The following is a 57168-nucleotide window of genomic DNA, read 5'->3' as shown; positions in this document are numbered from 1 at the left end:
TATATAAAGTACGAAGACGATTCGCCGGAAAAAGAAAATAAGCAGGGAAAGAAAAAATCCAAGCCAGGAAGATCATGGAGAATGGAAGCGGAAACAGGAGGCTTTTGTTTTCCTGCAAGAAAAATTATAGGCAGCGAAACCCGCATTGAGGGAATTATATTTCATGTTCTGGGGCCTGTAATTGAATACCAGCACATGCTCAAGGCAAACAACGACAAGTCAATGGGAAATCTTAAAATCGGAGGACAGTGTTTCCTGTTCCAGTCAAATGCTCTCAGTATGTCCGTTATTTTTCAATGGAATAAAATATACAACATTGAGCCTGTATACAAAAAAGCCTACGGGCCGTCGGTGGGAATGACTTTAAGATCCTACATGATACCTAAATGTGTATTTGAATGGAGAGCTTCGCTTGCTCTTATTTCAGACGACAGGATTATTTCAGAATCGCACCTTGAGCTGGGCTACATGATAAAAGGTCCGCTTGAAATATACGGCGCATGGAAACGTCAGGAAAATGAAGTCCTTAATTTTACATCGGATGCATTCGCCATTGGAGCAAAATTCCACTTTTAAAGCGCAGACTGTAAAATCAGCAACCCTCTACGCATGAATACGTCGGGTCAAGGCACGCAGTTTCTTAAAGCCTTGACTTCGCCGTTTTCAAGATTTGTATTAAACCTGAAATAAAAAGGATATGTTTAAATATCAGTTAACTATGTATGATAAAGTTAACAGAAGAGTTTTTTAAGAACGAAAAACGGACAAGTCGTAGCATTGGCAAACGATTTTTCTAAAACAAGGTTTAATGACGGATTTTAGGATTATTCTTAACAGAATCTTCGATTGACTTTTCAAAATAGAACTTTCGTTCCGGGCGTTCTTATATGTATGCAAGAGCTTCTAAAAAGGAAGTTCATCTTCAAATGTTCCGTCGCCTTAGGACATGTCTTTTTCATAAACATCTTTACTTACAGTTTCAATAACACATCCAGTTTTTTCCCAAGGTATAAGAGCAATAAGATTTTCAAAGGGATTACCATTTTCTTTATTTTTAAGAATCATGCCGGCCCCCGTTTTCCGTTTAATTGAATTAAAAAGAAAGAATAGCATTTACATATTTGGACAGGATCTTTCGACTTTTTTGACGTATTTATTATATTCAAAAAATGAATATGTCAAACAGTGATGTGGCTTTTTGACAAAATATTGAAGCAAGGACGTATACGTGTTTCATTTTATTTTCCATTCTGAAGGGTTACGCTCTTTTGTTGAAAAAGAGGCTCCGATTTTTATGATGTTTTTTCCGCATGCAAGATACGGTTCTGCATATTTTGATTCTTCGATTTGATTTAAGGCTTCGTCTGCGGATTTGTCGCGCTTAAATTCAAAGATGAAGATGTTGTTTCCGTTTTGAAGAACGCAGTCGGCTCTTCCAAAAGATAAAGTTTCTTCTACTGCTGACCATTGCCCCAAAAGAGTGAACACAAGGTAAAATACATTATGGAAATTCTGCTCGACTATGCTGTCTTCCTTTTCTTTTTTGCATGTCGTGTACGGAAGTTTTGCAAAGAGTGCTTTAAATTTTAGCATTACGCTTTCTATGTCGCCTTTTTTTATGTCGCGGGCAAAGGAAACGATGTCCAGTTCGCTTGTACTCTGGATATTTAATACAGAAGGAACAAGAGAATTAATGAAAGCATATTTTACTTCGTCATTTGGATATTTTAAAAGGTATACCCCGAATTCCTTGTCGTAGCTTTTTATCGTAATGTAGCCTGTCTGGTAAAAAAGCGGAATCGGATTTGGATTATCGTTTCTGTAGTCCTGAATTTCCTGTGCAGTTGCTTCAGTTCCGTTTGAAAGATCCATGTAGTTCATGGTGCTTTGAGAAAGTTTCTTGATTAAAAATGTCGGTGTTCCTGTTGCAAACCAGTAATATGAAAACTCTTTTACATAAAGTGCATTTATCAGGCTGAACGGATTGTAAACGCCTTTGCAATTATGATGAAAATGGTAGCCGTCATATATCTGTTCAAGTTTTTTGATACATTCCTGTTCAGTAAGTTCGTTCTTTTCTGCCATTGCTTTTATTTCCGGCTCAAAAGTTGAAAGCATTTCGTCTTTCGTAATTCCACAAATGCCGGCATAGTTTTCTGAAATGGAAATATCGTTCAATTGATTTAAATCACTGAAAATGCTGACATTGCTGAATTTTGTAACTCCAGTTAGAAAAACGAATTTTAAATTTTCATCCAATGCTTTTAATGTTATGTAAAGGGCTCTTAAAGTCTGACGGTTATCTTCTGTAAGTTCTTCGTTATTCTGTGTGTCTAAAAGAGGCTTGTCGTATTCATCAATCAAAACAACAGCCTGTAAACCGGTTTGCTCTCTGGCTGTTTTTACGATGTTTATAAAACGCCCTGCAAAATGAACAGGATTTAAATTATCTGAATATTTTTTTTCTATGCCGTATTTTTTTTCATATTCTTCAAGCTGAAGGTTTATACATTCGTTTAAGAAATTTTCTTTTGAAAAATTGTTCTGGGCAAAATTCAAATAGATTACGGGATAACATTTCCAGGCATCAGGATTATCTCTTTCAAGTTCTTCAATTTTCAGTCCTGAAAAAAGCTCTTTCTTCCCTTCAAAATATGCTTTAAAGGTAGAAATAAAAAGACTCTTCCCAAAACGGCGCGGGCGGTTCAAAAAATAAACCTTTCCTGTGTGCACCAGACTGTACACAAATTCCGTCTTGTCTACATAGAGATAGTTATTCTTCCTTAAATTTTCAAAACTCTGAATGCCTATTGGCAGTTTTCTGATATTCTGCATGGATAAAGTATAACATAAAAACGTGTAAAGTAATATACTGGAAAATTAAACGAAAACTCACTTTTATTCAACGATTTTTTCAAACGCAATCGTTTTATTTTTCATAGAAATTTTCTTAACACTCCAGCCAAAATCTAAGAGCTCTTTTTTGTAAGTTAAAAATGAATGGTCAAGAGGAACACCGGCAATTTTTTCAATTTCAGCATAAGTAAGCATAATTTTTTGAGAGGCTTGAGTTTTAAGATACATCCAGAGTTTTTCGTATTTGCTCATTTTTTTATTCTATCTGATATTTTGCAGATTGTCTGCCTTCAGCAAAGTGACTGGAACAGATGACTGTTTTTTTCCTGAAGAGTCTTTTTTTTTATTTTCCTTTTACCGCATATACAAGGCACGAAACAATGCCGAAAGCGGAGGCAACAATCAGATTAAGTTCAGGGCAGACAAGCCAGAGTGCACCGCCCAAAAAAACACCGAGCGTTACAAAAATATCGCGGTATAAATAAAACGCACCAAAGTACAGCGCCTTTTGACCTTCCGGCGCAAAATCCATAATCTGCGCTTTTCGTGCCGGTTCACCAAATTCCTTAAAACCGCGAATGACGAAAGCCGCAATCAAAATAGGAAACGACCGCGCACCCAAAAGCACAATCGGAAAAAGCGCATACAAAATGAACGTCGTCAAAACGAAACTTTTTTTCTTAAACCGGTCTCCCAAAAAAGCGATTATCACATAAGACGAAATCGCGCAGACCATTTCTATCGTCGTAAGCGTTCCAAAAAGCGTCGCACTGATTTTAGCTCCCTTTGAATATTCCATCGCCCAGATTGCAATATACGCATACGGAATCTGCGAACAGAACTTTGCAAGAATGTCAGAAACAAGTATTACCTGCATATCGCGCGGAAACTGCCAGGGAAGAATTCGCGGAAAGCCCGGCTCTGATTTTTTTTCAATCACAGAATTCTTCATCGCCGACTGCTGAACAAAAATTCCTGCAACACTGCACGCCGTCGCAATTACAAACGCAATGCGGATTCCGTTTTGAATTCCAAATTTATCAACAAGAACGCCGCCCAAAAGCGGACCTAATGCCATGGGAACTCTTTTTATAAGTGAATGAACCGAAATTCCGAACACCTGTTTGTTTTTTGGAATTTCATTTCTGATTAAATCCATATAGGCCGGCATCGAAAGGCTTGACCAGGACAAAAAAAACACCGAGCCGACAATAACTGCAATCCAGCCCGGAAAAATAATCACGATAAGATAACCGATAATCGCAAAAATATTAAAATAAAGCAGCGCCTTTTTGTAGCCCACCTTACTCGAAATCCAGCCGCCCGGAAAAGAATACACCGCTGACAAAAAATTATCGAGCGCATTAAGAACAGACGGCGCAAAAAGAGAAGCCCCCGTTGCAACAAGATACACCGGCAAAAACCGCTCCCCGATGCGCTCTCCAAGCCCCACCAGAACAACCGTAATAATCAGCCCCGACACCCCCGAAACAGAAGATGCCATCACATTCACTTTCCTGCCTTCAGACATACAGCAACTATATACCCTGCCACTACAATGTACAATAGGGTTTTAAATTGATATTGAGGAAGAGAGGGGGGGGGAATAAAAAAATGCCACGAATTTGACGATACTATTCCACAAAAATGCCGCGAATTTGACGATATTTCACTTTTTCAAAGTTCCCCTTAATCTTCGTAATGACCGCGGCACGCTTTTACTGTAATTTTATCTTCTGAAAATTCGTAGACAAGGCGGTTTTCTTTATCGATACGACGGCTGTATTCTCCGTCCTTGTGCTTCAGTTTTTCAGGCTTGCCCTCGCCTTCAAGCGCGCCGTCACGGGAAATACTTTTTAAAAGCCTGTTGATTTTCTGGAGAGTCTTTTTATCCTGAGCCTGCCAGTAAACATAATGTTCAAAACCTGTTTCTGTAAAAGTAATATCGCTCATTCAGCCGCCATCGCCTCAAGTTCTTCCATTGTCTTTACGACAACTTTACCCTGACGAAGCTGCTCATCGCTTTTATCAAGCATTTTAAGATATGCCGCATTGTTTTTTGCTTTTTCAAGTTCTTTATAGTCTTTTTCCGAAACAATTACGACGTTCTTGTTTTCTTTGCGCGGAACGATTACCGGCTCGCCGTTAAAAGCCATATCAAAGTATTTTTTTATGTTTGCGCGAATGTCAATCTGTTTTGCCACTGTCATATTATACCTCCAAAAAAAGTCAATGAAGAAATATCAATTTCAGTACCATTTTCCGTACTAAAAACCGTACTAGATTAAGTACCAGAAAGCGTACGCTTTTACAATTTAAAGATAATCCCTTTTACCCCTGATGTCAACAGTTTTTGCCCGTAAATACAAAAAAACTGTCTGATAAAAAGAAAAACATATTTTCTTTTTATCAGACAGCTTTAAAAAATTACGCAATTAAAACTATTGCCTTTTATTTATCCTGTTCAACTTCGGTAAAATTCAAATGAAGTTCATCGAGCTGGCTTTGATCTACAAAACTCGGGCAGTTGTCCATCGGGCTCATTGCAAGATTGTTCTTAGGGAATGCAATAACCTCGTGGATTGACTCTTCGTGCCTCATAAGCATTACAAGGCGGTCAAGCCCCGGAGCAATTCCACCATGCGGCGGCGCACCAAATTTAAACGCCTGAACCAGAAAGCCGAATGCCCGAAGATTGAAAAAGATGCGTTCTGCATTGCCGGCGAAATGAACGAGGAGTCCGTGCAGAAAAAACTTCTTGATGCCGGCTGTACGGATGTTCTTGATATTGTCCGGAACGCATCACTTTCTTTTTGATTTCATCCGGAGTTTTTTATGGAATATTACTGCATAATGGTACGCACCGGAGAAGAAGAATCCTTCAAGAAAAATGCCATGGCATGCCTTGAAAATGATTTTCCTGACGTGCAGTTTTTCTTTTTTCAGCAGATTAAGGAAATGTTTTTGGACGTACAGGATTTTACGGATGGGCGTAGAAGAAAATGTTTTTGGGCGTGCAGTATTTTGCTGAATCTCCGGGAATAACAGGGAGAGTTCTGTTCCGTTATGGAAGGCTTTTTTGTTGAATGTACGGCTTGCCAGAAAGGGAGAAGGTGGGCGGCTGAATATTATCGGATCGTTTTCAATAATTATAAAATATCTTTTACAGCTTGTTCTTTGTTATAAGGGATGAATGATTTAAATTCATGGTAAATAATTTTATAAAATCTCGATACTGTCCAAAATAAATTAAGTATTTTTTAAAGTCTGTAATCCGGATAACCTTCCGCTGCTTTAACCTGCAAAACTATCTATTCAAACAAAAATCTCCGTCTATTTAACATAGTGCGAATTTTCTAATTGTCAGCTAAAAAGCAACATTTTTTACGGACATAGCCATAAAAAAAACAGCACTGAATAATTTTCAGTGCCGCTGTAAAAATGACCTGCGCTCCGCCAAGCATGACGGAACTTTTTCAGCAGTATTTTCAGTTTGAAATTTTCTTTCCGCTCATCTCGCCCGGAACAGAAATCGGATATTCGCCTGTAAAGCATCCCTTGCAGAATCCGTACTGCTCAGGGTTACATTCCCGGCAGGATTCCAACATTCCTTCCGCGCTGATAAACGCCAGAGTGTCGGCTCCTATTTCCTGGCAGATTTCCTCCTCGCTGTGAATACTTGAAATCAGCTCGCCCCTTGTAGGCGTGTTTATTCCAAAATAGCAGGGGAATTTTACAGGCGGACTTGAAATTCTAAAATGAACTTCCTTGGCGCCGGCTCTCCTCAAAATCTGAACAAGGCGGCGGCTTGTTGTTCCGCGCACAATAGAATCGTCAATAACCACAACGCGCTTTCCGTCAACAACCGACTTCACGGCGTTCAGCTTTACAAACACCATGTTTTCACGCTCACGCTGGGTAGGAGCAATAAACGTGCGCCCGATATATTTGTTCTTTATGATTCCGCTGGCATAGGGAATTCCGGCTTCTCTCGCATATCCCTGGGCCGCGCTGATTCCAGAGTCAGGAACTCCGATAACAACATCAGCTGGAACACCGCTTTCCCTTGCAAGACAGGCTCCCATTTTTTCGCGTGCCTGTGTAACCGGAATTCCGTCAATCACACTGTCAGGGCGCGCAAAGTAAACATACTCAAACACACATGTCCGCTTTGAAGTGCGCTCTCCGAATTCAAAAGAAAGAACACCGTCTTCGTTTATTATAACAATTTCGCCGGGCTGAATATCACGAACATAGGTTCCGTTCACAGAATCAATCGCACAGGTTTCGCTTGCAAGAATCCAGCCGTTTTCAACTTTTCCAAGGCAGAGCGGACGAATTCCATTCGGGTCGCGCGCTCCAATCAGGCATTTTTCAGTTGAAACAACAAGCGCAAATGAGCCTTTTATCATCTGAATGGTATCTGTAAGCGCACGCTCAAGCCCCTTTTTATATGACTTTGCAATGAGCTTTAAAATAACTTCCGTGTCGCTTGTGGAAGAAAATGTGCTTCCCGAATCCTCGAGCATTTCACGGAGCTGCACGTAGTTTATGAGCTGACCGTTATGGGCAACTGCAACCGCTCCGAGCTTTGACTTTAAAAGAAGCGGCTGGGCATTTTCAAGCGTGGCGCTTCCTGCTGTGGCATAGCGGACATGGCCGCACGCAATGTTTCCCTTGAGCGACTCAAGATCTTCCGGCCTGAAAACATCAGCGGTTGTTCCCATCGCCTTGTGGATGGAAATATCTTCGCCGTTGCTGACTGCAATTCCGACACTGTCCTGCCCGCGGTGCTGCAAAGCATAAAGCGCATAATACGCCTGTGTCGCAGCATTGAAATCACTGGCAGAATAAGCCACATATTCCTTTTTTTCAGGCTCCACCTGCTTTGGAGGATTCAAAAAAATTCCGACAACACCGCACTCATCGCGCAGCTTGTCTTCCTCTTCTTCAACAAGAAATTCACAGCACTTCATTTTTTCTACCATAATAAAAATAAATTATTCTCTAAAAATTGTCTGCTTTTACAAATCAATTTTCGGGCCGCCGCCAGACTGCGCATCCTCAGCCATTTTTGCGCGGAAGGCAAGCAGGGCAGCTTTTATTTCAGGATATTTTATTCCAAGAATTTCAAGCGCAAGATAGGCCGCATTTTTTGCATTGCCGATTCCAACTGTTGCAACAGGAATCTGCGGAGGCATCTGCACAATAGAAAGAAGAGAATCAATTCCGGCAAGACCATTTGATTTTCCAGGATTAATACATTCAAGCGGAACGCCGACAACCGGAAGAACAGTGCGGCTTGCAATAACTCCAGGAAGAGCTGCGCTAAGACCTGCGCCGGCAATGATGACCTCGCAGCCTTCTTTTTCAACAGCTGCAATAGTCTTTACTAACAGTTCACCGGCTCTGTGGGCAGAAATAACATAAGCACTGTATTCAACGCCAAATTCCTTCAGAACATCGGCTGTTTTTTTCATAGTATCCAAATCGGATTTTGAACCTAAAAAGATAGCAACTTTCATACCGTAAAATATCACAATGAAAAAAAGAAATCAACAACTTTGATGCAAACGCCGCGGCATGAAAATTCCGCACAAACCACACACTTCAGAAAACTTCAAGAGCGCGGATTATTCATTGCCAGGCACGGCACTCCGAAGTTTCCTAAAATGCTATTTTTTCAAGGCTTGAGAATATTTTTTCTATTTCATTTGAAAGCAGAGATGAAAGCTGTTCGTCCTGAATAAATTTTACAAGCTCGCGCATGGTGCTGACAACTTTCATAAGAAGCCTCAGGCCGGTTTCAGTTTCCTGCTCAAGCAAAGGAAGGTCGAGTTCGCTCCTTACATCCTCCGCCGAAACCAAAAGCCCCTTTCTTCCGCACAGGCGTGAAATTATATATTCAAGCTGAAGATTTGTCTTGCTTTCAAGGAAGCTTCTTTTCTGCTCTTCGGGAAGATAGTTGCACAAAGACTTTAGCTTTAAAAACAGCTGGGCCTGAATATTCTGCACGCTCTCTTCAGTCTGCGTGTCTGGCTCCAAAGGCTCAAGTTCCAAAAGCTCGCCCTCGGATTCCATCGGCTCAGCAACATCCAAAACCGGCTCAGGCTCGCTGTCTTCGTTTTCCATAAAAAATTCCTGGGCAGCGATTTTTTCTCTGTCAGATTCCCCGTCAGCCTCTTCAGGAAGCTCTGAATCTGAATCAAGAATTTCATCTTCAAAGAATGACGGATTTTCCTCGCAGGATTCCGGCTCACTTTCAAATTCGGGTTCGGCTTCAACTTCAGGCTCGGAAGAAAAATCATCAAACGGCTCAGGGGCTAAAGGAAGCTCCTCCTCTTCCGGCTCGGAAACAGGCGGATTAACGGGAGCAGGCTCGTGTCTGGAATTTTCCTGCGCAGGAGTTTTGTCCCGAACCGGAGCCTGTGGCTGAACGGGAACAAAAGAATTCGGCGCATCTTCAGGCGGCAGGTCAATCGCATCAGCTTCAAAGGACGGCTCAAAATTATTTTCCTTTGGAACAGCCGCTGTGTCCCCGGAAGAAAACGGATTCTGCTCAAAGAAATCCTCCGCAGAAGTTTCATCCTCTTCAAGACCGGCGGCATTTTCTTCCAGAAAGTCATTGTCAGGAACAAGGTCGTCGAGCGTTCCGGAATTTTTTTCCGCGGCATTTTCTGCTTCCGAATCAAGCTTTCCATCTGAAAGAACATCTGAAACGGGAACTTCGCTGTCATTCAGTTCGCCCAGAGTAAATTCAGGTTCAGGCACCGGCACAGGCTCGAAAGAATTTTCTGTTTGCGGCGAAGATGAAATTGCCTCAGGCTGCGGCTCCGCAGGAGTTTCAATTTTTATTCCAAAATCCTCATCAGCATTCAAAAATTCATTATCCAAGTCAATGTCGGTATTTTTTTCTTCGGAAGTGAAGTCAAGCAGTTTTCTGTTTATGCGCTCAATGCCGTTTTTCCAGGCTTTGTTTTCAGAGTCAAATTGTTCAATCTGCCTGTAGCTGCTCATCGCCTTGGTAAGATTTCCCTGAGCCTCATAGTTTTTTGCAATGGACTCCAAGCCTTCAATATTTTCAGGATTTCTGCTTATATACTTCAGGAAAAAATCCTCTGCCTTTTTCAGCTCGCCTTTCTGGCTGTAGCGCGAACCGCCGTCTTTATAGAACTCGGAAAAATCAGGCGCAATTCTTCTTATTTTTTTAAAGCACCCCAATGCCTTGCGCTCATCTCCGATACAAATATAATACTGTCCGAGAAGGTTCAGCGTGTGAATGTCATCGGGATTCTTTTTATATGCCTCGTGGATTTTTTTCCATGCCTCTTCAACGCGGTCTGCGCTCAAAAGGATGTGGGCATACTGGTGAAGCATGGAAGAATCCTCAGGGGATGCGATTTCCATTCTTTCCATTATTTCAATCGCATCTTCATTTCTTCCGCTTGACTCATAAGTATTTGCAAGCCCCGAAAGAGCCTTTGGAAATTCAGGGCGGATTTTCAGAGCCTCATTGTATTCAAATTCCGCATTGTCAAAATCGCTCTGCCTTGTATAAACATCGCCGAGCTTTACGTGCATATCGGCGTTCTTTGGATTCAGATTCAGAGCGTGCGATACAATTTCTCCGGCGGTGCGTGTTTTGTTTTTCTTTAAAAGAAGTTCCGCATAGTTTTCAATCGCCTCGAACCAGCCGGGCTTTGTCTTGAGCGCAGATTCATATTCGCTCTGGGATTTTTCAAATTCACCGAGCGCGTCATAGCTCTTTGCAAGATTCAGGTGAAGCACAGGATGATTCGGGTCAACCTTCAAACCGCGCATATATGAAGACACTGCATTGCGGTGCTGATTTTTCAATGCATAAATAGAGCCAATATGATTAAACGCAAGAACGTCCTCGGGATTTTCCTCCACAACTTTGTTGAAGCACTGGAGAGCATCGTCATATTTTTCCATCAGCTTGAATGTGAAACCGAGGTTGTAGAAAGTCTGGACATCAGTTTCGTCCACAATGACAGCGCGCTCAAGCACTGAAATGGACTCATCGTATTTTTTCAGGCGGCGGTATATTCCGCCAAGGGCATTCAGAGCCGCCGCATTATTCTGGTCAAGCCGGACAACTTCATTAAAATAGGAAAGCGCCTTGTCGTCCTCTCCGCTCTTGATGTAAAGATTTCCGAGAGAAGAAAGAAGCTCTGTGTTCTGCGGGTCGCTTTTTAAAAGTCCCTTGTAAATTCTTGCCGCCTGCTCATAATCCCGTGAAAGAATCGCCGCATTTGCCCTGTCTAAAATTCCGCTGTTCTGATTGCTCTCGTTATACATATACTACCCTTTATTTTCTTGAAGGCCGGGCAAAGATCTCCCTTGAAAGCTCCCCCATAATCCTTGAATCATATTTTGAATATGAAGCCACCGCAAAGTAATAGATTTTTCCATTCTTCAAGCCATTCAATTTTATAGAAACTGAATTCCCTACGTCAATAGGAGACTGTCCCTCAAGCGCTTCTTTCCCAAGATATTCTCCGGGCCGGTCGCCGTAAAAAATGTAGTATCCGCCCACGCTGTTGTCCACGGAATACGGCCAAGTCAGGACAACCGCTCCATCTTCGGCAGTGGCAGTCACCCTGAACGGAGCAAGCGGCAAGGGAATTTCCTTATAGTTTATTCCAAGCTGCGTAACAGCAGGAGAGCGTGTTCCGTTTCCATCGGGGTAAAGCTCTGCGGCAACCTGAACATAAAGCCCCGAAACATCCTTGATTTTTTCCCCGGGCTTTACAGAAATCCACTCGGGAAAATTTTCAGTCCAGTTGCAGCAGTTGTCACCGGAGCGCACAAAAAATTCAACGGCGGTTTCAGATGGTGTGTCCACAATGCCGTCTATGCTGACAAGAGATGCGCCCTGGCTCAAAAGAAGCGGCTCTGTTTCAAAACGTCCGCCCGAAACTGTATATTTGTCAATTCTAAGGTCTTCGGAAACTTCAGTCTTTGAGCTGCGCTGAATTCTAAAATCGTCAATCAGCCCCGTGTACTGCGGACAGATATCTATGTCGGCTGGAACTCCGAGAACCGGCGGAAAAACAGAACCGTCTGATTCATGCCCGGACGACGTAACAAATTTCACATCCTCCAGCAGACCGTTTATCCTGTACTCAAACAAGCCTGTCTCCTGGTCAAAATGAATCGCATGGTGCATCCAGACTTCGGGAATTATAGTAGTCCGGCTTGAAAGCGAAATTTCACCGCCGTTTGCAATATATCCGTTAAACACATTTGTAAAAGACCACTCGAGATGGTTCCCCGAAAATCCAGCGGTTATCATCTGGTAAAGCGGATAACCCGCCACAGTCCTTGAAGACCGCCACGAAAAAACAACCTCGCCGTTTTCAGCAATCGAAGGCTTGAGCCAGAATTCAATAGTCAGAGAGCCGCCCTGCCCCTGCTTGCCGAATATCGTATTTTTTCCGCCGCGGAGCCGAAGTCCGCCGATTCCATGCGAAAGCCCGGCATATTTTCCCATAAACGAATTTTCAGAGGGAACAAGGGAATTTTTTGAAACAGAATATTTTCCTGCAATATCAGCAACTTTTCCGTTTTCAAAATCAACCAAGAGATCCGTGTCAGAATCCAAAGCCCTGCTGTTTGTGGCAAGAACCATCGCGTCGTAGCCGAACCTGCCCCTGCCCTGGACAATTCCGTCCATCCTTGAAAGAAGAGGCCAGCCGTCCTTTCCGCCGAGGATAATTGATTTTTCCTGCGCAGAAACGCTATTCAAAACAGAGAAAAAAAGTGCTATAATTGCATACAAAATATTTTTATTCATACTATGAACGACCATAACATAAATTCCGAGCCGGCGATTTCGCACAGGGAAATTCTCCATCAGACCGCGCTTAAAGCTCCCCAGAAAAGCGGAGTCTATCTGTGGCGGAACGAAGAACAGACCGTGCTTTATGTCGGCAAGGCAAAAAATTTAAAGAACCGTCTCACTTCATATTTCAGCGGAAGCAAGGACATAAAAACAAGGCTGCTCATAAGCCGCGCCCGTTCGATTGAGTATATTACAACGGACAATGAATATGAAGCATTTCTCCTTGAAAACAACCTCATAAAAAAATACTCTCCGCGCTATAACATCAATCTAAAAGACGGAAAATCCTACCCGGTAATAAAAATCACAAAGGAAAAATTCCCGCGCCTTTTTAAAACCCGAAACATAGCACACGACGGCTCAATGTACTTCGGTCCCTTTCCTGATGCCTCCGCGCTCGATTCATTCCTGGAAACGCTCCACGAAATATATCCTCTGCGCAGATGCAAAAAATTCAGGGAAAAGCAATTTCCATGCATGTACTATCACATAGGAAGATGCCAGGCTCCATGCTGCAAAAAAATAAATGAGTCCACCTATAGTGAATTTATCGAAGAAATATGCGCGCTACTTGAGGGCAAAGGCGCGGAAACTGAAAAAAAACTTCAGGCGCAGATGAAGGAAGCGGCGGCAAGCTTGAATTTTGAAAAAGCGGCCAGGCTCCGGGATGGAATCAAGGCGATGGGAATTCTCCAGCACAGAAACATTGTCGAAACTTTTGAAGGCGGCGACAGGGACTATATCGCATCATGGCGCGAAGGGGAAAGCGTGAGCTTCACTGTTTTAAAAATGCGTGGCGGAAAACTCCTGGGCAGGGACAACTACAGAACAATGAGCCTGAACGAAGATAGCGAGATTATCCCGGAATTCATGGCTTCGTATTACACTGAAAAGGATCTTATTCCGCCTGAAATTTTTATCATGCAGAGCAGCGGAACAGAATTCATGAAGAGGTGGATTTTAGAAAACTACGGAATTTCAACAGCGATAATTGCCGTGAACGAAAATTCACCAAGCATACATAAAGCCGCGCTGGGAATGGCACAGCAAAATGCAAGGGAAGACATTGTGCGCAGAATCCGTGAGCGCGGAGATTTCCCGGCAATGGAGGAGCTGAAAAAAATCCTCGGCCTTCCCGCCCTTCCCGTAAGAATAGAAGGATTTGACATTGCACATATCGGGGGAAAATTTCCGGTTGCAAGCCTGATACATTTTTACAACGGAAACCCCGACAAAAAAAAGTACAGATATTTCAGGCTCAAAACCACAGACGGAATAATAGATGACTTTGCTTCGATGAAGGAAGCGGTTTCCAGGCGGTACACAAGGCTGATGAACGAAAAGCAGGAGCTTCCCGACCTTATTTTAATCGACGGAGGAATTGGCCAGGTAAATGCGGTTGAATCTATTTTAAACGCGCTCGGCCTTGATATTCCTGTGGCTGGCCTTGCAAAAAGGGACGAGGAAATTTACCGCCCCGGAAACAGTGTTCCCATACAACTTCCAAAGCGCAGCGATGCACTCAGGCTGCTCCAGCGTGTCCGGGATGAAACCCACAGATTCGCCACCAGCCGCAACCAGGAGCTGCGCACAAAGGAAAACACAGTTTCGCCGTTTATAAAAATCCGCGGCATAGGAAAAAAACGGAGTGCGCTTTTGACCAGTGAATTTGGAACGCTTCAAAAGCTTTCCCAGGCCGCAGAAAGCGATGTCATGGAAGCAATAAAAATTCCGCAGGAAGCAGCGCGCAGCATCATCATGCAGGCAAAGCAGCTTGCACAGGAGCAGTCCGCCATGGTGGAAAAACAAAAGCTTTCGCTCAGCACGCCCGGCACAACAAAAGAAAAGGCTGCCAGAAGCAAAATCAACGAAGACCTTGCATCAGCAGCCCTTGAAGTCGCAAGCCCTGATAAAATCTAGGGAAGCGAGCGGATTATCTAGAACGGCTTAACAGAAACGCCAAGCGCAAGCATTATTACATCCTTTGAAAGGCGCATATTATATCCAGAAGCCTTGTAGTCATCGCTGAAGTAATTGCAGTACATTGCAGAACCGGAAAGCGTGAGCATTTTTATAGGCGAATACTCAACACCGGCGCCAAGAACAAAAGTATCAAGAACAGGGCTGAACACATTGTTCACATCGCTCTTATTGCCCTGGCGGCCATAGGAAAATCCTGTTCCAAAGCTGAGCTTTTCATTCAAGCGGTAATCCATACCGAGCGCAATTTCCCATGAATCATCATAGTCGTATTCCTTGCGGTCAAGAGGACTTTCAATAGTAGCCTGCTTGTTGAAGTAATAATTGAAGCTCATGCTTGCATTAAGGCTGTCAAAGAAAGTGTAGCCGACTCCAAGGTTGAGCACAGCCGGCAAATCATTTTTAAACTTATCGCCTTCATCAGCATTCAAAAATGAACTGGCATAGCTGCCTTTCAAATCATCGTATTTATAGCTGAGCTTTGTAATTGTCTGATACTGAATTCCCACATCAAGTGTGTTCCACGGCTTGATATGCACACCGAAAATTCCGCCGAAACCGTAGCCGTTTGATTCATAGCCAATCTTTGAGCTTCCGCCGTTTGCAGTCCGGAGACCATCGCATTTAAGTGTGATATTCTGCTCTCCGTGCATGAACCTTCCGGCCGCCGCAACAGAAACAATATCATTTACCTTGTATGAAACTCCAAGAATTTCTCCGAGCTGAACTGAATAAACTTCAAGTGAATGCTGAGAAAGTTTATCAACAAGAGCTGCCACCTGTGCCGGTGGATAGCCCGCTCCCGATAAACTGGCAGACAATCCTTTCTTAATGGCAAGAGAAGTAAGGGCAGTTCCGTCCTCGTAGTCAAGAGTTCCGCCGCCGCCAAAAACGCCGAATCCAAAAAATGCAGCCCATTTATCTTTCTTGTAAACAACTTCCGCATTTGGATAAAAGAAAACATTCTCGTTGTCTTCAAATGTCTGTCCGTTGAGCTTATTTGCATATTTTTTCAAGACAAACTGATTTCCAATGTCAAAATAAAGTCCGTCTTCCATAAAACCTGTTCCGCCGATATTGTACATCACAGCCTCAGGGCGCGAACATTCAGTATTGCGGCTCGGATTCCTCATGTAGCCGGCATTCATGTTAGTCTTGTTGTCAACGCCTCCCGCAAAGGCAAATCCAAATCCAGCAACCAAAACCAAAAGCAGTGTTTTTCTAACCATAAATTCACTCCAATAACAGCTCCGCATAAAACAAAGCCGCTGTTTTCATAAGTTTTACAGCCAGGGCCAAGCCCTCCGCACGAATAAAAATTCGTTAATTGAAGCAAACCTAGCATAAAATATACAGATTATCAAGACATTTTTCACAAAAATGTCATAATAACAAAAAGCTGATTTTTGTCAAACAAAATCAAAATACAGCAGTTTTGAAAACAAACGAGGGATTTATATTTAGAATTTTAGTTTTCATAAAAGCAAGTGTTTTGTTTTAGAAACTGTGTCGTGATAATGCGGTGATGGTGGAAGAATAAAATCTCCGTACAAAAAAAAGCTGTCCGTTTGGAAGAATAATTCTTCTTTCGGACAGCCGATTTTTTTTACATTTTCCACTCTGCTGACTGCGACTGGAGTTCTGTCATACGTTTGTAAATTCCGTTCTGTTTTATAAGCTCGGCAGGTTTTCCCTGCTCGGCAATTTTACCGCCGTCAAGGACGACAAGTTTGTCTGCGCCTGCAACTGTCCTCATTCTGTGGGCGATAATCAGAACAGTTTTATTTTTGACAAGGTGCGAAATTGCATTCTGGACAAGCGTTTCGTTTTCTGCATCAAGAGAAGCCGTTGCCTCGTCAAGCAGAATTACAGGCGCATCTTTTAAAAGCGCGCGTGCAATCGAAATGCGCTGGCGTTCACCGCCCGAAAGCAGATAGCCGTTTTCGCCGATTTCCGTTTCGTAGCCGGCAGGCAGTTTCTGAATGAACTCATCGCACTGTGCTTCTTTTGCCGCCTGCATTACTTCTTCGTCAGTCGCGCCCTGTCTTCCAATCCTGATGTTTTCCATCACTGTGTTGTTAAAAAGCGTTACGTCCTGAAACACGATTGAAAAACATTCCAGAAGTTTTTCAGGGTCAACCTGCTTTACGTCAATTCCGCCGAGCAAAACCGCACCCTTGTCAACGTCCCAGAACCGCGAAGCAAGCCGGGCAGCCGTAGACTTTCCTCCGCCTGAAGAACCTATAAGAGCCGTAACTTCCCCCTGCTTTGCGACAAACGAAACGTCAGACAAAACAGTTTCGCCAGAATTATACGAAAAGCAGACATTTTTAAATTCAATGTCATATCCGTCAGGCTTAAATTCTTTACCGCCTGTAAGTTCAGGAATATTCTGCATATCGTTTATTCTGTCAATGTTCACCTGCAAAGAATTCATCGCCGCAAGATTTTGGAGTGCAGCCGTAAGCGGTTCGTAAATACGTGACACCACAAGCAGGAACATAAAAAAAGTTACGAGCGGAATTTCACCCTGTGCAAGCAGAGTTCCGCCGGCAATCGCAACAGTCGCAATGCCGAGCTTTAAAATCATCGAACACGGAGTTACGAACATCGCCGCCCCAAGTTCGCTTTTAATCTGCCTGTTTTCAAGCACCTCGATTTTTTTATTCAGAGCCTGCAAATATTTTTTTTCGGCATTGCTGCTTTTCAATTCCCTTATACATTCAAGACATTCCTGAACGCCGCTTTCAACTTCAACCTGTGCGTTTACCTGCCTTCGCGTAAAATAGTTCTGCGCCTTTTTGGAAACCGCAACGATGAAAAGCGTTACGGGCAGAACCCACAAAGCCGCAATCGCCATCCGCCAGTCAAAAACGAACATACTCACCGCAATCAGACAGGTCGAAATTATCGAACCCCAGAACTGCGGAACATAATGCGACATCATCTGTTCCGTCGTCGCACAGTCGCCCATAATCGTATTCGTAAGGTCAGCCAGATCCTTTTTGCCAAAGAACGACAGCGGAAGCTTTCGCAATTTTTCAGCAAGCGAAACTCTCTTTATTCCAGATTCGCGGTAAGTCGTAAAATACGTTGCATCATACTGCCACCACGCCATAAAATAAATCAAAGCCAGCGCGCCAACAGAGCCAAAGGCAAACAGGGCATAATGCCCGGCAGGAACGGCAGAACCGCTCATAAAATCCTGCACAAGAAAATAAAGCAGGCTCACAGGAACAATCAAAGCCAAATCCTGTGCAACGCAGGCAATCACCGCCGTTAAAAATCCCTTTGCACCTTCCCTTGAAAGTGCAAATTTTTTCATAATGATGTTTATCATTTTTCACCTCCAACTTTCCAGCTGATAGAAGTCTGATAGTCATTCCACATTTTTGAATAAAGCCGTCCGTTTTTCAAAAGTTCATCGTGCGTTCCGTTTTCTTCGATTTGTCCGTCTTTCAAAACAAAAATTCTGTCCGCATTTTTTACGGTAGTAAGCCTGTGCGCTATCATTATTACAGTTTTGTTTTTTGAAAGTTCGCAGAATGCCTTTTGAACAAGAACTTCGTTTTCCGGGTCTGCAAATGCCGTCGCCTCGTCAAGAATTACGACAGGCGCATTTTTCAAGATGACTCTTGCAATGGCAATTCTCTGCTGTTCACCGCCTGAAAGATAAACTCCCTTTGTTCCGATTACAGTGTGAATTCCGTCCGGCATTTTTGCGATTATGTCGTCACACTGAGCCTTGTGGAGTGCATTCAAAACTTCGCTTTCGCCTGCATCAGGTTTACCGAGCCTTACGTTTTCAAAAATCGAAGTTTTAAGCAGTTTGCTGTCCTGAAAAACGTAGCCCACTTCATTCATCAAATCTTCGTTGCGGATATTTTTTACATCTACTCCGCCGATTTTTACAGAACCGCCCGTAACGTCCCAGAACCGAGAAACAAGCCCTGCCACTGTAGTTTTTCCGCCGCCGCTCGGGCCGACAAGCGCAATCATCTGCCCTGCATTCACCTTGAACGAAACGCCGCAAAGTGCATCACTATTTGCATTTGAATATCTGAAAGTCACTTTTTCAAATTCAACTGAATTGTCTTTCGGAACTTCGCTTTTTTCAACCTGTGCAAGCGGCTTTAAGTCCAGTATAGACTGAATGCGCGCAAGGGCATCAGAAACAATCATTCCGTTTTCGCTCATATACATAACTTTTGTAAGCGAAGTCGTAATGACCGCAGAAAGAATGATGTAAAAAATGAAATTCAAAAGAACGTCCTGCATAACCGCCTGTCCGCCTGTAAGAATAAAAGCAAGCGCAATCAAAAACGCAAAAGTGCTGTTTACAAACATCGTGTACCAGAGCATAGGCTGACGGCATTTTTTGCAATACGAAACGCAGAATTTGTAATAATTGTCTATCGCACCCTGAAACTTTTTAAACGAATGAACAGTCTGCCCGAACGTCTTTACGACAGGAATTCCGCGCACATATTCAACAGCCTGATTGTTCATCTGTTCAAGCGCATCGTTGTAATTTTTCATATCCGCCGCCATTTGAGGGCCGACCATCTTGAACATACACAAAAAACCGAGGATTATAGGAATAAGGCTTGCAATTCCAAAACGCCAGTCGAACACAAAAAGCATTACAATCAATGCAAAAGGAGTAGCAATCGCTCCTGCCATATCGGGAAGCTGGTGCGCAAGATAAGTTTCCGTCGCCTTACTGCTGTCGTTTACAATGCGCCTGATTTTTCCGCTTCCCTCTTCCGAAATAAAGCCAAGCGGAAGTTTTGAAATATGCGCCATAGTGTTTTTGCGGATATTCCCAGCAATCCTGAAAGCCGATAAATGCGAACACATCAAAGCACCAAAATAAATGACGATTGTCGCAACGGCAAAAATTACGGCAAGCCACCCGTACTGAACAATGTGCACCGCCTTTGAAAAATCAGGCACAACTTCCACCGCTTCTTTTATGATAAAGAAAATAAGGACAAAAGGCGCAAGACCGCAAATTGTACTTACCACAGACAAGACCCAGGACGCATACGTTAAAAACCTGTGTTTTCCTGCATACGCCATCAAAGAAGAAATATTTGATTTCTTCATATTATAGAACCTCCATAATATAACTATAATTAGCAATCGCTAACTTACACGGTAAAAAATAATGCAGGAATTTTTCCCTGCACATTTTCCAATTACAAAGCCAATCTTTACACGCCCAAAATCTTATCCCACCCGGCATTAAAAAAATACTGAAGCTGCTTGATGTAAGACAGTGCATCCTCTTTTGGCAAATCGTGAGCCACAACTTCAAACATTCCGTTAAAAAGCGCGCTCGCAAGAATATGATTTAAATCCGCGCGGACTTCGTTTATTTTAATTCCCTCGTTCTGAAGCATCTTGATGAACCGCACGGTATTTTTCGTTTCAACGTCAATCATCTTGTCAATGTAGTATTCGTAACTTGAACCGGCGGACTTGCACACAATCAGCTTGAACGCATCAAAATTCTCGTAGATTATGTCGACCATCCTGTCGACCTTTCCGTCAACATAAGAGTGCATTTCCGTTTTCTGCCGTTGTGCCGGAAAAGAAGCAAACTCGTCCTGCATAAAACAAAAATAATCGTAAAGCTCGTTCGCGCCCTTTTCTACAAGCTCGCGGAAAAGCTCGTTTTTGTCAGAAAACCGGCTGTAAAGAATTCCCGTCGTGTACCCGGCCTTTTCTGCAATCGTACGCATAGAAGCATCGGCAAAACCCTTTTCCATAAATTCAGCCTTTGCACATTCAAGAATTTTCTCTACCGCAAGATTGTCCTTAGTCCGCATACCGACCTCTCATTTAATAACAGCGTTATAATAACAATGTTATCAAATACTGTCAAGCGATGACAAAATAAAAACGAAAATCCCCCACACAAACACGCCCGCCCCACGCCACCGCCCACAAAACCCAACCGCGAAAAAAAACTACCTGTTCCCCTTCGCCCTGTTGTGGCTCTTGCAAAGCATCTGACAGTTTGAAATATCAGTCGCCCCGCCCCTGCTCCAGGCAGTCACGTGGTCAGCGTCCATTTCCGCAAGTTTATAAATCCTGCTCTTATTGCCGTCTGCCCCCATTGCACAAAGCGGACAATTTGAAATCCCCTTGCTTTCTGCATCAGCGGTCTGCTTTGTATAAACAGTCTTTTTTGTAGGCTCATCAAACATCCTGATATCAAGAAGCTGAGGCTGCTGACACCCATTCAAAATATATTCATAAATACCCTTTTTGTTCTTTACAAAAAAATCTGAATACAGTTCTTTGAGCTTCTTTGATACTTCTGCAGGATTGTACGAATTTTTATGATAAAGCTCGTAGAACTTTCCCCACTCCAGCCCCTTCATTTCTGATTCGACATCCAGAAACACAGACGAAATCCAGTCTATTACGCTGTTAAAATAAGAACCCAATTCCGTAATCTCTGTATCGTGTCGGTGCTTACTCATATAATCGCTGACATTTCCTTTTGAAACCCACTCAAGCGCCGTATGAAGAAAATCCTGCCGGTTCACATTGCCGGAAATATAAGCACTCCACTTCTGAACATTTGCATTTTGAGAATTACTGAACGTTTCCTTTGCCTTAGTTACAAACTCACCTGAATGAATAGCGTTCAATAACTCCTGCTCATTCAAAGGAACTCCGGCAATATTGATAGTCTTAAACCACTCTTTTATTTCACTTTCCGTTCCCTCACACTCATAAACCAGAAGCTTCGTTTCCATAATTTTCTTCTGCAAATCTTCTGCAAGACCAGAAAAATACTGCTCCATTCCGTGACAATCTTTTATTGCAAACTTATCAGTAACAAACCGCCCGAAACTCGTTATCCTCTGCTGCCCGTCTAAAACCTCCAGCCTGTCCCCTACCTTATTAAAATAAATAAGACCAAGCGGATACCCCTTTAGAATTGACTCCACAACCGCAACATCTTTCTTTCCGTCCGCATAAATATAATTACGCTGATATTCCGGCTGAATAGTCAGCTTGCCGGCAAGCCCAAAAAGCCCCTTTCCCTCATATTCGTTATAAGTGAACCCCTCGCAAATGTCCTTGACCGTTAAATCAGTCCTAAGTTCCGTAGTCATAAATTTTCTCCAGTAAATAGATTTTTATTTTTTCGGGCGGTTGCCTGACAGGCAGGCACCGGGCTTTTCAGGGTTCCGCTTCCGCTTCATTCCTGCGCTCCGCTCCGGAACGCTTCGCGCCCTTACAATCCCTACCGCGTTCACCAGCCCTTTATCCTTTCCGCCGAATGAAAATTCTCATATAAAGCGATGTAACTTGATTTCCTTCGCCATTTTGATAATAAGTTTTTCCTGCCATTCTCCCCTGTATAATCGGGGCTTCGTCAATTTTTCTGCCGTTAGAACCTTCAACAGTTCCGTTAGCGTTCATCTGCACATAATCACTGTATTTCTTTGTATCAGGCAATTCATCGTGACAGCTCCTTTGTGCCATTCCGATAATCTCAAACTGCTCCGGGCAGTACTTGTCAAGAAACGAAATCGGCACGCCCATAACGTCGTCATAATCGCCGGGAATAGCGTCAGTAAACGGAACTTCAATGGCATCATAATTATCATAGTGCGCATACCCCGTGCCCTTGATTTCCTTGTGCTTGGAAAACTTTACGTTGTCGTCCATAGACATAAGCGAAAGAGGCTGATGCCGGCGACCGTGCTGAATGTTTGTAAACCATCTCACACCCTTTACCCTGATATATTTCTTTCCGTTTTCATCAATCCGCCACCCTGCCGCTTCCAGCGGATAATTATCTGGAACACCGAATTCTCTATCGCCACTGCTTATACTGCACCCCAACCAAATTTTATTTTCCTTAATCAGCGGAAAAACCTCTTTGTAAGTAATCGCGTTCATATTCCCGATAATCGCAAACTTTTTTTTAGCCTCAATAATCCAGGCAAGAAATTCCCTGAACAGACTGAACGGCGGATTTGTGATGATAACGTCCGCCTCATCTCGCAGGCGCTTTACCTCATCGCTCCTGAAATCGCCATCGCCCTCAAGATAATTCCACTGCAGGTCGTCAATGTTCAGCTTGCCGTCAAGATTAGTGTCCGTCGTAAGCGTAAAAATCTTCCCCCTTGAACGCGACTTCTGCACGTCAAAGCGCGGATCAACAGTTTCAAAAAGCGTCGGCTGATAATTTATGTCAACCGGCTTTGAATCCGCCGCATAAGAAGTAGAAATCAGCTTTTTCAATCCGAGCCGTTCAAAATTCTGCGCAAAAAACTTAGTAAAATTGCTCCATTCCGGGTCATCGCACGGCAAAAGCACCGTTTTCCCCCGAAACACATCCGCATTAAACTCGATGTACGCATTCATCTCTTTCTGAATATCCGCAAACTGCGTATAAAATTCATCATTCTTCGCCGACTTCGCCTTAGAAAGATTTGCATTAGCCATTTTTTTGACACACTCCATTTACTTAGCAACAGTATCAAGATAATTACTATTGATTAGCAATACTAAGTGTATCATAAAAAACGATTAGTTTCACTAAAAACAGAAAAGTATTTCTTAGTTAGAGTAATTACACTATGGAAGATTATTATGAAACTTTTAAAATGAATTTAAAATATTACAGAGAACAGCAAAATCTTTCGCAAAGTCAGCTGGCAATTCAGGCTGACTGCACAAATGGAGCAATAGGACAAATAGAAGCCGGCATTTCAAAACCATCTTTTGATATGATTATAAAACTTTCCGCCGCCCTGAAAATTCACCCAGCCGACCTGTTCCTGCGCAACGCCTCGCAAACCGTAAACAACACGCGCAAAATTCTCCAGACCGAACTCATCACCAACATTCAGGACTTCATCCTGCGAAAGTTCTAGAAAAAAGAAAAATTACAATTTATTTGTGCATCAAAGAAGAATAATTCAGATGGTTTTCCCTCGCAAACGCAATAAACTCCTTTTCTTCCTTCGTTACCCGGATTTGAAATTTCAGCGGAGAACCAAACTTCTGCTTGCGCCCGGCATTTTCGCGCGCTCCCCCGTGACCAAACTTTTTTTCATACATCGCAAGCCCTGATTTTCGCCTGTATTCCTTTTCAGAAATTATCTTCTCATCACAAGAAACCTCATTTTCCGGCTTCTTAAAAACATACCCTTCGGAGTCTTTCACAAATACATATTTCATAAGTCATACCATATCCGTTTTTTTGAAATTGTCAACATATTCAAATACCGAAAAATAAAGCCGCGACAGGCGCGGCTCATAACGGCTTAAAAACTCAATTGTTTTTCAAAGTATACTTTGAAAAACAACCTTTTATCCAAACTTTTCAAAATGTACTTTGAAAAAAAGTCTGTTCCTCTCCCCAAAACAGACCTGTTCATTGAAGAAATCCCACGCTCTACTTACTCTTCGCCGTGCCTGCGGAAAATCGCCTTGAACAGAGTGCGCACAAGCGGCTGGATAAAGAAAAGCTGCGTAAAGAACGCAAACGGAAAGTTGTAACACACAAGCTTGAGCCAGTTTGCAAGGAGCGTAAGGACGTTAAACGGAAGTTCTGCGTACGGATAGTACAAGGCGGCGGCAATCAGGCTCATCGCGGGGCACATAAGACCGACGGTTGCGCAGATAATCGACGTTTCAAACAAGACAGGGTTCGTTTCTTCCGGGCGCCACACACGGCACGCAAGGCGGAACGATGCAGGACTTCCCATAACACATTCAAGCAGATAGGCAAAAGCAAATTCAATCAGAATTACCGCGTAAATCGGAAGCCGCCGCCCGAACATTTCAATTCCGCCCATCGCACGGATTGCGCCCAGAACGGAACTTTCGCCCGTAATCTGCATAAAAAAACTGCCGTTCACAACGTACAGGCTGTAAAAAACATACGCGTGGACAGTAATCACAACGGTAATCAAAGCGAACATCATCCGCTCAAACTGGTTTTTCGGCATAAAGCACCTCGCATAAATAATAGAAAAATTGAAAACGCCGCAACGCAAAAAAAAATCACGGACGCACCGCCCAAAAAGGCAATGTTCCGTGATCAGATTTATATGAGGCGAACCTCAATACGTGTGTCGTTTACATTGAAAATAAATTGTAGGAGTAATATACCAAAAGAGAAAAAAAAGCGCAAGAATTAGAGTTCACACTATTTTTTCAATTTCATCCAGCAAAGATTCAACTGCGCCCTGTCTTTCCGGGGAATAATGTTCAGCCTCGTAATTTAGCTTCAGCGCAAATTCCTTGAACAGCGAAAGCCTTTCTACAGAAAGTTTTTCCGGGTCGTATTCAATAAGAACGCTTCCTGTAACGGGGTTATGAGTGACGGAAGTTACCGCGCCTTTGTCGTCAATTTTTTTTATAATTGCAAGCGCCTTTTCGTAAAGGTGCACATTTTTAAAAACTGCGGCTCTAAGACGGATTCTTCCGGGGAAAAAACTTGTTACAATCATAAAAACTCCTGTTTTTCTTCAAGAACCGGCTTCATCGCCTGCATACACATTGCCACTGTCATTGAATTATGCAGGACTGCCGCAACCTGCGGAGAAATCAGCCCGAATATTCCGCATAGAAGAAGCGCAGAATTCACGCAGATAATCGACGCATTGTTTTCGTTTATTTTTTGAATTAAGCCGGAACCGAGTTTCCGCACGACAACAAGATTTTCAAGTCCGTTTTTCGTAAGCTCTATGTCAGCCGTATCTCCTGCTATAGACGAACAGCCGTCAACTGCGACTCCTACATCTGCCGCAGAAAGCGCCGGCGCATCGTTAATTCCGTCACCAAGCATAATGACTTTATGACCGGCAGACTTTTGTTTTTCAATAAAGCGGACTTTATCTTCCGGCAATGCCTGCGCAATGTATTCGTCCAGTCCGGCTTCTTCCGCTATTTTTTTTGCGGCATTTTCCGTGTCGCCTGTTATCATAATGCACTTAGATATTCCGGCTGAATGAAGTTCCTGTATTATCTGCCCTGCCTGCGGACGAACAGGATCACCCACGGCGATAATTCCTGCAAGTTTTCCGTCGTAAGCAAGATACAAGAGCGAGTCGCCTGAATCAGAGGCTGTACTGCGGATTTTTTTCACTTCTTCCGTAACGGGGATTTTTTCGTCGTCAAAAATAAAGTGCGCGCTTCCCACCCGGATTTTTTTTCCGCCGTAAGAAGAGGCAATTCCGTGCGCCACTATGTAATCAACTTTTGTATGTTCTTCAGGATGTTTGAGCCCCAGATTTTCTGCCGCCTTTACAACAGCCCGACCGAGCGGATGCGGATAGTGTTCTTCAAGACACGCTGCCCATTTTAAAACTTCGTCCTTAGAAAAGCCGTTCAAGGCATAAACTTCGGACAAAACTGGTTCTGCAAAAGTGAGCGTTCCGGTTTTGTCAAATACGGCAATGTCGGCAAATGCGGCTTCTTCAAGATATTTTCCACCCTTCACAGAAATTCCGTAGTCGGCAGCTTCTTTCATTGCAGACAGTACGGAAATCGGAGCGGCAAGTTTCATTGCGCAGGAATAATCTACCATCAGCGTTGAAAGCGTGCGCGTAATGTTGCGCGTAAAAAAATACGTCAGCGCAGTAAGCAGAAAATTAAACGGAACGATTTTTTCTGCGACCATTTCAGAACGTTTCTGCGCGGAAGCCTTCAAATTCTGCGACGAGTCAATCATATCTATTATATTCTGGACTTTCGTGTTTTTTCCTGACGAAACGACACGCACGTAAAGTTCGCCCTCAGCAAGAAGCGTTCCTGCAAAAACTGTGGAAAGCGGCTGTTTTTCAACCGGAAGCGGCTCGCCTGTTATTCCTGCCTGATTTACAAGTCCCTCGCCTTTTTCTACTGTCCCGTCCGCCGGTATCAAAGAATTCTGCCGCACAACAAGCAAGTCGCCGGGACGGACTGCATTCAGCGGAACAGTTCGCTCCTCATCTCCGTCAATAATGCGGACTTCATCACTGCCTGCAAGAAGCGTTCTGGAAAGATTTCCATAGGACTGCCGCCGCGTAATAAGTTCAATGTCCTCTCCCATTGAAAGAAGCGTTGATATTGACGAAGCCGTGTCCCGGTTTCCTGTTGCCAAAGCAGCCGTAAGCGCCGCCGCATCAAGAAGCTCCGTGCTGAATACAGTTCCCTCAGAAATCCGCTGCAATGCACTGCACACACGCGGCACTAAATCTTTTACAAGAAGAATTGTCCTTAGCGGAAGCGGCAGAAGTTTCTTTGCAAAATAAATAATGAAAGTCTGTATAAAAACACCGAAAATGCTTTCCATCACAGGAACTTCCGCAACGGCATTCAAAAGAGAGTCGTCTTCAAGATATTTTTCCGTAAGGGCAAGGAACAAACTGACAATCTGTTTTTCCGACAGTTTTTCTTCATCATATAAAATCAAAAATGAGCCGACGGTCGTATTAACGCTTATATCAGTTATTCCGTCCTGAACGGCGATGAGTGTCTGGGTAAGAAGCGCCTGTCGCGGAAAAACAGTGTCCAAATCATAACGGACGCGAATACGTCCGGGCAAAGAATGATGTATCTTGATTTTCATAAAAATTCCAAAAAAGAAAATGCCCGGCGTTCTCCTAAAAATACGGAAAAATGCCGGACATTTTCAGCAGGCTGGATTCGGTTATTTTGCAGCCGCTTTGCTCTGAAGTTTTGCCTCAGCAAGAATATCCTGTGCATCTTCTTTCACAGTTTCTGCAAATGCCGCCGCCTCTTCCTTCAGCTGCAAACCCTTTCCAATGACGCTTGCACACGCCTTTTTAAAAGCCGGTGTCTTCATCAGATTATAAGCCGCAACACCGCACGCAGCGCCTATAAAGAAAGTTCCCAATTTTGTCATACAATCACCTCTTGGTTTTAATTAGCAACCGCTAATGCATATTAGCATATACTAACATAAAAACAAATGCAATAGTTTTCTCTTATGGAAACTTTAAAAAAATTCAGTTTTTAAAGACAAATTTTTCACCTGTGAAAAACTATTGAAATCATTGCGGACTTCAACAATCATATCCCAGTGCTCAAGAACAGAAGCGGCAATATCATAGTCATACATAGTTCCGACATTGCGTTCGATTTCTTCCCTGCACCGCTGTGCGCTCATTCCCTGCCTGTATGTGCGCGAACTCATCATTGCATCAATCGAATCCGCCAGTGCTATAATCCGAGAGCCAAGGGGAATTTCTATTCCGCAAAGACCGTCGGGGTAACCTTTGCCGTCCCAGCGTTCGTGATGATGAAGGACAATCTCCGCAATTTCAGAAAATCCGCTCACCTTGCTCAAGATTGAATATCCGATGACAGGATGCTTTTTCATTTCCTGCCATTCACTGTCACTGAGCCTGCCTGTTTTTAAAAGAACGCTGTCGCTTATTCCGATTTTGCCGATGTCGTGGACGTGAGCCGCAATGTGTACAATTTCAGAAAAAACACTGTCTATTCCCAGAAAAGCGCATATCTGCTGGCTCATATCGGCAACGCGCATGGAATGAAATTCGGTGTATAAATCGCGTGACTCAAGCGCAGTTACGATTGCGGTTATAAAATCATGGTAGCCGAGCAGCTTTTGGCTTACCATACCATTCAAATCAAAACCAAGCTTTTCTTCTGTCAAAATCTCCTCCTTGATTTTTCAAAAACACAGCCAGCTGTATCATAGGGAGCTGACACAACCGGCTGTGACAAAAAAGAAATCTCTTGCATGAAATCTTTTTTATGAATGGAGCAGTTCCGATGAGGGCAATCATCAGAACCATTTGGTATATGTAAGGTTATCTGCAAGCAGGAGCCGTTTTATGCGGTCTTTCCAAGCGATTCACACAGCGCGGTACATTCAGCATCGGGAGCAAGATGACCTGCAAGTCCATTCATGTCCGCTACAGCTGCGCCGGCTGCTGCAATGCGCTCTGTCCAGGAACGAAGCCACTGTCCGTCGCCCCAGTCATAGGAACCGAACACCGCAACTTTTTTGCCGGAAAGACCAGCCTCAATAGAAGTGTAGAAGCCTTCCATTTCTTCCTCCACTTCCTCATCGCCCATTGCCGGGCTTCCAAGAATAATGACGTCGCATGAAAGAACATCCTCTGCGCTGACTGTGTCTGGAGTTCCAAACACCAGCTCTGCGCCGGACGACTTAACACCGGCCGCAACAGCATTCGCCATCGCTTCTGTGTTACCGGTTGTTGATGTATAAACCACCGCTTTTTTCATAAAAACCTCCAAAATCCAAAGCTCTATGCACAGCAGTTTCTGTACGTTTCTGCAATCTCCGGCACGCTCATTCCCATTTCAAGAAATTCAAGGCACCGGCAGCAGCACGTTTTATATTCATTCATCTGCGCAACGGCTCTGTTTTTATTTTTATACACTTTCCAGTATCCGTTGTAGCAGAAGCCTTTTCCGTTCCGCTTTTCAAACTGAACCACGTCTTCCAGCGGATAGCCCAGAAAAATTCCGATTTCGTGCGGAAATTCCCCGAACTTTCTCAGCCGGAAAACAAGCTCATACATAACAGAATCAAATCCCTTCTCCACAGGATATCCTTTTTTTGCAAGATAGCGCCTTACATTTTTCTGAGCGAATCTTGCCTTTATAAGCTCCGGGTTGTACACGAAAAGCAGCATAAAATCGTCTCTCCGCTGAATCGGAAGAATGACAGTTCCGTTCTGCCTGAAAATTCTGTTCCACCCGGAAATTTTTTCGCAGCCGTCCGCATACAAATCCATCCGCATAGAAAACAAACTCGCTGTCTTTATTCCGCACAATGCGGGCGCGCCGCACTGCACTACAACCCTGTCAAAACTCATCGCCTTTTTCCGCCGCTAGAAATAATACTTCCAGTAAACCGGAAAGCAGATTGAGTCAAAGTCATCATTTGTAAAGGCAAAGTCCGCCTCTATGCAGATTTCGTTGCGCTCATTCGGGAAGAATGTAATTGCCGGCTTAATGCACCAAAGCTGCTCGGGCGCCTCAGCTTCCTCTGCATCGTCCTTGTCGTAGAAAGCGTTGAGTGTTCCTGTGGCGGACACTTCCACAATTTCCTTGACAGAAACAGCCGCTTTTGCCGCCGCATAAAACATTTTGTCAGAAGTGAGATAATCCGCGGCAAGTGAAAAAGAATCAGCTTCATACAAAACGCTCACGTTCACAAGATTGTCGCCTGAAACATCGCACAGTCCGTCGTCGTCTTCAGTTGTGTAGCCTGCAAAAATCGACAGCCCTTCAACCGGGAAAATTCCTGCGTAAACACCGAATGTAAAATCATCGGAATTGCAGACATCCTTGAAAGTCGCGCCAAGGGAAATAACATCCCTGAACATATATTCCGCTCCGAATCCAATATTGAAATGGCGGGTTTCAGTTTTTCCGTCATCGTCCGTAATGTCCTCGTCAATCCAGTTAGTTTCATCGAATCCGAACGGCACCGTTGCGGCAAGAGTAAGCCCTTCAATTCCTGTAAATGCAACTGTAAATCCGTCACTTCCGAGAGCGCCCTTTGAAAGGTTGTCGTCCTCAATTACAAGATACGAGCCGGCTGTAAAAAAATCCGTGCTCAAGCCGAGCGTAATCATGTCCACCGGGCGGAAAGCAGCGAACCAGTCAAAGTCAATCTCATCGTCTTCGTCGCGCAGAGAAATCGCCTCGGGCTTTCCGTCTTCGTCAGTTGTTAGATAGAATTTTGCACGCACTCCGACATCAACGCGCTCAGAATACATTTCCGCTGTAAGCTCATTGTACATTCCAGCAAATGTTGTGTCGTCCTCCGTTATGTTCACCACATCGCTTCCCAGTTCGTTTGAAAAGGTAACTGAAAATCCGTTGTCTGCCTCGCCTTCCTGGGCAAACGCTGTTCCGCAAATCACAGCCGCACTGAGCACGGCGCCTAACACTAATGATTTTTTCATAATACAACCCTTTATTTTTTTTCTCTCTCAATTAGTCATCGCTAACTCAGTTAGTTTATGCTAACGAAAAATTTTTGTCAATAGTTTTCAAACTCAATTTTGAAGAATAAAAAATTTTATAGTATAATAATGCAAACAACAAAAGCTCATTGCAGAATTGCGGCTGCGACCGGCTGCAAGCAAACAGGGCAAACTGAAATTTATTTTTGCAGAGGTATTTTTATGAACATTTTGATTTTAAACGGCAGTCCGCGCGCAAACGGAAAAATTTCGCAGATTCTTCACTGCATTGAAAAGGAAGCCTGCGGCAACGGACATTCTGTTACTTTTATAGATGCACATTCGCTTTCATTTTTGTCATGCAAAGGCTGTATGGCATGCCGAAGCAAAACACAGTGCATTCTTCCTGCTGACGATGCGCACAAAATCGCAGACCTCATACAGAAATGCGATGCGATTGTTGTAGGCTCGCCTGTTTACTGGGGAAATATTTCCGGCGAATTGAAGCGGCTGTTTGACCGGCTCGTGGGCGTCATGATGGGCGAAAGCAAAATGGGACTTCCGCTTCCGCTCCACAAAGGAAAAAATGCGGTGATTGTTACAGCCTGCACAACGCCGTTTCCATTCAATGTGCTTGCCGAGCAGACAACAAAAGCAGTCAAGGCGCTCAGGGAAATTCTTTCGTACTCAGGATTTAAAATCAAGGCGAAAATTATTCTTCCCGGAACAAAGGGCATGAAAGAACTTCCGCCTAAAATCGAAAAAAAATCACGCAGAGCTGCAAGGCACATTTTTCCGTGCTGAAAAAAAAGCATGGCTGCCTGAAACGACATCCATGCTTTTACAAAACCGCACTCCAAAAAATTTTAGTTTTTCAAGCCGGATTTATTTTACAGCCAGAATTGCGCCAAGAATAATAAGGTGCTGTGCGAATCTATAAATCCACTCAAGGAAATTTCTAGTTCCGCCGTTAATAATTCCCTTTGCGCCAAGCACATCAGAAAGTACAATAGCCGCAATCCAGACAACAGTAGCAATCAGCACAAGAACACTTCCAAAGCTACCAAAGCGGTCGCCGATTAAAAGTTTCAGAATCATAAAGATTCCAACAAGCAGCTCAATCACACCAAAGACAATCACAAGGATTCCCTCAAGGTCGCCTTCAACAAGATCCTTGATTGCACTTGCGGCAAAATCTCCGCCGCCCTGAAGCGCCCATATTCCTCCCACTGCAAGCATAACGCCTACTGCAATCTGCAAAATAAAAAGCGTCGCATTCCATCCTCTTTTCTCAGATACCATATAATCCTCCATTTTTAACCTTGCCATATTCACATGGAAAGTTTATATACCGCTGTAGCCTCAAAAAATTTGCTCAGCAGAATTTTTTTCTCAAGCCTATTTACTATAATTCAGTTTTCCCCGAAAATCCAGTGCTGATTAATTTCTCCCCTGAATTTTAAAATTCCGATTTTTTTTCATCGAAAGGATTTTTTTTCAGAATTTCAAAAACTCCCTTGTCAGCCCCAAATGGAACAATGCTCGGCTGCTCATAGACAGGGCTTGCCACAATTCCAAGTTCAAGACAATGAATCAGAAAAGCTTTGTAATGCTCCCTTGGAATTTTCGGATAAAGGTAAGGGCCTTTCCGCTGCCAGTATTTTGCAAGAAAAAGATCGTAAATAAACCAGTCCTTTTCCTGCCGTGTTTTCAATGCAGAAATCAAATTGTAAACAGAACGTGTAACTCCGGCTTCAATCGGCGACGGAAGCTTTATGCTTTCTGAAACTGAATCCAAAAGAACTGTCTCCGGAATATTTTTCTTTGCGGCAAGAATAAAAATTCCGCTTGTCCATGGAAACGGCGGCTCAAAGACAATGCAGTCTGCGCTGGAAAAATCAAATTCCGCATCGCTCCACGGCTTCCAGAAAAAAGTATTGCGCGGACTGATTTTTACAGCGGCGGAAAGGCTTTCTGATTTTTTTGCAAAGATAAAAATTCTCCGCGCTTCTCCCGGAAAAAGTTCGTTCACAGATTTTTCAAGGCGACCTGAAAAAGAAGTCCTGAAGCTCCCGGTTGCGCCGCGGTCAAGAACATTTTTCATCACAGTAAAAGCAGAAGCTCCGCCCCAGCCCAAAACAGCGCGTCCGTTTTCCTGATACAAATCTGTAAGACGTTTTCCGCTTTCTGTATAAAGAAAAGGCCCGCGCGCACGCTTTATATTTCCATAGCGTAAAAAAATTTCTTCTGTCAAAAAATCAACTTCGTTCATTGCAATCTAATTATAGCTGAAAAAATATGCATTGTCATTTGCCAACGCAAAAGCGGCTGAAAATATTTTCAAGAACATCATCCGGCGTAACTTCTCCTGCAACCTCTCCAAGGCTTTCAAGAGAATCCTCCAGATCCTGAACAACAGCATCAAGCCCGTAACTGGAATTCCTGGAAATCTCAAGGGCATGCTCAATCCGCTCCAAAGCTTCCTGAACAGATTTTTTCTGGCGCGCAGAGCCAAGTCCGCACTGCTCTCTGGATGAAACTTCACCGTTGAGCAGAATGTCCTTTACTTTTAAAACAAGCTCTTCTATTCCGCTGCTGTGCCTTGCCGAAATTTTTACAGAATCATTCCAGACTTTTTCTGTTCCATTCAGATTAAAATCACAGACATCAGATTTATTTAAAACCAGCAAAACAGGAACAGACTGACTTTTCATAAATTCCATGTCGTCTTCAGAAATTCCACTGGAGCTATCCACCAGGTACAAAATGATATCGGAATCTCCGCTTAAATTTTTTGCAAGCTCCACGCCGCGCTCTTCAATCGCATCATCTGTTTTTCTAAGACCTGCTGTGTCAAAAAGCCGGACTGGAATTCCTGCAAAGTCGCTCCAGCACTCAATCCAGTCGCGAGTTGTTCCCTCAATGCTGCTTACAATAGAACGCTCTTCTTTTAAAAGCGAATTGAACAGGCTTGATTTTCCGGCATTTGTTTTTCCGCACAGAACAATTTTTGCTCCATCCTGATAAAGTTTTTCAGCCTTCCACGAAGCTTCCAAGTCCGACAGTTTTTTTCGGGCGGCTTCCAAAAGCGAAGAATCGAACGAGCCTGAAATATTTTCTTCGTCCTCCGGGTATTCAATTTCAACTTCTATATTTCCGATTGTGTCAAGAATCATTTTTTTGATTGAATCAATCTGCTCAAGAAGATTTCCGCTCAGCCGTTCTGCTGCATGAGTCCTTGAAATATTTGTGCGGCTGTCAATTATTTCCTTTACAGCCTCTGCCCTTGTAAGATCAAGCTTGCCGTTTATATAAGCCCTGAATGTAAATTCTCCGCGCTCCGCTTTTCTGAATCCGTTTTCAAGAAGAAGCGAAAAAACCGAAGTGACAACATTCACACCGCCGTGACAAAAAATTTCAATCATGTCTTCGCCGGTAAAAGATTTAGGAGCTTTATAAACACCGATTACAACTTCGTCGATTTTTTTGCAGCCTGAATCCAGCCGGGGATTTTCAATCCAGCCGTGCACAAGAGTATTTCCCGGCGCATGCAAAAGCTTTTCTTTTCTTGAAAAAATTCCACACGCAAGCTCAATGCAGTTTTTTCCGCTTGCCCGGACAATTCCAATTGCGGAGGGAACAAGCGCAGTTGCAATAGCAGCAATCGGCTCTTCTGGAGTATACCTGTTCATCTTCTTCCGCCAAATCCCGGTTTTACGTGCAGGAAATTTCCTGAAGCTGAAGCTCCGCCCTCATATTCAATTTCGCGCTCCATTACAGAATTCCAGATTGAAATCATATCAATTTCCTTTTCGCGGTTTAAATTTTCAATATTCAAATCAAATTTTTTTTCACCCTTGCTGAAAGCAGGAATGCGCTTCTGCAAGTCACATTCGTTTGCATGCCACGGAGAAATTTCAGTGTCCAGCGGATCCGGGCTTATGTCCTCATAATATCCGCCGGAATTATTCCAGTGCATATAGCCTCTGTCAAGTCCGTCGCGCACACCGAAAATTTCGCGCAGAACATAATTCTTGTCATAGTATTTTTTGTCATGCCGCACACCCATATAAAATGCCTGAACCCATGGGCGCACGATGATTCTGTTTCTTCCAATCACTGTATTCCTGAACGAGCCGTAAAAATAAATCCGGTAAGCCCTTTCTTCATTCGGAGGATATTCAAGAAAGTCCTGCTCAAAATGCGAAGGATAAAACATCGGGCACACAACATCCACATACTCGCTCATAAGCTCAACATCCTGGCCGGTTCTTGTTCCGCTTCTGTACCATCCGTTTGCGCCGTAAATATCAATTCCAATCGGAGCATTTATATTTTTCCGCGCGTAGGACAAAAATGAAACAAGCGCGCCTTCCTTTACCATTCCATTATCCTTCCAGCGGTAAACAGCGGAATTCAAATTTGTTCCGTCAGTCGGAAATCTTATATAGTCAAATTGAATTTCATCAAACCCACGCGAAACCAGCTCGCGCGCAATTTCCACATTGTACTCCCAAACTTCCTCGCTGTAGGGGTCGACCCAGTTTTCGTCATAGTAAACAGTTTTTGTTCCCTGCCCTGAACCGTCATTTGCGGATTCTGTTCCGCGGATTCCAACCCATGGCTTGTTTGTCGCTGAATTCCAGACGGCATATTTTCCATTGTTGTAGGCAGCAAGATTTCTGTCTTTAAAAACAACAATGCGCGCAATCAAATAAACTCCGTCTTTTTTGAATTCGTCCACAACCTGCTTGACATCAATTTTGTACTGCGTAACTTTTCCCTTCTGCTTTAAAAGCTCGCTCTCAGGCTCAAAGCGCAAAAGTCCGTAATCATCTTTCATGTCAATCACAACAGAATTCAGCCTGTTGTCTGAAATAATTTTTTTGTACTTTTCTATTCCCTGTGAATTTCTGAGCTGATAGACTGAAGCATAGACCGCCTTTTTTTTATTTGCAGAAGCGGCCCACGGAGAAAGAACTGTGTCGGGATTCAAAAGCCACAGCTCGTTTAAAATCACGCTTGCATCCAGCCCGGAAATGTGGCTTGGAACATAAGCAGAATTTACAGTATCTCCGGCGGCAGTAAGAAATTCGCGCCACGTTTCAAATGACGGAATTTCTGAAACAGTTTTTTCAGACAAAGAAAGCGAAAGAATTTTTCCAAGCGTTGAAAAAACAAGGCTGCTTCCGTTTTGAAAAAGCCCGTCAATCGCATCGCAGGGATTTTCACCCTGAAACACTTTGACACCTTTTTTGCTCTTCCAGTCAAAGCGATAAATGTTGGGAATAAAAGACTGCGAAAGATAAATTTCAGTGTAGACACTTCCGTACGAATCCCTGCAAAGGACAGGAAGAATGTCAGAAATTTCGTCCACCTGCGTAAGGCTCGGCATTGCAGAAAATCCTGCGCTCACGTCAACCCACTTTGGATTTTTTTCATCCACACGGCAGTAGCTCAGACCATAAATCGGATGCGACATAAAAACAACAAGCTCTGTGCCTGTAATCTCATTGCTTTTTCCATAAACAGGCATGTGCGAAACAGCCACAGCCTTCATGCCGGAAGTATAACGGCTCGCAGAACCAATGGAAGTCCAGGATGCGCCTCCGTTTCTCGTCAAGAAAACTTCATCCTTTGTAGCCGTAACAAGAATATCAGGATCGAACGGATCTGCGCAGATGTCCTTTAAAAGAGGAATTCTCTGGACAAGTTTTTTTTCGCCGCCTTCAAACTGCTTTACAACAAGCGAAGGAAGCCCTGTATTGCACTGCGTAAATTCCTTTAAATCAGCGGAAGAAAAAATTCCCTTTTCTGTAACAAAAAACCACTTTGCGGGAGTCTTTAAAATGCGCTCAACTTTTCCTTCTGTCCACAGAGGATCTGCAATTCCACTCGGAAGTATTTTAAAAAGCCCTGTGTCTGTTCCAATCAGAAACACTTCTGAGCTTACAGGAGAAGTTCTTTCAAGGTATTCTTCTGGAAGCCTGTACAAGGGATTTGTCTGTGAAAATGCTACGGAAAAACAAGAAACAAACAATGCTGAAATGCACAATTTTAAAAAGAATATACGCATGTTCTTTTTATCGGCATCTCAGCAGTAAATTTTAGCGCTGATTAATCGACAAATAAAATCCCGTATCAAACAGCGCTTTATTCACGAATTTCACTGAAGCTTAAGATCCCCGTTTTTTATCCATTCCATTCGCCTTAAAGGAAGAGAAAAAAGCCATGAAAAAAGTCCGGGAAGAACAAAGCAAATCAGGACAAGCCCGAGCCAGTCAAATGCGCCGGGACAAACTGCGAAAGCTCCGTGTGCAACCGCGCTTTCGGAAGGCTCGAACCAGCCGGTTATAACTCCAATCTGCCCTACAAGTCCGCACGTTCCCATTCCGCTTGAAACAGCCGCACCGTTCATCTGCATTTTAAACAGACAGGTTGCAACCGGGCCTGTGATTGCAGAAGCAAGAATCGGGGGAATCCAAATCCGCGGATTTTTTACAATGTTAGGCATCTGGAGCATTGAAGTTCCAAGCCCCTGTGACAAAATTCCGCTCCAGCCATTTTCCCTGAAGCTCATCACCGCAAAGCCCACCATCTGGGCACAGCATCCGGCAACGGCGGCTCCTCCTGCAAGCCCCGTAAGTCCGAGCGCAGCGCAAACAGCAGCCGAGCTTACAGGAAGAGTCAGGAGAATTCCAACAATAACAGAAATAAAAATTCCCATCAGGAACGGCCTTAAAGTAGTCGCCCACATAATGAGATTTCCAAAAGCATAAGCGGCCTTTCCGATATGCCCGGCAAAAATCAAAGTAAAAAACACGCCGGCAGAAATTGTAACAAGCGGCGTAACAATAATATCAACTTTTGTTTTTCTGCTTACGAACATTCCACATTCGCAGGAAAGAACCGCAATCACAAGAACAGCCAGAGGTCCGCCCGCGCCGCCTGAAATATTCGCAGCCGCACCTACAGCCACAAGCGTAAACAGAACAAGCGAAGATGCGCCCATTGCATATCCGATTCCAACCGCCATCGCCGCGCCCACAACATGAGGCTCGCACGCAAAGCCGCCCGCAGAAATAAGAAATTCAAAAACAGGATTTGAGCCGAGCCTGACAAGCTGCTGACCCAAAGTCCTGATAATCGTTCCAATTAAGAGAGAAGCAAAAAGCCCCTGCGCCATTCCGCCCATCGCATCGATTAAGTAGCGTTTTACATACTTATTCATAAAGAGTCCTTAAAAAAAATTTTGATTGCTTACTTGGAAATGCAGTGATAGGAGCGTTCGTAGGCTCGTTAGGTTGTGGAATTCAACCGACAGTCATCACAACGTAATTGCGTTTGATTTTATCAAAGCGAAGAGAAAAATACAATCCGGTGACGTTTTTTTTCTTTTATGATATTATATCAAAATGTTGCACTTTATAGTAAATCCAGTTTCACGTTCTGGAAAAGGTCTCAGGCTGTGGAAAAGAAAAATAGAGCCTGTTTTGATTTCAAAGGAAATTCCGTACACTGTTGAATTTTCACAGGAACACGGAGATGTCACAAGAATATGCGCAAAGATAAGCTCCATGAACACAGCCAATGAAAAATGCACAATCGTAATAATCGGCGGAGATGGAACACTCAACGATGCAGTGCAGGGAATCAGCGATTTTGATTCAACCACAGTCGCATACATTCCAACCGGGTCGAGCAATGATTTTGCAAGGGACATGAAAATTTCAGGCTCCGCAAAAAAATGCCTAAAAAAAATTCTTTCAGACTCTGCGCCCGTAGAGCTGGATTTGGGCGAAGTGATTTCAAACGGAAAAAGCAGAAAATTTGTTGTAAGCTGCGGACTTGGATTTGATGCCGCTGTCTGCCAGAAATCCTCTCATTCATTCATCAAAAAAAATTTAAACAAAGTCGGACTAGGAAAATGCACATACCTTGCAATCGCCCTGCAACAGCTTATCCACGCGCCCAAGTCAGACTGCACTGCGGAATTTGACGACGGAAGAAAAATTGAATTTCCAAAATTTCTTTTTGCAACTTCCATGATTCACCGCTACGAAGGCGGCGGATTCAAATTCTGCCCGAAAGCAAATCCCACAGACGGAAAAATAAATTTATGCATCGCAAACAACAAAACGCTCCCGGGAATTCTTTTTGCGCTTCCAACAGCTTTTCTGGGGCTGCACGGAATTTTCAGCGGAGTAACCATAACTGAATTTTCAAGCGCAACATTCAGAACAACAATTCCGCTGTGGATGCACACCGACGGCGAAGTTTATCAAAAAGCAAGTGAAATCACAGTGCGCGCCTTTGAAAAAAAACTGAAAATGAAAGGCATATAAAAATGACAAGGACAGGGGCAAGCGTATGTTTTTTTATTATTCAGCAACAAAAGACAGCGGCGGTATCGCTGGAATTACAAAGGACTATTCAACGATGAGCAAGCTTTGCCATCTGCTTTTTAAATTATTTACCATCGGACTGGAGTTTGTATTCTAATGAATTATTATGCAGAACTTGAAAAACATCTGGCACAGCTAAAGGAAAACGCGCCGCTCACTGCAAGACCAACGCTTCTTCTTCATGCCTGCTGCGCCCCCTGCTCTTCTCATGTAATGGAATTGATTTCATCTTTTTTTGACACAACACTTTATTTTTACAATCCAAATATTTTCCCTGAAGATGAATACACCAGAAGACGAGATGAGCTGAAACACTTTCTGTGCGTGTTTCCCCCGGCAATAAAAAATTCCGTAAAGCTTGTGGAAGATTGTTATATCCCTGAAGAATTCTACAAGGCAATAAAGCTCAAGGAAAATCCTGCTATTGCCAACGAGCCTGAAAAAGGAGAACGCTGCAAAAGATGCTATGCGTTCCGGCTTCAGCGCGCATTTGACTTTGCCTGCAAAAATAATTTTGACTATTTCTGCACAACGCTCTCAATAAGTCCGTTCAAGGACGCAGAGGCAATAAACCAGCTTGCAGAAGAAATTTGCGCCCAGAGCAAAAAAACAAAATGGCTGCCTTCTGATTTCAAAAAGAAAAACGGATTTTTAAGAAGCCTTGAATTGAGCAAAGAATTTTCTCTTTACCGGCAGCAATACTGCGGCTGTGTTTTTTCAATGGAAAACGCTAACAGGATTCGCGCACAACAATCGAAGACGGAAGCATAATTCTCATTGCCTGCTCGTCTTTCCCGGCAGTTCCGCTGACAATCATTTTTACAGCCTGTTCGCCCATTGCTTTTTTCTGCACATTCATTGTTGTAAGCGGCGGACAGGTGTACTCTGAAATTTCTATGTTGTCCATGCTGATAACGGCGACTTCCTGCGGAACAGAAATTTTTCTTTTGCTCAGGCCGCTGAGAACTCCTATCGCAACTTCATCCGAACCGCAGACAACAGCGCGCGGCATTTTTCCGCTGGCAAACAGAGAGTCCACAGCCCTGAAACCGCCGTTCATGTCAAAAGTTTCAAAAAGATAAAACTTCTCCCTTCCGGCCTCAAGTTTTCCCTCGGACAGCGCAAGCTGAACTCCGTGAACGCGCTCATCATTTTCGCCGATATAGCCGATGCTTGAAAATCCGCGCTCAATCAGATATTCAGCAGCTCGGCGTGCGGTTTCCTGCCTGTCAAACATAACGCTGCTCAGCCCTTCATACTGAAATTCAACGCATACAATTCGGGAAAGCCGCTCCTTGATTTTTTCAACAATTTTTTTGTCCTCATCTGTTTTTATGCACTGATCCACGGCAACAAGAATCAGTCCGCCGATTTCCTCCTCGTGAATCAGAGTGTTGAACAAAACCGGATTTTTCAATTCTTCAAAAAAACGAATAAAGCTAACCTGGCAATTCTGCTCATGGGCTTCAAGGTGAATCCCTGAAATTATTTCCGCATAATACGGACGCAAAAACATTTCCGAAGTGCAAAGAACAACGCCTATTTTATTTGAAGCAAAAGCAATATCCCCCTGCTGTAGAGCCTGCGCGGCCTTGTTGGGTCTGTAGCCAAGCCTTTCGATTGCATCAAGAATTCTTTTCCGGGTTTCAGGGGCAACAGAGCGGTCTGAATTTCCGCTGATAACATAGCTTACCATGCTCCGTGTTACACCGGCTTCTCTTGCAACATCATTTTGAGTAACAGAAGATTTTGTTTTTTTCACCTCAGCAGCACCTCGCAATTTTTTTTTGAGCAGACAATAATTCCGCCTTTATTATAGACAAGTTGCAAAAATATTGGAAGAGTTGTTTTCGCCTGTATAGTTGCACATCAGGGGCAAAAATATTAGCATAGGACAACACAGTCAGAGGTGCAACATGAAAAAACATTTTCTTTTGGGCGTTTTGGCGCTCTCGGTATTTTTTGTTTCCGCACAGAATTTCAAACTTTCAGGGCATGTGCGCTCTGGGGTTTCAGCAACGATAGACGGCGGAAAAGACGACAGCGGAGATGACATAAATTCATTTTCCGTTAAGAAATGGCTTCCCGGAGATTATTTCGGGGATGACGAGCTTTCACGCATAAGGCTTGACGGCGAAATAATCGGCGAGGAAAACAAGTACGGAGCAAGCGCGCGCTTTCAGTATGCCGGGGAATTTGACAAGATTGAATTCAGCAGCAAGCAGATTATCTATGCAAACGCGTGGGGAAAATTCCAGGATCAGAGGCTCTTTGTTTCCGGCGGAAGAATCAAGGATATGTTCTTCACTTCAACAGGATTCGAGCAGTTCACTTTTATCACAAAGAAAACCGGAGTTTACGCGGTGTACTCGCTTCTTCCGAATTTGAAGCTCGGCGGCGCAGTTGTCCAGGAATATCTGTATTCATATTCAAACGGCAGCAAGCTTTATCCGCGCATGGACGAATATGACAAGGGCACAAAGGAATTCGGAAAGAATGCATTTATCGGCGGAATAAATTTCACAAAGGATTTTTTCAGTCTGAGAGGAGCGGTGGCAGGCGCAGGCGCAGGATATGCAAACGCAAATTTAAAGTTCAGCAACGGACTTAAATTCACCACAGAAGCGATTTACCAGACACAGAAAACCCGCAACGAATGCAGAATGGGAAAAGCCGAAATTGCAAAAATGATTCCGGCGCAGATTGTGCTTGTTGAAAACATTGAATACACAGGAATTGAAAACCTGCTTTTGGGAATCGCAAGCTACCAGCACTTCAAGGACGAAAATTACCTTGACAGCGACGGAAGCACCCTGAATTTTGTTTCAGTTATTCCTGCTGTAAAATACACCTTCACGGAAAATTTTTCAGCCGGCATCGAAAGCACCATCAGATTTTTTGACAGCAGATACAAGGGGGACACAGACACTTACGCAAACATAATTCCCCGTGTTGACTTTGAAATCATGAAGGGATTTACGGCGACAGTCTACGGCGATATTTCCACAGACACCGACAGAAGAAAAAATTCTATTGGAGCCGGAGCCTGCATGGTGTTTTAATCCGCGCTGTTTCTACTGCGGTTTGCATTGCAAAAAAAAGGGCGGCTCGAAAAACATTTTTCAAGCTGCCCTTATGATTTATCTGCCTAAAAGCTAAAAGTCGCTCTAGTCGATTTTTGTCATGTCGGAAATGTCCTTTTCGTAATCGACACCTTCAACATCAAAACCGTTTATAATAAGGAAATCGTGGCGGATTCCAGCAAGATCAACAAGCTCGTTTACATTCTCCTCTGTAACAGAAGGCATGACCTTGTCGACTTCAGCCTGAACCTTCGGATCCATTTCCCAGTCATCCATGCGGATTCTGTTTTCTGAATCCACAGGAACTTTTCCGTCCGCAGTATAAAGCCGCTCGGCAAACAGACGCTCCATCTGTTCAATGCAGCCTTCGTGAGTTCCCTGGTTTTTCATAATTCTAAACAGAACACCAAGATACTGTGTGATAATCGGAATAACAGAAGAAGAGCGTGTAATAAGCCCCTTGTTGACACTGACATAGGCGGCTCCGTTGCATGACTTGAGCGCTGTGTCAATGCTGTGCGCTCTCTTTTCCAAATCCTTTTTTGCCTCGCCGATTGTTCCGTCGCGGTAAATCGGATGTGAAAGTGACGGCCCGATGTATGAATATGCAAGTGTGCGGCAGCCTTCAGCAAGCACATCAGCGGCAAGAAGCTGTGTAATCCATCTTTCCCAGTCTTCGCCGCCCATTACTTTTACAGTGTTTGAAATCTCATCGCCTTCAGCCGGCTGGGTTGAAGCCTGTGTGATTTTTCCTGTCATCATATCGAGGGAAGCTCCTGAATAAACCTGATTGATCGGCTTTATCACAGAGCGGTACATCACCTTTGTGTCCGGGTCTGTGCGGACAGGGCTTGCCAATGAATATATAACAAGGTCAGCCTTTGCGCCCCATGCCTTGAGCTGCGCAATAACCTCGGCGCGACATTCATCGCTGTAGGCATCCGCATTGAAAGTTTTTGTTTTAAGGCCGGATTTTTCAGCCGCCCTGTCAAACGCCATATTGTTGTACCAGCCGGGAGTTCCGCCCTTCACCTGGGTAGGCTCTTTTTCAAATGAAACTCCGATTGTGTCGGCTCCATATTCAAAGGCCGCTGAAATTCTGCTTGCAAGTCCGTAGCCTGTAGAGCATCCCAGAACAAGAACAGTCTTAGGCGCATTTCCACCTTCAGCGCGGGTTTTTACTCCACGCCTGGCTTTCTGGGCTATAACATAGTTAATCTGATTCTCTGTTTCCTTTGCGCAGCCAATCGGATGGGCATTGATACACATATTGCTGCGAATCATTGGTTTAATAATCATCTGAAGTCTCCTGTAAAAATAAAAATTCCCTTAAATGGAATCGGCATTTTTAGAGCATCTCGAAAATTCAGTTTTTCCGAGGCTTCCTTAAAGTCTATCTACTTTGACATTTTACGTCAATATGTCAGCCGGATTCAATTTTATAAACACTGCAATGCAAATGAACATCCAAAGACATTATTTATCGTGTGCACGAAAATTTTTTTGAATCCATAAGCGGCCGCTTTTTTCACCAGCTACCATCCCATGAACGGCGAAACCCATTCTCCCTTGCTGCACCTTACCCTGTATTCAAGTTCAAGCGTTCTTTCTTCCTCATCGTCAAAACTGTATGTGCAGCTCATTTTAAATGTAAAACTGTCGCCGGCTTTTTTTCCTCTGAATATCTTTTCAAAATTCACTTTGGGTAATGATTTATGCACCGGCTTCATAAAAATATCTGCTGTCCAATAGTACTCCCCGTTTGCAATCCAGCAGGGGAAAATTTGCTTTTCGTCTATTCTGCAGACATTTTCCGGCAGAATGAATTCCGCATTTTTCAGAAAACAACCTTTCTTTCCTTCAAAAACATATGAAATATCTTTTACCAAAAGCCTTGTATGTACTTTTTTTGAAAATATATATACTTCAATATCATATTTAAAGTTATTGCCTTCAACATCCATAAAAAACTGCAATTCCTGCGGAAACCTTTCTCCGGCTTCAAGCCTTTTCCTGGCAGAAACAGGAGGCTCATTTATTTGCGAAAAGTCAAATGCAACTTTAGGATATAAAATTCCTGCTCCAAAAGCATTGGCAGAAAATGCGGAAGATAAAATAAGCAGAATTACAGCGATGCATGCGCTTTTTTTCAGCATCCATTTTCTCCTTTTCGTTGCCAGACATAAGTATTATCTCGTTGTGTAAAAAAAGGAACTGCTAAATTTCTCTTATAAAAACTATCATTGTTTTCATTAGTTCCCATACAAGTCTCCAAATAAGTAACTGTTTGATTTACACAGTAAATTTATTTCTGCTATACAGGTATCTGAATATTTATCACCATTATATATTTTTTTCACTCCACTCACGATAGCAAATGGATGATTTGGAAAACAATCTGAAAAAATTTGATAACCCATTTTTCTGTCTTCGAGTGTAATTTTTTGTATGAAATCTTCTTTTCCGTTTGAATTATATTGAAAATCAGCAACTCTATTATTATTTAGGTAAAGCTTTTCACTAGCTGCATATCCATTTATAATTGCCAAACCTGTAACATTGTATTCTTCTATATGCTGGAATTCTATTTTCATCAAGTCATCCTCCGTGTTCTCCACGTAACTTGTCGCGGGGTTTCCGTCAAAGGCGTTCTGCAATGAATAATGAAGAGGATTTTTCTCATCCCACAGGAAATCCGAGAATCTGATTCTAATCGCATTTTCATAGCTAGCCTTAAAGTCACTCGTGATGCAGGTGTCGAGCAGACAATACCTTGCTTCACAGCCTCCATACACAGCTCCCTTCATTATCGCCTTAAATGTCATGTCATCGTTTAGTCCTGTAAAATGTTCATAGAAAACAACGCCTTTCGCTCCTTTCCGTCCCTTGATTATTTGAAAAGTGTCTGCCCTGTATTGGAGTCCCAGGTCTTCCGTACAGGTTGCGATAACCCTAATACAAAAGTCAGACAGGCATCCTCCAAAAAAAACAAGATGATTACCTTTCTTGTAGTACAGCCCAATGACTGCCGCCGGCAAGTTCGGAAAAGGATATTTTGTTTCTGGACAAGCAACCTGCCAATAGAATTCGTCCGCTCCCACGCTTTCCCTGTAGAACACGGAGCATGAGAGCAAGCCTTCCGCACTGTCATTCTTAAGATATTGGTTGCGACAGGAATCCTTGAGCCACTTGTATAATGCATCGGTCTCTCCGTCCGCCTTCAGGCTGCCCGCCTCTATACGCTCCATGTGCCGCCATTCGGTGGGGAGCTTTTGTTTCAGCTCCGGCGCTTCCGCGAATACCGATGTGCAAACTGCAAGTACGGTTACGGCGCACAGCATAATAATTGTCTTTTTCATCTTCTTGCTCCTAAATATTTACTGTCATCATTTTTTTCATATAACCAACCCCATTTTGCATTCTTTTTTTCACCTTCTTTAGGTTTAGAGAACACCTTTTCCAGCATCTGGTTTGGGGTTTCTTCTGTCAGACCCCAGTAATGTAATATCATGCAGAGACTTGTGATGTTGCAGGTTCTCCAGGCCATCGGGTATTTTGGACCTTCATTTCCATTTTTATCAACCCATACACTATCATCTTTTTCTCTCTGTTGCCAAACATAGGTATTGTCTCGCTGAGTAAAAAAAGGAACGGCTAAATTTCGTTTATAAAATTCTTCACTTTTATTACTCATTTATATCTCCAAACAGAAAACTATTATTTCTACAAATAATATTAATTTCAGCTAAACATGTATCGTTATATTTACTTCCATGATAAACTTTAGTTATGCCACTTGTTATTGTATGAGGATTATTTGGAAAACAATAATCAAAAACTTGATAATCAAGACAATTGTCTTTCAACTTAAGATTATTTATTATTCTTTCTTTTTCTTTTGAATTATATTGATAATCAGCAAGTCTATTATTTTCGTGATATAAATTTGTATTCTTAGCGTATCCATTTATTAACATTAATCCTATAACATTAAAATCCTTTAATCCTTGAATTTCTAAGTCAAACAAATCATCTTCCGTGTTCTCTACGTAGCTTGTCGCAGGGTTGCCATCAAAGGCGTTCTGGATGCTGTATTTCAGCGGACATCTGGAATCAAATAAATACTCAGATGCGTCTATCCTTATTCGTCTATTTGAATCGCTGAACACCTTATAAAAATCTTCCCGGTTGCCTGCCCTAAAAAAATCGCAGCTGTTTAAGCCTTCCATTTGATTTTTTGTTTTGGCATAACTATAGATAATTTTCTGGTCTTTGCTTGTAATCTGATAACCGATGCTTGCCTCTGTTATAAAAAAGCCTATTTCATCTTTGTTCAGTTCTTTTATAAGCAGGTCATTGAACACAAAATATTCGCAGCCGCCAGTTTCCATATTGCCTTCTGCAATGCCATGGTGCCTGTACTGTAATGCTACAATCTTATATATCTCTTTAGATTCCTGCTTTGCGTATACGGTCTGCTGTATCCTATGTAATTTAAAATTTTTATAGTCCTCATTTGCAACTGTTTTATCACAATATGTCGACTCAAGAAAATCTGCCATTTTTTGATTGCATGCAAGAACCCTGTAAAACTCAACATTATTTGCAATTTCTTTACGGAATTATCCCCTCATACGCAATAAATAATATCATATTTTGACATTTTCTGCACCGTTTCTCTTGACTTATAATATATAACGTTATATATTATATACAACAGGAGGCAGAAAATGACATTCTTTCAATTTATGAATAAGTTTTCAACAGAAGAAGCGGTAATGGATTACTTCATAAACATAAGATACGGAGAAACGGTTGTCTGCCCTCACTGCGGAAAAATCACAAAAGTATACCGCCGCAAGGACGCTCCAAAACTTTTTATCTGTGCAAACTGCGACAATCATTTTTCGATTTTCAAAAATACAATCTTTGAAAAATCATCAACAGATTTGCGTAAATGGTTTTATGCAGTTCACTTGTTCTTGAACTCAAAGAAAGGAATTTCCGGATTGCAGTTACAGCGTGAAATCGGCGTAACTTATAAAACAGCGTGGAGAATGCTCAAACAGATACGCTCTGCAATGGGAAACACCGATATGACAAAGGCATTTGAATCAATGGTCGAAATTGACGAAACATATATCGGCGGCAAACCTAGAAAAATGAACGGCAAAACAGAACCTTTAAAGCGTGGACGTGGAACTAAAAAAACTCCTGTCGTAGGCGTAAAAGAAAGAAGCTCAAGCCACGTATTTGCAAGGGTAGCACTTCCGAACGCAGAAGGAAAGAAACTTACAGGCAAGCAGCTTTTCAATATTCTTGACAGCGTATGCAAAAAAGACGCAACGGTTCTGACCGATGATTTTACAGGCTACAATTTTATGAACCATAAAAACACAAATAAAAACAACTACTACAGAATCAGCGTAAATCATTCAGAAAGCATTTACAGCCTCGGCAACGGACTTCATACAAACGGAATTGAATCATTCTGGGCATTGCTGAAGCGTGGAATTCTCGGAATTTATCATCACGTTTCTGTAAAATACTTGCAGGAATATGTAAATGAATTCTGCTTCCGGCAGAATAACGGTTCAAGCTCATTTGACGCACTGTTAAGGCAGGGAGTATTTGCGGCGTAATACTTGACACAAAATTTACTGTACAGTAAATTTTTATATTATGAATATCAAGGAAGATGTTATAGAAACCTCTATACATAAAACTGCGGGGGGGGGAATAAGAACCTTCATTCTTCACGAATTGCAAAACAAGATGAATTTTACACTTTATTTGAAACAATAAACGAAGAATTAAAGCATTACAAAGAACATTTCAAGAATAAAGTTGTATTTTGCAACTGCGATGATCCCGAATACAGTAATTTCTATAAATATTTCAAAATCAATTTTGCACATCTTGGATTAAAAAAACTCATAACAACACATTACGAAAATGACAAGCCTTCCTATAAACTTGTAATTACAGAATACACGGAAAAAGACCCTCCTAGAGAAACTTTATTGCAGAACGGCGATTTTCGCTCTGATGAATGTGTAAAACTGTTGAATGAATGTGATATAGTAGCAACCAATCCGCCTTTCTCTTTAATGAAAGAATATTTGCCTATGTTAATTTCAAGTGGAAAAAAGTTTATCATTCTTGGTAACTTAAATCACGCTACCTGGGCAGAAACATTCCCTTTGTTAATGGAACATAAATTTTGGCTAGGAGTAAATAGCGGACATTTTTGGTTTAAAGTTCCCGATTATTACGAAGAAAAGAAAACTGATTTTAAGATAGATAAAAATGGTCAGAAGTATAGAAGAATGGGGAATTGTTGCTGGTTTACAAATATTGATATTCCTCAAAGACACATTCCATTGATTTTATACAAAAAATATGACAAAGAGGAATATCCGAAATTTGACAACTTTGATGCTATTGAATGTAGCAAAGTTCAAGATATTCCCGAAGATACAGATAAAATAATCGGAGTACCTTTAACATATCTTGCAAAACATTGTGATGAACAATTTGAAATTATTGGAAAAATGCAATCGGATTCCGGGAATGATTATGATTTTGGATTTCCTAAAATAAATGGCAGCAATAAATATGTAAGAATTTTAATCCGGAGAAAAAAATGAACATAGAACTTCACGAAATTTCAGTTAAAGACCTTGTAGAGAATTATATAAACAGCGATGAAGAAGGAGTAGTTGGATATAACGGCAAGCTGAACATCCGTCCGCCTTATCAGAGAGAATTCGTATACAAGCCGGAACAGCGGGATAAAGTCATTGATACAGTAATGAAAAACTTTCCGCTCAATGTTATGTACTGGGTAAAAAGCGGGGACAATTCATTTGAACTTATGGACGGACAGCAAAGAACTATAAGCATTTGTGAATATTTCAAATGTAACTTTCCTGTTAATTTCCGCTATTTTTTCAACCTTACAGATACAGAAAAAGAAGAATTCTTGAATTATAAACTTATGGTTTATATCTGCGAGGGAAACGACAAGGAAAAAATCGAATGGTTCAAGACAATCAACATTGCAGGAGAAAAACTGTTTGACCAGGAACTGCTGAACGCAATGTATACAGGCGAATGGCTGACAAGTGCGAAACGATTTTTCAGCAAGACAAACTGCCCTGCATACAACATCGGAAAAGATTATCTTAACGGCTCTGCAATCCGGCAGGATTATTTAGAAACCATTTTGAAATGGAAAACAGATAATCAGATTCAGCAGTATATGGCACTTCATCAGCACGATCCGAACGCAAACGAACTGACGCTTTATTTTCAGAACATAATCAGCTGGGTAAAAACTGCATTCCCGAAATACCGCAAGGAAATGAAAGGCATTGAATGGGGATTTCTCTATAACAAATTCAAAGATTCTGCCATTGATTCAAAAGCCGTTGAAGAAAAAATCACCGCTTTAATGCAGGACGATGATGTAACAAACAAAAAAGGCATTTATGAATATGTCCTTGACGGTGAAGAAAAGCACCTTAATATCCGGGCATTTACACCAAATCAGAAAAGGGAAGCATACGAGCGGCAGAACGGAATTTGTGCGGTATGTGAAAAACATTTTGAAATTGACGAAATGGAAGGCGACCACATAACACCGTGGCATTCCGGCGGAAAAACAACCGCCGAAAACTGCCAGATGTTGTGCAAGGACTGCAACAGGCACAAATCGGGAAAATAACTATTCCGTTTTTCTAGGAACGCCTTTTTTCCATCCTTTGCCCTGCCTCTGCTCAAAGCGGCGGCAGTCGTCCTCCGTCCATTCAAACGGCATAATTCCATTGACCGGCTTTCCACGCTGAACACCGTTATTTTTTGCCCAGCGTGCAACAGCTGCAATGCAGACACCGTATTTTTCAGATACTTCTTTTGTAGTCATTCTATCACCTACTTTTTTCTTAAAAGTTTTATCACTCTCAGGATAATAGAAACAGAAAGAAGAACTATAAGCAGGATTCTTAAAACTGTTATCATACTTGACCTCCGTTTAGAAAAAGGCTATCCTAAAAGGCAGCAGGATTTCTCCTGCTACCGGCTTGCTATTTAAGCAAGTTTAGGATTTCAATTACTAGAAGTATCAACTCTGCCAAAAGTTTAACTACTTCTAGTATTGCCGAAGCAGTCTTTTTAAGACTGCTTTTTTTTGCTCGTCCCTTATGTTTTTTACTCATAAGCAACCTCCGTCTGATATATATAATATACAACGTTATATTATATTAGTCAAGAGGTTTTTGAAAAAAATGTCAAAAAATGCGATTATTTTTTATTTGCGTATGAGGGGATAATTCCGTTTCTTTATATACCCGTTTCTCTGTTACCGTATATTCTGTCGAGCTCCAGCTGTAAGATTTGAAATTTGCAATGTCTTCTGTTACTTGTTGTTGAGATAAAAACTCTTTTTCCTCATTCTCGGAAAGCCTCGTCAGCTTCCGCCAGCTGTTCGGCATCATGTTCCTGAGTTCCGGCGCTTCGGAAAATGATGCTTCTAAAATGCAGAATATTGCCGTGATGATAAACAGTTTTTTTTTCATTTATTCCCCCCCCCAAAAACATTGCCATATAATGCGGTCTCGTTATTTTCTTTCCATTTTTTCCCAAATTGCAGTTCATTATTTTATAGCCGAATTTCACTTCATTTTTTTTGAGCATAGAATCCAGAGAAGAAGTAGAGCCTTTGTGACTTTTTACTTCAACTGGAACAACAGATGTTTCCTTTTCAAGAAGAAATTCAATTTCAGAGCTAGAATCGTCGCGCTTAAAATAGAACAGGAGAATGTTTTTTTTGAGCAGAAAGTCAGCAATCAGGTTTTCGTAAATGCCGCCTTTTACAGTTCCTGTAAGCGTATCGTTTATAATTGCAGCCTTCATTTCAAAGCCGTACATTGCAACCAAAAGCCCAATGTCGTTAGCATAAATCCTGAACTGTTCCTGCCGTACATAAGCCACTAACGGGAAACTCGGAGGAACAACATTGTAGCAGTAGCGCACGATGTTTGAATCCCTTAACCAGTCAAGCGAGTTTGCATATTTTCGCGCAGTTCCGCCGTTTTCTACCAGACCATACACAAATTTCGTGTTTTCCTTGGAAAGCTGCCGAGGTATCGAAAGATAACAGTTTCTTGCCTTAGGTTTGTCTTTTGTCGGTGCGTACTTTGCAATGTCGTTAAGATAAGCATCCAGAATCATCATCTGAGTTTTGTGGACTTCGCCGTAATTATTTGTTTCAAGAAAAGAATTTACAACAGCCGGCATTCCGCCAATTACTATAAATTCGCGCACAAGGCTTTCCATTTTGTCGTTTACGGATTTTTCTACAGGAAGATTTTCATCAAAATGTTTTTTTAAATCCGAAATGACTTCATCAGAAATTCCGCGCGCCCATAAAAATTCCTCAAAATCAAGAGAGTGCATTTCCACCTGCCTCTCATAGCCGACAGGAAAAGACGACACTTCCTTGTAATTGATTCCAAGAAGTGAGCCGCTTGCAATCACGTCAAACCGTCCGTCCTCCGCCCAGAATTTAAGCGAAGTTCTTGCCTGCGGACAAGACTGAATTTCGTCAAAGAAAATCAATGTTTCCCCTGGCTTGAACTCAACATTTTCTATAAAAAGTGAAATTTTACGAATCAGCTCGGTAACATCAAGGCTTTCTTCAAAAATTTGTTTTAGTTCAGGTCTTTCCTCAAAATTGATTTCGATAAAATTTTTGTAATTGTCCAGTCCGAACCGCCGGATTATAAAGGACTTTCCTATCTGACGCGCTCCTTTTACCAAAAGGCATTCGTTTTTTTTTGAGAGTTTCCATTCTTCAAGAAATGAATAAAATTTTCTTCTGAGTATATCCAATTATTGCAGAATTTTAGAATAGTTTTCAAGAGGACAATGCATATTTTTAGAAGATTTTTAAACATAAAATACAGAATTTTAGAACAGTGTAGCATCACTGTAAAACTCAACATTATTTACAGCTGCTTAAGAAAAATACAAAATATTGCTGTGATGATAAATAGGCTGAAATTCAATTTCAGGCTAATAAGAAAATACCACTAGAATCGCTATTTGCTATAAAAACAGCTCTCCCATAAAAAAAAACAAAGGACGCCGCACAAGCAGACGCCCTTTGCCACAGAATCAGCATACATCAACGCATGCTGTTCTCTGAAAATATCGCAGCCAGAGATGAAACTCCGGACGAACCAGTTTCACCTCAACCGTGTTGCTGCTCTTCTCAAAATTGCACCAGGCACTGTGGGCCCTAAAGATGAATTTCGGATCTTTTTCCGGCGGCATCTCGCTCCGCTCTGCCCTGTAGCTCCACTTTGCGCTTACGCTTCCTCCCTTCACTGTCAGCGGAAACCTTGCCAGCGGAATGCTGTCTTCAGGGCCCTTGCCCTCCCGGAACACCTGCAGTGTTACCATGTTCCCGTCTGCTATATCCTGCACGTTTGCCGTAAGCTCTACTTCCCTGCCTTCTTCCGTGCTTGCTGATGACCACTTCACGCTTGAGAATCCGGGCTTCCTGTTTTCTTCATCTTCCCGCTTCCGTTCGTATTCTTCCGTATTCTTGGGATTTATGATTACAGGCATCGGCATGCTCGCTCCCATTGCTATTACCGTCGAGTTGTTCCGCATCCCCATGTCGTTGCACGTCGTCACCGTGCTCCCGATTACCGCCGCCTCCTTTCCCTCTATCTTTACCTTCCTGCTCGTTCCTCCTGTGACCTTTCCTTCGTTCTTCGGACTGTTCTGGAACTTTATCGTCCCCGGAAGCTGCATGTGCATCGAGTCATCATGCTTTGCCACGCTGTCCTTTACGGCACAGGGCTTGTCATTGATGCTTGCGTTTTTTGCAAGTCCGTCCTTCAGCTTCCCGATGAACGGATGCGGCAGCGGCACTGTCGTCGTTGTGTTGCCGGCTGGTACGACCATTATGTGCGTGTCCATTCCGACTACCCTGTCGTCCTGCACCGCGATTTGCTTTCCTTCCGCCGTAACTCCCTTGGAGCCGCTCATCTTTATTTTCTTCCCTTTTGCCTTGATTTCCTTATCGCTTGTGAGCGTTGCGTTCTTTTTTGTTTTTATGTTCATGCCGTCTTCAGATGTTAATTTCGTTCCTTTTTCTGATGCAATGTCTATGTTTCCTCCGCTTCCAATTGTCAGCTTGCGGCATTTGATTTTTACCTCGCCTAGTTCATTCGCTACTTCTATTCCTTTATCTTTGCTAAGTACGCAGCGGATTTTTCCTCTGGCTGTTTCTATGCAGATCCCTTCCTTTCCTTCTTCGTCTATTAATTCAAGCCGGTGAGACTTCGTCTGCCATATATAGTTTTCCCCTCTGTTTGCTGCCGTCCCCTCCGGAGGCCGATGCTTCTGATCATAAATGCACCCGAGTATTACTCCCTGCATACGGTTTCCGTACGGAAAGCACACTACCACCTGCGTTCCGATTTCTGGCAGCCACCACACTCCCTCTCCTTTTCCTCTCCACATATTCACCGTCTGATACCACGGGCTTATTGTTCCTCCTGCAAGCGGCAGCTGTACCCTCACTCTTCCCTGGCACTCTGGATCCCTGTTGTCTGCCACTATCCCGTATGTCGGCGGATATTTCCCCATATCCTTCCTGTTCTGAAAATCTGTCTCCCCTGCTGCCTCCTCAGGATTCGGATGCCGTTTGAGTAATTCTTCTGTCTTTTTTTCTAGCTGGGTCATGTTTGTCTAATCCTCTTTGTATTACGCCGACTCTACTACAATCCATTGTCTGAATTCTGTCTTTCCTTCCGCAACTTCCCGTAAATCTGAATTCCTTGAAAGCAATTCGTTTCTCTTTGATTTTATGTCAAGCATTTTTTCCCATTCGCGCTACGGAATTGCATGTTTAAATAATAATTCAAAACATATATATCCGTCAATTTCTGCTCTGTCTGTGCAAGTTTTTAATTCTGTAAATATTTAAGAACTTTGTTTTGTCAAACTCTATCTGTACGTTACTCCAGATATCCGCCGTAGCACCAGCCGACAGTACCGGCTTTAATTGCCTTTCCATCCTTATCTTTTGCACCGGACTGAACTTCAACCTTTACCTAGCTGGAACTGATGCCGTCTATTGTTTCTGCTTTGCCGAGTTCAAGGATTTTGACTTTTGTGCTGGCTGCCATTACTGCAAGCACCCGGTTTGAAGTTGCTTCGCCTGAGCGAAGCTTTAAGTTTTCTGCAACCTTCATTATTTTGTTTGGGGCAACTTTAAAAGAAGATGATTCTACATTTTGTAAAGCTGTTGTTTTTTTTACTGCCGTCATAATCGCAAGTGCCGTCTGCGTGGCGTGGCCAGGTAAGACCAGATAAATCTGCTTTTTTACCATTTGCTATTGCATTTAACTGTTTATCAATGGATGATGTAATTATTACATACACACCTATTACATTATCCTGTTTGTTCAGCGAAATTTTTACATAATCTCCATCGTACTCAAGATAAAAAATATTTTCATCATTTTTGTAAAGATCGACGAACTCATCTACAAAGTTTACTGTTGAATCATAACGGTCTTCCCGACAAAAAACTTTTACAGTATATAAATTATCATTAATCCGATTTCCATATTTTTTCCACCCTTATGGAATTCTACAGGAAAATAGAAGATTTAAATAGTACTTAAGTTAATGGCATTGGTAAAATATACTATAAATTTGATAAGTCGTTAATTGATTGATTTTATTCGTCGGGAGATTATTTCTTGCTATTAAAGACAATAGCTGCTATTACTCCAGGAATCCAACCTGCACAAGTCAAAATCAATGTTAGTAATATTGCACCACACCCTTTATCAAGCACAGCTAATGGTGGAAAAATTATACACAAAATTGCTCTTCCGCATCCCATTTCTATAACTCCTAATAATATGGATTTTCATATCCAACCATCTTTAGCATGAAGAATAAAATATTTACCACGATTTCCTATATCTAAACTCTTTGTACTCATTCCAGAATCAGAAAGTGATTTTGTTAATGAGTCTACTAAATCATTATCTCCGCATATTGCAAGTAGTTGATATGCATCGAGCATTGCTTTTGAATCAGCAGTATCGTTACCATATTTATTTGCCTGTACTTTTTCTGTAAATAAAGCTCCAAATGGAATGTGGGTTATAGCGAAGCCTTTTGCATTACCTTTTTGATACGAAGGATAATAAGTTATCAGCATACAAAATCCATATTCATCGGTGTATGTAAGTCTATCTGTAGCATATTTTCCATCAAAATCAAGCATAATCTTTTTATAGGCAAATAATCCAACGCAAACAATTAAGATCAAGCAGAGTAATGTATTAAAAAATCCTCCTCGCTTTACGACTTTCACTCTTTCTGTAGTTTTTTTACCATCCGTTTTGTTCACAGAATTTACTGATTCCTCCCCAAAATATGCGTCTTGTTGAAAAGAAGATTCTCTTTCTCTCTTTTCTTCCTCTCGTTTTAATTTATATTCAGCTTTTTTTTGTTTTATTTTCTCAATCTGTGTTTTTAATTTTTCTTTTAAGGAAAGATAATAAACTTTAAATTTTTTTAAGAAGGCAAAGAGTATTTTTTTTATTCTAGTTAGACTTTTTTTCATGAATTCCTTAATTTCATGACTTTTTATTCCCTTTTTTTCAAAGATCAAATAAACAATAATACAGATTAAAAATACAATAATAATTATTTGAAACATAGATTATTCCTTTAGAAATACATCACTATATATTTATAAGAACCAGATCCCTTTTCTGATAGAAAACTAAAAGGTAACTCAATACACCACATATCACCGACATCGTAAAAAGTAAGCGATTTTCCAACATAATTAGAATTTGTAATTGCAGCATTAGTCAAAGATGGAAGTATAGTTTTTCCAATATAAATTCTATGTTTCATTCCACTTAAAAATCCAGCAAATTCTCCTAATTCATCTGTTGAAGAACTTGTAAGATTTTCAGATAATTCCAATGTTAATGCATTTTTATATTTCTTTGGAATATAAACTCCAAAATCTTGTGCTGTATACGAATTTGCATATACACTTGCTTCATAATGAATGCCAACATCAGCATTTGTATCAACTTTAGATGTATATCCACTAGAAGGAAACATATTAGAATCTTTCAGGCTTTTATATAAATCGTTCACTTCTTTATTTAATTTTTGACTTTTAGAATTCATTGATTCGACCAATAAGTCACCAAACACATCCGCAAAATCATCTAAATCATCTAAATCATCTAAATCATCTAAATCATCAAATGAATTTGTATCTGAATCTCCAAGCGAAACTAATGTAGATATTAAATCTTTGGATATAGTAAATCTAGAAGTGATTATATACTGCCCATCTTTATATGAAACTGATTGCATCGAATCAACACAAGCAGTAAAAAAAAAGCTTATGAATATTAAAAATACAAAAACTGATTTTAGTTTCTTCATAAAATCTCCATTGATAATAATTATCAAATACACTTGCTAATAATTATATTATAATATGGTATTACCAAGTTGTAAAGTATAACTTTTACCGTAGAATTTAGATATGAATCAGACAGAACTACGGAAAAACTTATCCTTCAATATAAAACAGAAAAGAAAATTACGCGGTTTTACACAGGAGAAACTTGCAGAAGAAACAGAACTTTCCGCACAAACTATAAATGATATTGAAGGATGCAGAACTTGGGTAAGTGACAAGACCTTGGTAAAACTTGCAGAGGTTTTACATACAAGCCCTGCAGAATTGCTTTTACAGAATAAAGGAAAACAAACAGATACTCTAGATTTTGTTCGTTTTAAATCAGAATTACAAGATTCTGTTTGCCAGACAATTGAAAGAATGTTTGAAGAAAAACTGTAATGTAACAGGACAAAGCCAGACAGTCATTTACCACCACCAAAGGTGGTGGCTTGAATGTGAACCGCTCAAAGCGGTTTGTTTTTTTATT

The 57168-nt window shown here is 42.1% G+C and carries 56 protein-coding genes and 2 pseudogenes (1 of these 58 only partly in view); 14 read left to right on the top strand and 44 right to left on the bottom strand.

The annotated features are described in order from the left end of the window. Positions 1 to 576, top strand: the 3' portion of a protein-coding gene (locus ACI4L0_RS04590) for a hypothetical protein (protein ID WP_439798990.1). Its footprint begins 216 nt before the window's first position; the window shows 576 of its 792 coding nt (coding positions 217-792); its start codon lies off the left edge, out of view; it ends in the stop codon at positions 574 to 576. Positions 577 to 939: 363 nt separating this feature from the next. On the opposite strand, the gene ACI4L0_RS04585 is transcribed toward ACI4L0_RS04590, so the two are convergent. From ACI4L0_RS04585 to ACI4L0_RS04555, 7 genes and pseudogenes are all read right to left on the bottom strand, one after another. Continuing rightward, the gene (locus tag ACI4L0_RS04585) at positions 940 to 1065 is read right to left on the bottom strand and encodes a hypothetical protein (protein ID WP_439798989.1); all 126 of its coding nucleotides are present in this window, start codon (positions 1063 to 1065) and stop codon (positions 940 to 942) included. Between the two features lie 168 nt (positions 1066 to 1233). Next, complete coding sequence (locus ACI4L0_RS04580; RefSeq protein WP_439798988.1) at positions 1234 to 2835, bottom strand: AAA family ATPase; 1602 nt, start codon at positions 2833 to 2835, stop codon at positions 1234 to 1236. A gap of 63 nt (positions 2836 to 2898) precedes the next feature. Then, entirely contained in the window at positions 2899 to 3108 is a 210-nt protein-coding gene (locus tag ACI4L0_RS04575; RefSeq protein ID WP_439798987.1) for a hypothetical protein, read from the bottom strand. Positions 3109 to 3199: 91 nt separating this feature from the next. Further along, entirely contained in the window at positions 3200 to 4387 is a 1188-nt protein-coding gene (locus ACI4L0_RS04570) for an MFS transporter (RefSeq protein WP_439798986.1), read from the bottom strand. A gap of 158 nt (positions 4388 to 4545) precedes the next feature. After that, a complete protein-coding gene (locus tag ACI4L0_RS04565; RefSeq protein ID WP_439798985.1) occupies positions 4546 to 4809 on the bottom strand; it encodes a Txe/YoeB family addiction module toxin in 264 nt (87 codons plus the stop codon). Then, the gene (locus ACI4L0_RS04560; protein ID WP_439798984.1) at positions 4806 to 5066 is read right to left on the bottom strand and encodes a type II toxin-antitoxin system Phd/YefM family antitoxin; all 261 of its coding nucleotides are present in this window, start codon (positions 5064 to 5066) and stop codon (positions 4806 to 4808) included. Before ACI4L0_RS04560 ends, ACI4L0_RS04565 begins: the two co-directional genes overlap by 4 nt. A gap of 241 nt (positions 5067 to 5307) precedes the next feature. Then, positions 5308 to 5547 (bottom strand): annotated as a pseudogene (locus ACI4L0_RS04555) (amino acid--tRNA ligase-related protein); the annotation flags it as partial. Here ACI4L0_RS04555 and ACI4L0_RS04550 point away from each other — a divergent pair. Then, positions 5449 to 5673 carry a hypothetical protein gene (locus tag ACI4L0_RS04550; RefSeq protein WP_439798983.1) on the top strand — a complete coding sequence of 75 codons (225 nt, stop codon included), beginning with the start codon at positions 5449 to 5451 and terminating at the stop codon, positions 5671 to 5673. The pseudogene ACI4L0_RS04555 and the gene ACI4L0_RS04550 overlap by 99 nt on opposite strands. Before the next feature lie 18 nt (positions 5674 to 5691). Then, positions 5692 to 5901 carry a hypothetical protein gene (locus tag ACI4L0_RS04545; RefSeq protein ID WP_439798982.1) on the top strand — a complete coding sequence of 70 codons (210 nt, stop codon included), beginning with the start codon at positions 5692 to 5694 and terminating at the stop codon, positions 5899 to 5901. Positions 5902 to 6344: 443 nt separating this feature from the next. Here ACI4L0_RS04545 and purF read toward each other — a convergent pair whose 3' ends face one another. The 4 genes from purF to ACI4L0_RS04525 form a co-directional block, all read right to left on the bottom strand. Beyond that, positions 6345 to 7844 carry an amidophosphoribosyltransferase gene (gene purF / locus ACI4L0_RS04540; protein WP_439798981.1) on the bottom strand — a complete coding sequence of 500 codons (1500 nt, stop codon included), beginning with the start codon at positions 7842 to 7844 and terminating at the stop codon, positions 6345 to 6347. Positions 7845 to 7880: 36 nt separating this feature from the next. Then, positions 7881 to 8381: a 5-(carboxyamino)imidazole ribonucleotide mutase gene (gene purE / locus ACI4L0_RS04535; RefSeq protein WP_439798980.1), complete on the bottom strand. Its 501-nt coding sequence runs from the start codon at positions 8379 to 8381 to the stop codon at positions 7881 to 7883. Between the two features lie 142 nt (positions 8382 to 8523). Further along, the gene (locus ACI4L0_RS04530; RefSeq protein WP_439798979.1) at positions 8524 to 11178 is read right to left on the bottom strand and encodes a tetratricopeptide repeat protein; all 2655 of its coding nucleotides are present in this window, start codon (positions 11176 to 11178) and stop codon (positions 8524 to 8526) included. A 10-nt stretch (positions 11179 to 11188) separates the two neighbouring features. Continuing rightward, entirely contained in the window at positions 11189 to 12676 is a 1488-nt protein-coding gene (locus ACI4L0_RS04525) for a LamG-like jellyroll fold domain-containing protein (RefSeq protein WP_439798978.1), read from the bottom strand. 3 nt (positions 12677 to 12679) lie between these two features. On the opposite strand from ACI4L0_RS04525, the gene uvrC reads away from it, so the two are divergent. Next, positions 12680 to 14644 (top strand): excinuclease ABC subunit UvrC, encoded by a 1965-nt coding sequence (gene uvrC, locus ACI4L0_RS04520; RefSeq protein WP_439798977.1) that lies wholly within the window; start codon positions 12680 to 12682, stop codon positions 14642 to 14644. 17 nt (positions 14645 to 14661) lie between these two features. Here the strand turns inward: uvrC and ACI4L0_RS04515 are convergent, their stop codons facing one another. The 6 genes from ACI4L0_RS04515 to ACI4L0_RS04490 all read right to left on the bottom strand — a co-directional run bounded on the left by ACI4L0_RS04515 (position 14662) and on the right by ACI4L0_RS04490 (position 23182). Beyond that, positions 14662 to 15933: an OmpP1/FadL family transporter gene (locus ACI4L0_RS04515; RefSeq protein ID WP_439798976.1), complete on the bottom strand. Its 1272-nt coding sequence runs from the start codon at positions 15931 to 15933 to the stop codon at positions 14662 to 14664. A gap of 377 nt (positions 15934 to 16310) precedes the next feature. Continuing rightward, positions 16311 to 18044, bottom strand: coding sequence for an ABC transporter ATP-binding protein (locus ACI4L0_RS04510; protein ID WP_439798975.1), 1734 nt, complete (start codon positions 18042 to 18044; stop codon positions 16311 to 16313). Continuing rightward, the gene (locus ACI4L0_RS04505) at positions 18041 to 19813 is read right to left on the bottom strand and encodes an ABC transporter ATP-binding protein (protein WP_439798974.1); all 1773 of its coding nucleotides are present in this window, start codon (positions 19811 to 19813) and stop codon (positions 18041 to 18043) included. The genes ACI4L0_RS04510 and ACI4L0_RS04505 overlap by 4 nt, the downstream gene beginning before the upstream one ends. A gap of 107 nt (positions 19814 to 19920) precedes the next feature. Continuing rightward, positions 19921 to 20538 (bottom strand): TetR/AcrR family transcriptional regulator, encoded by a 618-nt coding sequence (locus tag ACI4L0_RS04500; protein WP_439798973.1) that lies wholly within the window; start codon positions 20536 to 20538, stop codon positions 19921 to 19923. A gap of 141 nt (positions 20539 to 20679) precedes the next feature. Beyond that, positions 20680 to 21840, bottom strand: a complete 1161-nt coding sequence (locus tag ACI4L0_RS04495; protein ID WP_439798972.1) for an HNH endonuclease family protein — start codon at positions 21838 to 21840, stop codon at positions 20680 to 20682. A gap of 151 nt (positions 21841 to 21991) precedes the next feature. Continuing rightward, positions 21992 to 23182 (bottom strand): adenine-specific methyltransferase EcoRI family protein, encoded by a 1191-nt coding sequence (locus tag ACI4L0_RS04490; protein WP_439798971.1) that lies wholly within the window; start codon positions 23180 to 23182, stop codon positions 21992 to 21994. Between the two features lie 161 nt (positions 23183 to 23343). On the opposite strand from ACI4L0_RS04490, the gene ACI4L0_RS04485 reads away from it, so the two are divergent. Further along, positions 23344 to 23613, top strand: a complete 270-nt coding sequence (locus ACI4L0_RS04485; RefSeq protein ID WP_439798970.1) for a helix-turn-helix domain-containing protein — start codon at positions 23344 to 23346, stop codon at positions 23611 to 23613. Positions 23614 to 23632: 19 nt separating this feature from the next. On the opposite strand, the gene ACI4L0_RS04480 is transcribed toward ACI4L0_RS04485, so the two are convergent. The 9 genes from ACI4L0_RS04480 to ACI4L0_RS04440 form a co-directional block, all read right to left on the bottom strand. Further along, a complete protein-coding gene (locus ACI4L0_RS04480; protein WP_439798969.1) occupies positions 23633 to 23905 on the bottom strand; it encodes a hypothetical protein in 273 nt (90 codons plus the stop codon). Between the two features lie 236 nt (positions 23906 to 24141). Further along, on the bottom strand, positions 24142 to 24693 hold the full coding sequence (locus tag ACI4L0_RS04475; protein ID WP_439798968.1) for a DUF2798 domain-containing protein: 552 nt from the start codon (positions 24691 to 24693) through the stop codon (positions 24142 to 24144). A 195-nt stretch (positions 24694 to 24888) separates the two neighbouring features. After that, positions 24889 to 25197, bottom strand: coding sequence for an HMA2 domain-containing protein (locus ACI4L0_RS04470; RefSeq protein WP_439798967.1), 309 nt, complete (start codon positions 25195 to 25197; stop codon positions 24889 to 24891). Next, the gene (locus ACI4L0_RS04465; RefSeq protein ID WP_439798966.1) at positions 25194 to 27299 is read right to left on the bottom strand and encodes a heavy metal translocating P-type ATPase; all 2106 of its coding nucleotides are present in this window, start codon (positions 27297 to 27299) and stop codon (positions 25194 to 25196) included. The genes ACI4L0_RS04470 and ACI4L0_RS04465 overlap by 4 nt, the downstream gene beginning before the upstream one ends. Positions 27300 to 27380: 81 nt before the next feature. After that, entirely contained in the window at positions 27381 to 27596 is a 216-nt protein-coding gene (locus ACI4L0_RS04460; protein ID WP_439798965.1) for a hypothetical protein, read from the bottom strand. Positions 27597 to 27689: 93 nt separating this feature from the next. Further along, on the bottom strand, positions 27690 to 28370 hold the full coding sequence (locus ACI4L0_RS04455) for an HD-GYP domain-containing protein (protein ID WP_439798964.1): 681 nt from the start codon (positions 28368 to 28370) through the stop codon (positions 27690 to 27692). A 179-nt stretch (positions 28371 to 28549) separates the two neighbouring features. Beyond that, positions 28550 to 28966, bottom strand: coding sequence for a flavodoxin domain-containing protein (locus ACI4L0_RS04450; RefSeq protein WP_439798963.1), 417 nt, complete (start codon positions 28964 to 28966; stop codon positions 28550 to 28552). 23 nt (positions 28967 to 28989) lie between these two features. Continuing rightward, positions 28990 to 29562, bottom strand: coding sequence for a DUF3793 family protein (locus tag ACI4L0_RS04445; protein ID WP_439798962.1), 573 nt, complete (start codon positions 29560 to 29562; stop codon positions 28990 to 28992). 15 nt (positions 29563 to 29577) lie between these two features. Then, positions 29578 to 30660: a hypothetical protein gene (locus tag ACI4L0_RS04440; protein ID WP_439798961.1), complete on the bottom strand. Its 1083-nt coding sequence runs from the start codon at positions 30658 to 30660 to the stop codon at positions 29578 to 29580. A gap of 222 nt (positions 30661 to 30882) precedes the next feature. Between ACI4L0_RS04440 and ACI4L0_RS04435 the strand changes: the two genes are divergently transcribed. Continuing rightward, a complete protein-coding gene (locus ACI4L0_RS04435; protein ID WP_439798960.1) occupies positions 30883 to 31464 on the top strand; it encodes a flavodoxin family protein in 582 nt (193 codons plus the stop codon). A gap of 81 nt (positions 31465 to 31545) precedes the next feature. On the opposite strand, the gene ACI4L0_RS04430 is transcribed toward ACI4L0_RS04435, so the two are convergent. From ACI4L0_RS04430 to ACI4L0_RS04410, 5 genes are all read right to left on the bottom strand, one after another. Continuing rightward, entirely contained in the window at positions 31546 to 31962 is a 417-nt protein-coding gene (locus ACI4L0_RS04430; protein WP_439798959.1) for a hypothetical protein, read from the bottom strand. Between the two features lie 157 nt (positions 31963 to 32119). Next, entirely contained in the window at positions 32120 to 32932 is an 813-nt protein-coding gene (locus ACI4L0_RS04425; RefSeq protein ID WP_439798958.1) for a hypothetical protein, read from the bottom strand. A 34-nt stretch (positions 32933 to 32966) separates the two neighbouring features. Further along, positions 32967 to 34352, bottom strand: coding sequence for a tRNA uridine-5-carboxymethylaminomethyl(34) synthesis GTPase MnmE (mnmE, locus tag ACI4L0_RS04420; protein ID WP_439798957.1), 1386 nt, complete (start codon positions 34350 to 34352; stop codon positions 32967 to 32969). Then, positions 34349 to 36655 carry a putative glycoside hydrolase gene (locus tag ACI4L0_RS04415; protein ID WP_439798956.1) on the bottom strand — a complete coding sequence of 769 codons (2307 nt, stop codon included), beginning with the start codon at positions 36653 to 36655 and terminating at the stop codon, positions 34349 to 34351. The genes mnmE and ACI4L0_RS04415 overlap by 4 nt, the downstream gene beginning before the upstream one ends. 171 nt (positions 36656 to 36826) lie before the next feature. After that, complete coding sequence (locus tag ACI4L0_RS04410; RefSeq protein ID WP_439798955.1) at positions 36827 to 37891, bottom strand: PTS transporter subunit IIC; 1065 nt, start codon at positions 37889 to 37891, stop codon at positions 36827 to 36829. A 184-nt stretch (positions 37892 to 38075) separates the two neighbouring features. Here ACI4L0_RS04410 and ACI4L0_RS04405 point away from each other — a divergent pair, with 184 nt between their 5' ends. Genes ACI4L0_RS04405 through ACI4L0_RS04395 form a run of 3 tightly spaced genes read left to right on the top strand, consistent with a single transcriptional unit; the run spans position 38076 to position 39836 of the window. Then, entirely contained in the window at positions 38076 to 39005 is a 930-nt protein-coding gene (locus ACI4L0_RS04405; protein WP_439798954.1) for a diacylglycerol/lipid kinase family protein, read from the top strand. Positions 39006 to 39030: 25 nt separating this feature from the next. Further along, positions 39031 to 39162 carry a hypothetical protein gene (locus ACI4L0_RS04400; protein ID WP_439798953.1) on the top strand — a complete coding sequence of 44 codons (132 nt, stop codon included), beginning with the start codon at positions 39031 to 39033 and terminating at the stop codon, positions 39160 to 39162. Beyond that, positions 39162 to 39836, top strand: coding sequence for an epoxyqueuosine reductase QueH (locus ACI4L0_RS04395; RefSeq protein WP_439798952.1), 675 nt, complete (start codon positions 39162 to 39164; stop codon positions 39834 to 39836). Before ACI4L0_RS04400 ends, ACI4L0_RS04395 begins: the two co-directional genes overlap by 1 nt. Here ACI4L0_RS04395 and ACI4L0_RS04390 read toward each other — a convergent pair. Beyond that, the gene (locus ACI4L0_RS04390; protein ID WP_439798951.1) at positions 39796 to 40827 is read right to left on the bottom strand and encodes a LacI family DNA-binding transcriptional regulator; all 1032 of its coding nucleotides are present in this window, start codon (positions 40825 to 40827) and stop codon (positions 39796 to 39798) included. The genes ACI4L0_RS04395 and ACI4L0_RS04390 overlap by 41 nt on opposite strands. 154 nt (positions 40828 to 40981) lie before the next feature. Between ACI4L0_RS04390 and ACI4L0_RS04385 the strand changes: the two genes are divergently transcribed. Next, positions 40982 to 42127: a hypothetical protein gene (locus ACI4L0_RS04385; RefSeq protein ID WP_439798950.1), complete on the top strand. Its 1146-nt coding sequence runs from the start codon at positions 40982 to 40984 to the stop codon at positions 42125 to 42127. A gap of 105 nt (positions 42128 to 42232) precedes the next feature. Here the strand turns inward: ACI4L0_RS04385 and fabV are convergent, their stop codons facing one another. From fabV to ACI4L0_RS04360, 5 genes are all read right to left on the bottom strand, one after another. Then, a complete protein-coding gene (fabV, locus tag ACI4L0_RS04380; RefSeq protein ID WP_439798949.1) occupies positions 42233 to 43447 on the bottom strand; it encodes an enoyl-ACP reductase FabV in 1215 nt (404 codons plus the stop codon). A 236-nt stretch (positions 43448 to 43683) separates the two neighbouring features. Then, complete coding sequence (locus tag ACI4L0_RS04375) at positions 43684 to 44304, bottom strand: hypothetical protein (protein ID WP_439798948.1); 621 nt, start codon at positions 44302 to 44304, stop codon at positions 43684 to 43686. Positions 44305 to 44400: 96 nt separating this feature from the next. Continuing rightward, the gene (locus tag ACI4L0_RS04370; protein ID WP_439798947.1) at positions 44401 to 45507 is read right to left on the bottom strand and encodes an NADase-type glycan-binding domain-containing protein; all 1107 of its coding nucleotides are present in this window, start codon (positions 45505 to 45507) and stop codon (positions 44401 to 44403) included. Then, on the bottom strand, positions 45504 to 45842 hold the full coding sequence (locus ACI4L0_RS04365; protein WP_439798946.1) for a C39 family peptidase: 339 nt from the start codon (positions 45840 to 45842) through the stop codon (positions 45504 to 45506). Before ACI4L0_RS04365 ends, ACI4L0_RS04370 begins: the two co-directional genes overlap by 4 nt. Continuing rightward, positions 45835 to 46710 carry an NADase-type glycan-binding domain-containing protein gene (locus ACI4L0_RS04360; RefSeq protein WP_439798945.1) on the bottom strand — a complete coding sequence of 292 codons (876 nt, stop codon included), beginning with the start codon at positions 46708 to 46710 and terminating at the stop codon, positions 45835 to 45837. Before ACI4L0_RS04360 ends, ACI4L0_RS04365 begins: the two co-directional genes overlap by 8 nt. A gap of 168 nt (positions 46711 to 46878) precedes the next feature. Between ACI4L0_RS04360 and ACI4L0_RS04355 the strand changes: the two genes are divergently transcribed. From ACI4L0_RS04355 to ACI4L0_RS04345, 3 genes and pseudogenes are all read left to right on the top strand, one after another. Beyond that, the gene (locus ACI4L0_RS04355) at positions 46879 to 47790 is read left to right on the top strand and encodes an IS1595 family transposase (protein WP_439798944.1); all 912 of its coding nucleotides are present in this window, start codon (positions 46879 to 46881) and stop codon (positions 47788 to 47790) included. 114 nt (positions 47791 to 47904) lie between these two features. After that, positions 47905 to 48798, top strand: a pseudogene (locus ACI4L0_RS04350) (adenine-specific methyltransferase EcoRI family protein); the annotation flags it as partial. Further along, on the top strand, positions 48795 to 49877 hold the full coding sequence (locus ACI4L0_RS04345) for an HNH endonuclease family protein (RefSeq protein ID WP_439798943.1): 1083 nt from the start codon (positions 48795 to 48797) through the stop codon (positions 49875 to 49877). The pseudogene ACI4L0_RS04350 and the gene ACI4L0_RS04345, both read left to right, overlap by 4 nt. On the opposite strand, the gene ACI4L0_RS04340 is transcribed toward ACI4L0_RS04345, so the two are convergent. From ACI4L0_RS04340 to ACI4L0_RS04310, 7 genes are all read right to left on the bottom strand, one after another. Then, on the bottom strand, positions 49878 to 50075 hold the full coding sequence (locus ACI4L0_RS04340) for a DNA-binding protein (RefSeq protein WP_439798942.1): 198 nt from the start codon (positions 50073 to 50075) through the stop codon (positions 49878 to 49880). A 524-nt stretch (positions 50076 to 50599) separates the two neighbouring features. Continuing rightward, positions 50600 to 52042, bottom strand: a complete 1443-nt coding sequence (locus tag ACI4L0_RS04335; protein ID WP_439798941.1) for an ATP-binding protein — start codon at positions 52040 to 52042, stop codon at positions 50600 to 50602. A 285-nt stretch (positions 52043 to 52327) separates the two neighbouring features. Then, positions 52328 to 53908: a phage baseplate assembly protein V gene (locus ACI4L0_RS04330; RefSeq protein ID WP_439798940.1), complete on the bottom strand. Its 1581-nt coding sequence runs from the start codon at positions 53906 to 53908 to the stop codon at positions 52328 to 52330. 371 nt (positions 53909 to 54279) lie between these two features. Then, positions 54280 to 54558, bottom strand: coding sequence for a hypothetical protein (locus ACI4L0_RS04325; protein ID WP_439798939.1), 279 nt, complete (start codon positions 54556 to 54558; stop codon positions 54280 to 54282). A 368-nt stretch (positions 54559 to 54926) separates the two neighbouring features. Then, a complete protein-coding gene (locus ACI4L0_RS04320) occupies positions 54927 to 55079 on the bottom strand; it encodes a YqaE/Pmp3 family membrane protein (protein ID WP_439798938.1) in 153 nt (50 codons plus the stop codon). 27 nt (positions 55080 to 55106) lie between these two features. Beyond that, positions 55107 to 55907, bottom strand: a complete 801-nt coding sequence (locus ACI4L0_RS04315; protein ID WP_439798937.1) for a hypothetical protein — start codon at positions 55905 to 55907, stop codon at positions 55107 to 55109. A gap of 11 nt (positions 55908 to 55918) precedes the next feature. Continuing rightward, positions 55919 to 56659 (bottom strand): hypothetical protein, encoded by a 741-nt coding sequence (locus tag ACI4L0_RS04310; protein ID WP_439798936.1) that lies wholly within the window; start codon positions 56657 to 56659, stop codon positions 55919 to 55921. A 103-nt stretch (positions 56660 to 56762) separates the two neighbouring features. On the opposite strand from ACI4L0_RS04310, the gene ACI4L0_RS04305 reads away from it, so the two are divergent. After that, on the top strand, positions 56763 to 57080 hold the full coding sequence (locus ACI4L0_RS04305) for a helix-turn-helix domain-containing protein (RefSeq protein ID WP_439798935.1): 318 nt from the start codon (positions 56763 to 56765) through the stop codon (positions 57078 to 57080). Positions 57081 to 57168 lie beyond the last annotated feature (88 nt).

Origin of the sequence: Treponema sp. (genome assembly GCF_051883275.1) — a bacterium.
In the GTDB taxonomy this organism is placed as follows: Bacteria; Spirochaetota; Spirochaetia; order Treponematales; family Treponemataceae; genus Treponema_D.
The sequence above is the reverse complement of the archived record's forward strand: the minus strand, read 5'-3'. Positions and strand labels throughout refer to the sequence as shown.

Coding starts and splice junctions, on each gene's coding strand:
- ACI4L0_RS04585 (WP_439798989.1), bottom strand. CDS start 1,065: ATGATTCTTAAAAATAAAGAAAATGGTAATCCCTTTGAAAATCTTATT.
- ACI4L0_RS04580 (WP_439798988.1), bottom strand. CDS start 2,835: ATGCAGAATATCAGAAAACTGCCAATAGGCATTCAGAGTTTTGAAAAT.
- ACI4L0_RS04575 (WP_439798987.1), bottom strand. CDS start 3,108: ATGAGCAAATACGAAAAACTCTGGATGTATCTTAAAACTCAAGCCTCT.
- ACI4L0_RS04570 (WP_439798986.1), bottom strand. CDS start 4,387: ATGTCTGAAGGCAGGAAAGTGAATGTGATGGCATCTTCTGTTTCGGGG.
- ACI4L0_RS04565 (WP_439798985.1), bottom strand. CDS start 4,809: ATGAGCGATATTACTTTTACAGAAACAGGTTTTGAACATTATGTTTAC.
- ACI4L0_RS04560 (WP_439798984.1), bottom strand. CDS start 5,066: ATGACAGTGGCAAAACAGATTGACATTCGCGCAAACATAAAAAAATAC.
- ACI4L0_RS04545 (WP_439798982.1), top strand. CDS start 5,692: ATGGAATATTACTGCATAATGGTACGCACCGGAGAAGAAGAATCCTTC.
- purF (WP_439798981.1), bottom strand. CDS start 7,844: ATGGTAGAAAAAATGAAGTGCTGTGAATTTCTTGTTGAAGAAGAGGAA.
- purE (WP_439798980.1), bottom strand. CDS start 8,381: ATGAAAGTTGCTATCTTTTTAGGTTCAAAATCCGATTTGGATACTATG.
- ACI4L0_RS04530 (WP_439798979.1), bottom strand. CDS start 11,178: ATGTATAACGAGAGCAATCAGAACAGCGGAATTTTAGACAGGGCAAAT.
- ACI4L0_RS04525 (WP_439798978.1), bottom strand. CDS start 12,676: ATGAATAAAAATATTTTGTATGCAATTATAGCACTTTTTTTCTCTGTT.
- uvrC (WP_439798977.1), top strand. CDS start 12,680: ATGAACGACCATAACATAAATTCCGAGCCGGCGATTTCGCACAGGGAA.
- ACI4L0_RS04515 (WP_439798976.1), bottom strand. CDS start 15,933: ATGGTTAGAAAAACACTGCTTTTGGTTTTGGTTGCTGGATTTGGATTT.
- ACI4L0_RS04510 (WP_439798975.1), bottom strand. CDS start 18,044: ATGATAAACATCATTATGAAAAAATTTGCACTTTCAAGGGAAGGTGCA.
- ACI4L0_RS04505 (WP_439798974.1), bottom strand. CDS start 19,813: ATGAAGAAATCAAATATTTCTTCTTTGATGGCGTATGCAGGAAAACAC.
- ACI4L0_RS04500 (WP_439798973.1), bottom strand. CDS start 20,538: ATGCGGACTAAGGACAATCTTGCGGTAGAGAAAATTCTTGAATGTGCA.
- ACI4L0_RS04495 (WP_439798972.1), bottom strand. CDS start 21,840: ATGACTACGGAACTTAGGACTGATTTAACGGTCAAGGACATTTGCGAG.
- ACI4L0_RS04490 (WP_439798971.1), bottom strand. CDS start 23,182: ATGGCTAATGCAAATCTTTCTAAGGCGAAGTCGGCGAAGAATGATGAA.
- ACI4L0_RS04485 (WP_439798970.1), top strand. CDS start 23,344: ATGAATTTAAAATATTACAGAGAACAGCAAAATCTTTCGCAAAGTCAG.
- ACI4L0_RS04475 (WP_439798968.1), bottom strand. CDS start 24,693: ATGCCGAAAAACCAGTTTGAGCGGATGATGTTCGCTTTGATTACCGTT.
- ACI4L0_RS04470 (WP_439798967.1), bottom strand. CDS start 25,197: ATGATTGTAACAAGTTTTTTCCCCGGAAGAATCCGTCTTAGAGCCGCA.
- ACI4L0_RS04465 (WP_439798966.1), bottom strand. CDS start 27,299: ATGAAAATCAAGATACATCATTCTTTGCCCGGACGTATTCGCGTCCGT.
- ACI4L0_RS04460 (WP_439798965.1), bottom strand. CDS start 27,596: ATGACAAAATTGGGAACTTTCTTTATAGGCGCTGCGTGCGGTGTTGCG.
- ACI4L0_RS04450 (WP_439798963.1), bottom strand. CDS start 28,966: ATGAAAAAAGCGGTGGTTTATACATCAACAACCGGTAACACAGAAGCG.
- ACI4L0_RS04445 (WP_439798962.1), bottom strand. CDS start 29,562: ATGAGTTTTGACAGGGTTGTAGTGCAGTGCGGCGCGCCCGCATTGTGC.
- ACI4L0_RS04440 (WP_439798961.1), bottom strand. CDS start 30,660: ATGAAAAAATCATTAGTGTTAGGCGCCGTGCTCAGTGCGGCTGTGATT.
- ACI4L0_RS04435 (WP_439798960.1), top strand. CDS start 30,883: ATGAACATTTTGATTTTAAACGGCAGTCCGCGCGCAAACGGAAAAATT.
- ACI4L0_RS04430 (WP_439798959.1), bottom strand. CDS start 31,962: ATGGTATCTGAGAAAAGAGGATGGAATGCGACGCTTTTTATTTTGCAG.
- ACI4L0_RS04425 (WP_439798958.1), bottom strand. CDS start 32,932: ATGAACGAAGTTGATTTTTTGACAGAAGAAATTTTTTTACGCTATGGA.
- mnmE (WP_439798957.1), bottom strand. CDS start 34,352: ATGAACAGGTATACTCCAGAAGAGCCGATTGCTGCTATTGCAACTGCG.
- ACI4L0_RS04410 (WP_439798955.1), bottom strand. CDS start 37,891: ATGAATAAGTATGTAAAACGCTACTTAATCGATGCGATGGGCGGAATG.
- ACI4L0_RS04405 (WP_439798954.1), top strand. CDS start 38,076: ATGTTGCACTTTATAGTAAATCCAGTTTCACGTTCTGGAAAAGGTCTC.
- ACI4L0_RS04400 (WP_439798953.1), top strand. CDS start 39,031: ATGTTTTTTTATTATTCAGCAACAAAAGACAGCGGCGGTATCGCTGGA.
- ACI4L0_RS04395 (WP_439798952.1), top strand. CDS start 39,162: ATGAATTATTATGCAGAACTTGAAAAACATCTGGCACAGCTAAAGGAA.
- ACI4L0_RS04385 (WP_439798950.1), top strand. CDS start 40,982: ATGAAAAAACATTTTCTTTTGGGCGTTTTGGCGCTCTCGGTATTTTTT.
- fabV (WP_439798949.1), bottom strand. CDS start 43,447: ATGATTATTAAACCAATGATTCGCAGCAATATGTGTATCAATGCCCAT.
- ACI4L0_RS04375 (WP_439798948.1), bottom strand. CDS start 44,304: ATGCTGAAAAAAAGCGCATGCATCGCTGTAATTCTGCTTATTTTATCT.
- ACI4L0_RS04370 (WP_439798947.1), bottom strand. CDS start 45,507: ATGAAAAAGACAATTATTATGCTGTGCGCCGTAACCGTACTTGCAGTT.
- ACI4L0_RS04365 (WP_439798946.1), bottom strand. CDS start 45,842: ATGAGTAATAAAAGTGAAGAATTTTATAAACGAAATTTAGCCGTTCCT.
- ACI4L0_RS04360 (WP_439798945.1), bottom strand. CDS start 46,710: ATGGCAGATTTTCTTGAGTCGACATATTGTGATAAAACAGTTGCAAAT.
- ACI4L0_RS04355 (WP_439798944.1), top strand. CDS start 46,879: ATGACATTCTTTCAATTTATGAATAAGTTTTCAACAGAAGAAGCGGTA.
- ACI4L0_RS04345 (WP_439798943.1), top strand. CDS start 48,795: ATGAACATAGAACTTCACGAAATTTCAGTTAAAGACCTTGTAGAGAAT.
- ACI4L0_RS04340 (WP_439798942.1), bottom strand. CDS start 50,075: ATGACTACAAAAGAAGTATCTGAAAAATACGGTGTCTGCATTGCAGCT.
- ACI4L0_RS04330 (WP_439798940.1), bottom strand. CDS start 53,908: ATGACCCAGCTAGAAAAAAAGACAGAAGAATTACTCAAACGGCATCCG.
- ACI4L0_RS04325 (WP_439798939.1), bottom strand. CDS start 54,558: ATGGTAAAAAAGCAGATTTATCTGGTCTTACCTGGCCACGCCACGCAG.
- ACI4L0_RS04320 (WP_439798938.1), bottom strand. CDS start 55,079: ATGGGATGCGGAAGAGCAATTTTGTGTATAATTTTTCCACCATTAGCT.
- ACI4L0_RS04315 (WP_439798937.1), bottom strand. CDS start 55,907: ATGTTTCAAATAATTATTATTGTATTTTTAATCTGTATTATTGTTTAT.
- ACI4L0_RS04310 (WP_439798936.1), bottom strand. CDS start 56,659: ATGAAGAAACTAAAATCAGTTTTTGTATTTTTAATATTCATAAGCTTT.
- ACI4L0_RS04305 (WP_439798935.1), top strand. CDS start 56,763: ATGAATCAGACAGAACTACGGAAAAACTTATCCTTCAATATAAAACAG.